Below are 57671 nucleotides of genomic sequence, written 5' to 3' on the forward strand. Positions count from 1 at the left end.
TCCCGTCGGTTCCGCCATTTTTTTTCTGAGTTATTCACTAGTGAATAATTTGAGAAATATCTAATAATAAATATAATTATTAGAATGGCATATTGTATTTTTTCGCGGACGTGGCTCAGCGGTAGAGCATCGCCTTGCCAAGGCGAGGGTCGCGGGTTCGATTCCCGTCGTCCGCTCCAATATGCGCCCTTAGCTCAGCTGGATAGAGCGTTTGACTACGAATCAAAAGGTCAGGAGTTCGAATCTCTTAGGGCGCGCCATTTTTATTTTGAAAGACCACATATTTGCCGGTGTGGCGGAATTGGCAGACGCGCGCGACTCAAAATCGTGAGGGAAACCGTGGGGGTTCGAGTCCCTTCACCGGCATATCATCGGGATGTAGCTCAGCTTGGTAGAGCACCTGGTTTGGGACCAGGGGGTCGCATGTTCAAATCGTGTCATCCCGATATGCAAAAGCATCACTCTTTATAGAGTGGTGCTTTTTTATTTTATTAGCAAGTTTTTTAGTTATCGTCTGTTAGAATTTATTCCTTTTGATATAATAAAAAAAGATACATATGTTCGCCTATTTGGCTTATCATATAGTATGATAAACGGAAGAGATCTACTTAACAATAATGAATGATTCCTGTAGAGACACTAGAATAAACAAATAATAAGCTACACAGATAACAAGGGCAGATTATAGATGTGCAGAATGAAGGAGAGATAGGTTTGCGTATATTGGGGATTGATCCGGGGATTGCAATTGTTGGTTTTGGATTTATTGATAAGAACGGAAGCAAGCTGACACCTGTTCAGTATGGATGTATTCAGACAGAGGCGCACACGCCGGAAGAAGAGCGTCTGATGCATGTATATGAGGGGATGGTACAGTTAATCGATAAGTACAAACCCGACGCCGTTGCTTTTGAAAAATTGTTTTTTAGTCGCAATGTGACTACAGCCATGTCGGTCAGTCAGGCGCGTGGCGTATCGATTCTGGCAGCTGCACAGCGTGGACTGCCTATAGGGGAATATACACCAATGCAGGTTAAGCAGGCGATTGTAGGCTATGGTAAAGCAGAAAAACGGCAGGTTCAGGAGATGGTACGCATGTTTTTGAATCTGCAAAAAGTTCCAAAGCCGGATGATGTAGCTGATGCTCTGGCGGTTGCTGTTTGTCATGCCCACTCCTATGTATTAAATTCTAAACTAAATGAGGTACTTAAAAAATGATTGATTATTTACGCGGGCCTCTGGTCCACTTGGAGAATGAATATATTGTAATGGATGTTAATGGGATCGGATATCGGGTATTTTGTCCGAATCCTTTTGCTTGGGCGAAGCATACAGGTGAGATTACGGTATACACCCATCATCATGTTCGTGAAGATGCGATACAGCTATTTGGATTTCCTAGTCGTGATGAACAGAAGTTGTTTCGTAAATTGATCGAAGTATCCGGTATCGGACCAAGAGTCGCGTTAGGAATATTAAGTGGTGGTAGTCCGGAAGGCGTAATCACAGCCATTTACCAGGAGAATATTACTTTCCTGACCAAGCTGCCGGGGATTGGAAAGAAAACGGCTCAACGCATGATTCTGGATCTCAAGGATAAGTTGGATGGGATCGGAGATGCGCTTATCGCTACGGGTTTGTTTGCACAGACAGAAGCACCACTGGGGGCGCCAGGAGATGTATGGCCGGAAGTGCGGGAAGGTCTCAAAGCGCTAGGTTACACAGAGTCAGAACTGGATCGTATGTGGCAAACGCTCAAACATGAAGTCTTCCCGGAAGATACAGCCGATTCTGTTATGAAGCGGGCTCTGAAAATGCTGTATACTGGATCATAAGATAGGCCAGAACCAGCAGCGTATAGCCGGAACTGGTGAACCGAATTAATTTGTGTAATATAGATTCAAATACGATTCTTGGATAGACTGTATTTGATACAGGATACAGGATACAGGATACAGGATACAGGATACAGGATACAGGATACAGGATACAGGATACAGGATACAGGATACAGGATACAGGATACAGGATACAGGATACAGGATACAGGATACAGGATACAGGATACAGGATACAGGATACAGGATACAGGATACAGGATACAGGATACAGGATACAGGATACAGGATACAGGATACAGGATACAGGATACAGGATACAGGATACAGGATACAGGATACAGGATACAGGATACAGGATACAGGATACAGGATACAGGATACAGGATACAGGATACAGGATACAGGATACAGGATACAGGATACAGGATACAGGATACAGGATACAGGATACAGGATACAGGATATCAATGTTATTCGTATACTTATACTGATTGAGTATAAAAATGTAAACAGGGCACCAGATATCGGGGCCTTGTGCGAATATGAATTGCAACGAGAGGGGAGCGATAAAGATGACGGATGACCGCATCATATCGGCTAACTTGATGATGGAAGACCAAGCGGTGGAACTCAGTCTGCGTCCCCGCTATCTGGCGGAATACATTGGTCAAAGCCGGGTAAAGGAAAACTTGAAAATCTATATTGAAGCGGCCAAGATGCGTGGTGAGGCACTGGATCATGTACTGCTTTATGGTCCACCAGGACTTGGTAAAACAACACTTGCTAATATTATTGCCAATGAGCTAGGAGTGAATCTTCGTACCACTTCAGGACCGGCAATCGAGCGTCCCGGTGATCTGGCAGCACTGCTGACTAATTTGCAGGATGGAGACGTTCTGTTTATTGATGAGATTCACCGATTGAATCGCTCTGTAGAAGAGGTATTGTATCCTGCAATGGAGGATTCGGCGCTGGATATTATGATCGGTAAAGGACCAAGTGCACGATCGGTACGTTTGGATCTGCCTCCATTTACACTCATTGGAGCGACAACAAGAGCGGGTTTACTGTCAGCTCCGCTGCGTGATCGGTTTGGTGTTGTCAGTCGACTGGAGTTCTATACCGTAGATGAATTAACATTTATCGTCAGTCGTGGTGCAGATATTCTGGGAATTGAGATTCTGGGAGATGCTGCCGAGGAGATTGCACTGCGTGGAAGAGGGACTCCACGTATTGCAAATCGTCTGCTCAAACGGGTAAGAGATTATGCACAGGTACGTGGTGATGGTATTATTACACCGGAGATTGCCGAAGAGTCGCTGAATATGCTGCAGGTTGATCCATGCGGACTGGATCAGATTGATCATAAAATGTTGGAAGCAATGATTCACAGTTTCCGCGGAGGTCCGGTAGGTCTGGACACCATCGCAGCTACGATTGGCGAAGAAGGACAAACGATCGAGGATGTATACGAGCCTTATCTGCTGCAACTGGGGTTCTTGCAGCGTACACCACGTGGACGTGTAGTTACGCCAAAAGCCTACAGTCATCTGGGAATTCCCATGCCGGAAGACTTGAAGGGTAAATAAGTACAAGTCATGTTATAATAGAGGCTCTGATATGTAGATAGAACCTCTTGATAGCGCCAAGCCTGTTATTTATAGAGTGTATCTTCTATAAATAGCAGGCTTTTTATTGTATTGATCTTATAGGAATACAGTCAATAAGGATACGTTGAATAGGCATGCATTCGAAATAATAGTAGATCAAAAGCTCAAAAGATGGATAGATTGAAAAGGCTGAATTATTAAAATAGTTATATCTAAAGAGTAGTATATTTTAAAACTGGGTCTCCAAGAAACGAAGCTGCACTCCAAAAAAGGTTAGCTATAGTTAGCTTTAGGTACTGAACTATTATTTATATTGTAAATGGTCAGCCTTTTGTAATCTGTTGCCATTGATCTGTCTGATGATGGAAGAAGTATATGCTGCTTGATCGGGAATGATTATTTTAGTGAAAAGTGAAAGGAAGGTAGCAATGATGAAATTTGCAATGCTGCGAGAACAGGATCGGGAGAAAGCTGCTGGAGATAATTTTAACCACGATAACTGGCAGGAAAATACAGTTGTCAGGGCAGCAAACCATCATACTATAGGGTCTGATCATGGTTCCAGCCTGCAAAGGATACAACTAAAATCATCCATTATCATAGAACATGGAACATATAAACAAACAGGAAATGAACAAACTAACCGCACAATAACATGTATGGAACCGGAAAATAAAAAATATCGAACTTCTCTTATTGAGCTTCGCAAGCTGGTCGTACGTACTGCAGGCACATTGGCACTGGCAGCAGTACTCATGGCAGGATATGCAATGCCTTCTTATGCAGCAGGGCCTTCGGATGAAGAGATTCGGGTCGGAATATTTTTTAATGGAGGTAGTACGTATACTTCTATCGTACCTGTAGTAAATGTAAAGTCGGCCAGTGATCTGGAACTGGGTGAAATGAGCGGACGGACATTCGATTCCTGGCTGTCAATTGGTAAGCAGGCCAGCTTTGGGATTGATGGATACCGGGTTAAAGTATTGGAAACCGCAGACTTTGCTACAGCCGCGGCAGGGATCAAGCTGCTGCAACCAACCAGTGATAAGCCGATTGTACTCACTTCCTCCAAAAATGGAAGTACGATCTATCAATTATATACCGGCATGTATGCTACCGAAGCGAATGCTACAACAGCAGCTTCCCGTGTGAGCTCTACCGTACGTTCCCTATTAAGTGGTCAGACGCCATCCGTCAAAGGAAGTATGCACTTATCTGCAGGTAGCTATACGAGTGAATCTCAAGCTCAATCTGCGTTAATGGATGCACAGAATGCCGGTCTGGATGCATTTATGGCTTTGACTCACAGCGGTGGGCAATTGACCTATAATGTATGGGTAGGTGAGGAGGCTAACAGTGCCGGTCTCGCTGCTGTAAAAGCAGCTGCTGCGGCAGCACTGCCTGAGGTGACGCTGACAACAGTAAGCAGTACGGAGTCTGCGCTTATCATTCGCCAAAATGCAACATCAAGTATTACCAGTCCTGCTCCAATCGATCATTATATCGTGAGTGGCAGCAAAGCTGTTATGCGTCTCAAAGGAAGCGATGCCGGAACCCAGGTAACTGAACGTTCTGCTCGCTCCTATCGTGGAGACTTTGAGATTAGCAATTATAACGGTCAGTTAGCCTGGATCAACGTACTGCCGATGGAAGACTATCTCTATTCTGTAGTAGGTGGAGAAGTGTCTGCTTCATGGCCTGCCGAAGCACTCAAGGCGCAAGCTGTAGCGGCACGCAGCTATGCCAGATCCCAGGAAGGCACATCCCGTTTCAAAATAGCGGATGTAGTCGATGGGACACTCAGTCAAGCCTATAATGGAGTGAGTGCGGAAGACAAGCGAATCATCAAAGCAGTAGATGATACGGCCGGTGAAGTGGTCATGAAAAACAATAAGGTTCTGGAGACGATTTTCTCTGCCAATGCCGGTGGAGTCAGTGCGGACAATTCAGAAGTATGGAAAGGTAGCGGAGACGCCTATGTAAGTGTCGTCTCGGATGGAGATGCCGCTGCCCAGGCCAATCTAAAAAAATGGTATCATGTCCTGCTGGATAATGGCGAGTCAGGCTATATCCGTGAAGATAATGCCAAGCTCGCAGGCAAGCAAACGGAAGCGGGACTCGATTATATGACCGTGACTACCAAAAATACCAATGTACGTGAGCTTCCTGTCGTACAAAACAGTGTCAAAGCAGTTGCTCAGCTGAATCCGGGCAATCAGGCGGTTGTACTGGAGATTGTTCCAGAGTCGAATAGCTATGAATGGATTCGCGGCCCCTATACATCTTCACAGCTGTTATCTGCTCTGAAAGGCAAAACTACATCCAGCTTGCCGTCGACGATCACTTCGATTCAGGTAACCGAGCGTGGACCATCCGGACGTGTGACCGAGATCAAGGTAAATGGCAGCATAGTGAATGTTAAATATCCCGATATGTTCCGTTCGGCGCTCAACGGGCTGCCAAGTACGCTGTTTGATGTGGTGCAGACCGAGAAGTACACTATAATCGGCGCAGGGAGCAGTCAGGATGAACTGCCGGCAGCAGGAGTAGTGATTCTGGGAGCTTCCGGGCAAGGAAAAGGTACTTCCTCTACCGTTATTATGAACGGAGAAGGCAATGCCCGTGTTACAGAGCCAGGTGGATTCCTGTTTACCGGCCGAGGCAATGGTCATGGACTTGGCATGTCCCAGTGGGGAGCCAAAGGTATGGCCGATAAAGGTTCCACTTACAAAGAAATTTTACAGCATTACTTTAAAGGTGCAGTAATTACGAAAGGATAAATGAAGATGAAAGTAGATATGTACGATTTTAACCTGCCGGAGCATTTGATCGCGCAGGTACCGCTCAAAGAACGTACAGCGTCCCGTCTGTTGACGCTGAACAAAACAACTGGTGATGTGCAGCATGAGCATTTTGCAGATATTATTAATTATTTCCATGAAGGCGATACCCTGATTCTGAACGATACACGTGTTATTCCTGCACGTCTGTTCGGAACGAAAAAGGATACAGGAGCCAAAGCAGAGATTCTGCTGCTGACTCAGTTGGAAGGGGATCGCTGGGAAGCGCTTGTGAAACCGGGCAAAAAGATTAAAACCGGCGCAGTTATTCATTTCAGTGACGAACTGGAAGCGGTAATTGAAGAAGAAGGCGATATGGGGATGCGTGTACTTTCTTTCAAGTATGAAGGGATTTTTCAGGAAATTCTGGATCGTCTGGGTGAAATGCCGCTGCCTCCTTATATTAAGGAGACGCTGGATGATCGTGAACGTTATCAAACGGTCTATGCCAAAAATGAAGGCTCGGCGGCTGCTCCTACAGCCGGTCTACATTTCACTACAGAACTGCTGGACCAGATTCGTGCCAAAGGTGTACAAATCGGATTTGTCACACTGCATGTTGGTCTGGGAACCTTCCGGCCGATGAGCGCAGAGACGATCGAAGAGCATGTCATGCATGAAGAATATTATTCATTACCTGCGGAGACAGCGACGCTGCTGAATGAAACCAAAGCACGCGGTGGCCGGGTAATCGCGGTAGGTACCACTTCCGCACGCACCCTGGAAACAGTGGCTCGTGATTTCCAGGATCGTCCGCTGGAAGCAGCAAGTGGTTGGACACAGATCTTTATTTACCCGGGACATACCTTTGGTCTGGTCAATGCCATGATCACCAATTTCCATCTGCCCAAGTCCACGTTGGTCATGCTGGTCAGTGCGCTGGCCGGACGCGAGCATATTATGGCAGCGTATCAGGAAGCGATTGAGCGTGAATACCGGTTCTTCAGTTTTGGCGATGCGATGTTTATTTATTAAATCGATAAACAAACATCTGTAAATAATAAATATATCAGTACGAACATATATTGTGCTTCATGGGGTTGCTCCGTTATAATTAAATGTCGGTTGATTGCAGGACCGGTTCTGCCGGTCCTTTCTGTTTTGCCTATTAAATGACCAGAAGGATGAGAATAAATACTATGTCTGGACCTATAACGTACGAACACATCAAAACTTGTAAACAGTCAGGAGCCCGGCTTGGACGGGTTCACACTCCACACGGTATTATCGAGACACCGGCTTTTATGCCTGTCGGCACCCTGGCAACTGTCAAAACGATGAGTCCCGAAGAACTCAAGGAAATGGATGCCCATATTATTCTGAGCAATACGTATCATCTGTTCCTGCGTCCCGGTCATGATCTGATCAAGGAAGCTGGCGGACTGCACAAATTCATGAACTGGGATCGCCCGATTCTGACAGACAGCGGCGGTTTTCAGGTATTCAGTCTTAGTGAAATGCGCAAGATTACCGAAGAAGGCGTACATTTCCGTTCCCATTTGAATGGAGACAAGCTGTTCCTGTCACCGGAAATAGCCATGGAGATCCAGAATGCGCTCGGTTCCGATATTATGATGGCATTTGATGAATGTCCACCCTATCCGGCAGAGTATGATTATGTCAAAAAATCGCTGGAACGTACGACCCGCTGGGCAGAACGTTGCCTGAACAGCCATGCACGTCCACAGGATCAGGGATTGTTCGCTATCGTACAAGGTGGTATGCATGAAGACCTGCGCCGCCAGAGTGCGCTTGATTTGACTTCGATGGATTTCCCGGGGTATGCTATTGGTGGACTGAGTGTAGGAGAGCCCAAGCATTTGATGTATGAAGCTCTGGAATATACTATGCCATTTTTGCCAAGTAACAAGCCTCGTTATCTGATGGGTGTCGGTTCTCCCGATGCACTGCTCGAGGGTTCGATTCGTGGTGTGGATATGTTTGACTGTGTACTTCCTACACGTATTGCGCGTAATGGTACGACAATGACCAGTGAAGGCCGTGTTGTTGTACGTAATGCCAAGTATGCCAGAGACTTTGGACCGCTTGATCCCAATTGCGACTGCTATACCTGCCGCAATTATTCCCGTGCGTATCTGCGCCATCTGATCAAAGCGGATGAGACTTTTGGTCTGCGTCTGACTACGTATCACAATCTGCATTTCCTGCTTAACCTGATGAAAAATGTACGTCAGGCGATCATGGATGACCGTCTGCTTGATTTCCGTGATGAGTTCTTCGATCAATATGGACTGCATGATAATGATAAAGGCTTCTAAGCCGAATACTGTATCATAAAGAACATTGAATGATGTACCGGATCATTGCTGTATATTTTGCCGAACAACAGCTGGAAACACTTCGGGTACCGGAACTCCGGTCCCCGGTTTATATTAAAAAGGGGGCAATACCATGTTTAATTTAGCAGCAGCCGCTGGTGGCGGTACTGGAATTTTGGGGGCTATCATTCCATTTGTATTGATGTTTGTTGTATTCTATTTCCTGCTGATTCGTCCTCAGCAAAAGAAACAAAAACAGCGCAACATGATGCTGAATACACTCGGAAAAGGCGATAAAGTCGTAACAATCGGTGGTCTGCATGGAACGATTACGGAGATCACAGATGATATTGTGGTACTGCGTGTAAACGATGTCACCAAATTGACATTTGACCGTTCGGCGATCAGCCACTCGACTGCCAAGGATACTGCTCCGGTTGCCAAAGTCTAAGCGAATCTCGGCAAAACGGAATCATTCATAAATTGTTACCAAAGCGGACCTGCCTGCAGGTCTGCTTTTTTGTTATTAACTGCTAATTTGGGCTTTGCTATCCTGAAGGAATTTCATTATGATAGGGAATTGAGCCGGGGTATGATAGGAAACTGATGAACAAACCGGATAATGTGATAGGAGAAAGGATGTGTACCTTGCAAGTATCGGAGATGATGACATGGCAGCCGACAGCAGCTATCGTTATTTTTCTAGTTATATACGCCATATGGATAACAGATCAGCTGAATCGGGCGATGATCGCTGTTATTGGAGCAGTATTGTTTTTGCTGCTGGGTCTTGTACATTGGCAAAATGCCTATACGACGCATATCAATTGGGACACTCTGCTGCTCTGGATGAGCATGCTGGTGATTGCAGGCGTTATGAGCCGTAGTGGACTGGTTCATTATGCCGTCATCCGGAGTCTGGGATGGACACGCAGCAATCCGCTGCTTCTTTTCGTTATTCTAATGATATGGACAGCTCTTGGAGCTGCACTGCTGGATCATGTAACGATCATTATTTTGATGGTACCTGTTATATTTACCGTAACAAATCTGCTGAAAATGAAACCTGCTCCTTTTCTGATTGCAGCGATCATTACCAGTAATATTGGAGGAACAGCTACATTGATCGGCAATCCGGCCAATATGTGGATCGGTACTGCCAATCCACAGCTGACTTTTGTATCTTTCGTTACAATGCTGGGACCATTGATGCTCATTCTGCTGGCAGTGAATCTGCTGCTGATTGCTCTATTGTATTGGCAAAGCTTCCGCACTGCCTCACATACGGCGAGAACACTAAATCTGGAGCAGGAAGTAACAAGCTCTATCGAGAACAGAAAACTTGCTTTTGTAGTACTAATGGTCTTTGTATTGGTGATAGCAGGACTTGTTATCGGATCCTGGCTGGATCTTCGTTTATCTATCGTGGCAGCAGCCGGAGCGCTGATTATGCTGGTTGCTGCGATAGCAACAGGAGCGAAGCCCCTATCTATATTGCGTCATCTGGAATGGGACACCCTGTTATTTTTTGCAGGCTTATTTATCCTGGCAGGAGGATTGGTGGAGACCGGCTGGATTCAGACGGGAGCTCGTTATCTGATTGAACTGACAAATGGCGATATGTCATGGGTTGCTCTGATTCTGCTCTGGACAACCGGTTTGTTATCTTCAGTAATGGATTATATGCCATGGGTTGCAGTCATGATTCCGCTTGTTCAGGACACAGCCGTGCAAATGGGAGCTTCCACACCTGCTGTTATTAATCCGTTATGGTGGGCGTTGTCTATTGGTGCAGGTATTGGGGGAAGTGGAACACTGCTGGGTTCTGCAGCTGGACTGATTGCAGCTTCCATGGCTGACCGCCGCCAGCAACGTCTTGGTTATCTGGAATTCCTGAGAGTAGGTCTGCCGCTGACACTTATTTCGCTACTGATTGCATCATGGTATGTATATACCGTTGTATTGTAACCAGAAATTTCTCCATTATTATGCGCATTACACTAGGCGGCTGGCAGGAATTAGGGTACAGTTGAAGAATGTGTAACCTGTATAGATTATGAGGCAGCAATAATGATCATTTAATACAATGTAGTCATAAGCAACAGGAAGGTAGCTGGTGGACATGGACGAATTAAGCAATGCGGAATTGACAGAACTGATTGACTCGCTATGCCAGAGCAAAATCGAAGAGTTTGCGATGCTTGGATATGAGCAGCTGACTTCGGAAGAATTATGGGACTGCCTGAATAACAAGTATGAAAAGCAGGGTATGCCCCGGCTGTACGAGCTGGTCAACGATATTTTATCAATGAAACCCAATCAGTTGATGCATTATCTGACGATGTCTTCCTATAAGAAAATGGAAAGCGCGGATATGCAGGAACGGATACCTCCATTGCACGGATAATCTTGTTGACAGAAATATGGTATTGCACAGATCGTCTGCCAGATGGTAAGGTGTGTTCGCAGGTAAATTTAATTTTCTCATTGGACCAAGAATGAGCTGGGCCGGTGTCTGACAGGCATCAGCCTGTTTGTTTTGCTGACCATTGGTAAATTGACTGTCATTTGCCGCATCGCTATAATAGGAATATTGAGAATGAAAGGGGAACCACATACGGGATGAACAGAATCATCAGCTTCATAGTCGTCATACTTGTCGTAGCCGGTATTATCGGTACAACGACCCCGCTATTTAAAGATGTCCGTCTGGGACTCGATCTTAAAGGCGGTTTTGAAATCTTGTATCAGGCTACGCCAACCACGCAGGGGGAAGCAGTTACCAGAGAATCTCTGACGCAGACTGCAAGAAGTTTGGAACAGCGTGCCAATGCCCTTGGTACAAGTGAGCCGGAAATTACAACAGAGGGTACAGATCGTATTCGTCTGAGAATTGCCGGTGTTACGGATGAAGCAACTGTCCGCAAGACCATGAAAGAACCGGCTGAACTTACGTTCCGCAGTATGGATGGATGTTCCACGGATGCTTCCAAGCAATCAGGAAGCGCGTCTTCCGAGAAGCAGGACATTAACAAGTCCAAAGTTGCAGAAACAAAGAGCAGTACCGATAGCAAATCTTCGGATAGCAATCCAGTGTCTGCACAGACCGAAGGATTGCCGCAGGGAGTGACCGTAACTCCTGACACAGGAGCCGGCGCTACAGCTACAGAAAATACTTATGCCAATGAAGATCCGGCAAAACTTTATTGTAAAATCGAATTGACTGGTGATGACTTCAAAGAAAACGGTGCATCCGTAGTGTATAACTCACTGCAGCAGCCAGAGATCACGATCGAAGTCAAAGATGCCAAAAAATTCGGAGAGATTACCAAACGTCTGATCAATCAGCCGCTCGGAATCTTCCTGAATGGTCAACTGCTGTCGGCACCAACTGTACGAGCTGAACTGACAGATGGCAAAGCCAGCATTTCTGGCAGCTACACCGTTCAAGAAGCACAGCAGCTCAAAGACCAGATCAACCTGGGCGCACTGCCGCTGAAATTGACCGAAATCTATTCACAGAGTGTAGGAGCATCTTTGGGACAACAGTCTCTGAACGAAACCCTGAAAGCTGGTATCGTAGCTTCTATTATCATTCTGATCTTTATGATTCTGGTATATCGTATTCCGGGTCTGATTGCCGGATTCAGTATTATCACCTATGTATGGCTCACGGTTATGATCTTTGTTGCAGGTGATTTCACATTGACATTGCCGGGTATCGCAGCCTTTATCCTGGGTGTGGGTATGGCAGTCGATTCCAATATCATCACCTATGAGCGTATCAAGGATGAGATTCGCAACGGTAAGAGTATCCCGTCTGCGTTCAAAGCAGGAAGCAGAAGTTCATTCGGTACGATCATGGATGCCCAGTTAACTACCATTATTGCAGCTGCTGTAATGTTTGCTCTGGGTACAGGTGCTGTAAGAGGCTTTGCATTGGTATTGATTTTCAATATTCTTGTAAGTATCGTTACCAACGTGTTCTTCTCCCGCTTTTTACTGTCCCTGCTCGTCAAAGGGAAACTGGTTAACAAACCGGAGTATTTCGGCGTAAAGGAGAGTGAACGCGATGCGCTTTAAGTGGAATTATGACTTTGTCAAACTGAGTAAGTATTTTTATACATTCTCCATTATTTTGACAATTGCCGGTATTATCTCGTTGGCAGTTGCCGGATTGAATTATGGCGTTGATTTCCGTTCGGGTTCCAATGTCGATGTGACGCTGACCAAGACGTTAACAGAAGAACAGGTACAACCTGTAGTAGACAGCCTCAATATAGGAAAGGATCCAAGTATCAATATCGGTGGAGACGGACGGATGTCTATCCGTTTTGAAACAGTACTGACTGATACACAGGAAAATCAGCTCAAACAGGCATTCAACAAGCAATTGGACAGCGGAGCTTCCTTTGAAGTTAATACCGTCGATCCAACGATTGCCAAAGAGCTTGAGCGTAATGCTCTCTGGGCCGTATTGCTTGCCAGCCTTGGAATTATCATCTATGTAACAATCCGTTTCGAATGGCGTTTTGCGGTAGCTTCTGTAGTAGCGCTGCTGCATGATGCATTCCTGGTCATCTCGGTCTTCTCGATTTTTCGTCTGGAAGTGGATCTGACCTTTATCACTGCTGTACTGACGATCATCGGTTACTCCCTGAACGATACGATTGTTATCTTTGACCGTATCCGTGAGAATCTGCGTTTTGCCAAACAGAAAAAACGCGGAGATGTTGCCGATATCGTAAACAAGAGTATTTCTCAAACCATGACACGCTCCCTGAATACGGTACTGACTGTATTCATCGCTTGTCTGCTGTTGTTCATTTTGGGTAGTGAGTCCATTCGTATGTTCTCGCTGGCTATGATGATCGGTCTTGCTTTCGGAGCTTACTCTTCGATCTTTATCGCAAGTCCACTGTGGTTGGTACTCAAAAACAGACAGAAACCAAAAGCGAAAGCACCGTCGAAGACGACGGCCTAACATCGCAAGCTAACCTGCCTGAAGCCGCGTCCTGGTCCTCATACCGACGCGGCTTCATCTTGTCTTAGGAGGAAGTATGGTGAGAAATAACGATATCCGTCAGCAGGGAAAAGTATTCTGGACATCCATACTGGCTGGATTAATACTGGCTATAGTCAAAGCAGTCACCGCTTATGCGGCCAGCAACAAGGCATTGATGGGAGATGCTCTCTATACAGCTTCCAGTGCAGTCAGCAGTCTGGCAGAGCGCCTGTCCAAAAGGCATCAGGGTAGACAAAGTCGCCGGACAGGGGAAGATCATGCAGCCTCCAAAGAACGATATAACAAGACAGCGGCTCCATTTACGAATCTGCTGTTGACGGTCTTGCTGCTGCTTGGTGGCCTGGAGATTGCCATATCTGCGGTGCGTGATCTGATGTCAGAGCAGACTCCTGATCCCAAGCCCTATGCGATTGTAGTTGTTTTTCTGGCGATGGCAGTCAATGAAGCATTATTCCGCTATCGTTATCGTTATGCGAAAAAGCAAGGAAACACGAGGGCGGCCGAAGAAGTGGATATGCATCGTTATTCACTGTATTCCTCAATCCTCGTATTGGCCGGCATGCTCGGTACGATTGCGGCGCTGGAACTGCAGATGGATAACCTGTATTATATAGAGCCGGTCTCTGCTATTTTGGTCGCAGTAATTCTATGGCGTCAGGGCTATCGGATGGCCAGTCAGACTGTCTATGGTACGCTGGTTCAGGAACTGGAGCGTGAAGATGCCGCTGACTTTATGGATACTGTGCAGCGTGTACAGGGTGTCATTACGATTGAAGATCTGAAAGCCCAGGAATACAGAGATGGTCTAAGGATTCATCTAAAAATAGGAGTTAATCCCCAGATTAGCGTACAGGCTGCAGCAGAAATTGCAGACTATGCCAAAAATCTGCTGCTTACTCGATTTGCTCATGTAAGCAGTGTAGAAGTACAGGTTCTGCCGTATACGGGAGGCTATCCGTACAAGTCCAATTACGAGTGGACACAAAGCCGGGAAAAGTCCGGCGACGGCATGATTCATTAAGGAGGCACATCATGATTCATTCACAATATCACTGGAATGTACATTATCCCGATCCGGCTGCAGCCCAGATGCTCAGTGCCAAACTGGGGATCTCCGGGCTAACGGCTTCGCTGCTGGCAGGCAGAGGATATACAAGAGAAATGGAAGCAGCCGAATTCCTGTCGGGCAGCCGCAGTACATCTCATGATCCTTATCTGCTGGCCGGCATGAAGGAAGCGGTCGAACGTATACGCCAGGCTTTGTCGGCAGGCGAGAAAATATGGATCTATGGCGATTACGATGCTGACGGTGTATCCAGTACATCACTGATGATTCAGCTGATGCGCTATCTGAATGCCGATTATGACATTTATATTCCCCATCGTTCCAAAGAAGGCTATGGTCTGCATAATCATGCGATCGATCAGGCACATGCGCAGGGAGTCACGCTGATCGTTACAGTCGATACCGGTATCAGTGCAGTATCCCAGATTGCTCATGCAGCAGCACTTGGAATTGATGTGGTCGTAACAGATCACCATGAGCCACCGGCAGAGCTGCCTGAAGCCTGTGCACTGGTGAATCCCAAGCTGGCCTACTGCCCTTATCCTTTTAAGGGACTGGCGGGTGTAGGTGTAGCCTACAAGCTGGCACAGGCACTATTGGGTGAAGATCGGGTACCCGAAGAATGGCTGGAGATCGTATCGATTGGTACGGTAGCCGATCTGATGCCGCTGGAAGACGAGAACCGTATGATGGTACGTACAGGTGTAGAGCGGATGAAGCATAGTGCTTTTGCTGGTGTGCGTGCGCTGATCAATATTGCAGCAATTGATCCGGCACAGATGTCGGCTACCCATATTGCTTTTGCCATGGCACCACGGATCAATGCCAGTGGACGCATGGAGCATGCAAAGCGTGCGGTAGAGCTGCTCACGACGACTGACCAGGCGGAAGCGGACCAGATTTCCTTTGAACTGGATCAGCTGAACAAGGAACGACAGGATCTGGTAAACCGGATGGTGCAGGAAGCTATCGCTATGCTGGAAGCCGAGAAAGCGATGAACAATGGCAGCGTTCCACATGTAATTGTCGTAGCTGGTGAAGGCTGGAATCCTGGTGTGGTCGGTATAGTGGCATCCAAACTGCTGGATCGCTATTACCGGCCGACTATCGTACTGGGTATCGATCCACAGACAGGTATGAGCAAAGGTTCTGCACGCTCTATCCCCGGCTATGATATTTATAAAGCGCTGCTGGATTGTGAGGATGTGATGGATCATTTCGGCGGTCATCCATCGGCAGCAGGTATGAGTCTGCACCGCGATCAGCTGGATGAATTCCGTCGTCGGCTCAATGAACGGGCAGCAGGTATGTTGACCGAAGAAGATCTGGTTCCCCAGACAGCAGCAGATCATGAATGTACGCTGGATCAACTGACCCTGTCTGCGATTGAAGAGTTAGACCAGCTTGCTCCTTTTGGTATGTCCAATCCACTGCCACGCATTGTACTGCGCGGTGTAACGGTAACCCAGGCCAAAGCTATCGGCAAAACGCTGGATCATCTGCGGCTGGTGGTAGAGCAGGATGGAACCATGATGGAAGGTATAGCTTTCGGCAAAGGTGAACTGGCCGAGCTGCTGTCGGAAGGTGACCGGATTGATATACTGGCCGAGACCAGTATCAACGAATGGCGCGGTAATCGCAAACCACAGCTGATGGTACAGGATCTGGCTGTACCCGGGCTTCAGGTCTGGGATCGGCGCAGCTCCGGTCAATGGGAGCAGCATTTGAAGACGATTCGGCAGAAATGGTCCCGTTATATGGGGGTAGAAGGTGGCCAATTGGGAGTATTGTGCAGCGAAAATCGGGTGGAAACTTTAAAAACCCAATTGTCGGATGTATCCCTTTGGGGTTATGATAGAAAAGTTGATATCGCAGCTTGCAATCATGTCTCCACACAGTATGGGGCAGAAGCTATACGCACATTATGTCTGTTATCATTACCGGCGCATATCGAGCAGCTGGATACTATTTTCGAACGATTCACTTCTCTTGAAAATATCGTCCTGCTCCATGATCGGCCGCAGCAGCAGGAACGTCTGCAGATACCCGACCGGGATCGTTTTAAACTGATATACGGGTGGCTTGTCAAATCCAGCGAGACGATCGCGGAGGAAGCGAAGCTGATTCCCTATCTGAGTCAAAAAACCTCCAGCTCGGTGAGAATGGTACAGATGATGCTGGAAGTGTTCGAGGAACTGGAGTTTATTATCCGTCAGAATGGACAGGTAATGCTGAATAATGCTCCGGTAAAACGTCCGCTCGACAGCTCGCAGCTGTACCGGGAACTTGGCGAACTGGCTGAAATGGAATATATGTTATGTGAAAGTGATCTGCCGCAATTAACTTCATGGATGATTTCCCGCATGCAAGGCGCATCATAACCGATCTATTTTTAGGAGGAGATTTTTTTGGATTTTAAAGAGCATATTCGTGTGATTCCGGATTTTCCGCAGGAAGGAATCAGTTTTAAAGATATTACAACCCTGCTGCAAAATGGTGAAGCTTACAAAGCTTCCATCGAAGAACTGAAAAAGCTGGTAAAAGAGCTAAAAATCGATGTGATCGCCGGACCGGAAGCACGTGGTTTCGTAGTTGGCGCACCACTCGCTTATGCGCTGGGTGTAGGCTTTATTCCGATTCGTAAAACAGGCAAACTGCCGTACAAAACGATCCAGGCAGAATATGCACTGGAATATGGTAAAGATGTACTGGCTATGCACGTAGACGCGATCCAGGAAGGTCAAAACGTACTGATCGCTGATGATCTGCTGGCAACAGGCGGCACAATCGCAACTTGTGTAGACCTGATCCGTCAAGTAGGCGGTAATGTAGTAGGCGCTGCATTTATGATCGAACTGCAAGATCTGAACGGCCGTGAAAAACTGCCGGATGTGGAAGTATTCACACTGACACAATATCCTTTCTGATTCTGTTAACGGATCTGAACGGGTAAAATGAATACAAAGAGCATGAGGAGCAGAACTCCTTGTGCTCTTTTTTTATTTCTCCTATGTGTCTTGAAGAATAGAATAAGATCATTTTTGCAGATATAACCTGATACCTATCGAATAAGAATATATAAACAAGACCCGTTCGTATTTAATAACAGTTATTGAAGATGAATATACGCACATTTAGCATAAATAAAGGCTGTAAAATGAATATTTCGGTAAAATATTCATTTTAGGATTTCGCGGTAATCATCAATTTATAAGTTATCAATACAGGTTAATATTTTGGAAAAACGTCTTTTTTGGCGTTTTTTGAACGAAAAAGGCGAAAAATAGCCTTTTTTTTGAAACCATTCTGCTGGTACCCCGTATAGTGTAGAGAGGCATGCTGTGAGTGTAGCATTATGCATACACTGTATATGGCAATGTTAACTTATACAAAAAGGAGGGGGAAGTATGGCTATTATTCGTGAGACGGACTTGCCCGGTATTGGAAGGAAATTTATGGTGGAGACCGATGATCGCGAGAAAGTAGCGATTGTGGTCCATGAAGATGGCAAACGCGAGGTGTACCACAGTTCACCGGCAGCTCCGGATGACCACGAGCTTGTGATGACGCTGAATGATCGCGAAGCTCGTCAGGTTGCAAGTATTATCGGCGGTATGAGTTACCAGCCTACTGCGCTGGAGCAGGTAGAGTTCTCTATTTCCAAGCTGAGTATTGAGTGGTACAAGCTGCGTAAAGGGATGGACTGTATTGGTAAAAGTATCGGTGAGCTCGCGATTCGTGAGAATACGGGAACCGTTATTATTGCCAGTCTGGAATCGGCACAGCAAAAAATCAGTCCAGGGCCGGAATATGTACTGCAGGATGGATATACGCTGGTCATTGCCGGAGAACGCAACGATATTCAATCACTGAAACTGCTGCTTGAGAGAGGGGGCGGTTGAGTATGGATTATATTGTATTTGAGATTGGAATCGCTGTACTGCTGGTTGCTCTGGCAGGACTACTTGCTTCCAAGCTGCGTTTCTCGGTCGTGCCATTCTACATTCTTGCAGGTATGGCGGTCGGTCCGCATGCTCCTGTATTTGGAATCGTGGACTTCCGGTTTATCCAGAGTGCGGAACTGATTGAATTTATGGGCAAAATAGGTGTCATTTTCCTGCTGTTCTATCTGGGACTCGAATTCTCGGTAGGCCGGCTGATCAAGGCAGGACGCTCGATCGCTCTGGGGGGGACCATATATATTGGTATTAACTTCACCCTGGGACTGCTGTATGGATGGGCGACCGGATTTGAGCTCAAGGAGATTCTGGTTATTGCCGGTATTACGACGATCTCCTCCAGTGCAATTGTTGCCAAAGTGCTGGTCGATCTAAAACGTACAGCCAACCCCGAGACCGAAATGATTCTCGGCATCATCATGTTCGAAGACGTATTCCTCGCCGTCTATCTGTCTGTACTATCCGGACTGCTGCTCAGCGGAGCAACTTCAATTGGCGGGATCCTGATATCGGCGGGTATTGCACTCGGTTATATGCTGCTAATCCTTATTGTTGGCCGCAAGGCAGTACCGCTGTTGAATCGTTTGCTTAATATTCCGTCTAATGAAATATTCATGTGTGTAATCTTCGCTGCGTTGTTCCTGATCGCCGGTTTCTCCGAAACGATCCATGTGGCCGAAGCAATTGGCGCACTGTTGGTCGGACTGGTGCTGGCAGAGACGTCTCACATGCACCGGATCGAGAAAATCATTTTACCATTCCGTGATTTCTTCGGTGCCTTGTTCTTCTTTAGCTTTGGATTGACGATTGATCCATTGTCACTGGGAGGCAACGCAGTATGGCTGGCAATTGGAGCCGTAATTCTGACCATGATCGGTAACTATACTGCGGGCATGATGGCAGGCAAAACGGCCAATCTCTCTCCTCAGGCTTCAGCCAATGTAGGATTGACCATTATGTCACGCGGAGAATTCTCTATTATTGTTGCCAATCTGGGTGCAGCAGGTGCACTATCTGCTATATTGCAGCCATTTGCCGCGATTTATGTATTGATATTGGCTATTCTCGGTCCGCTACTGACCAAAGAATCCAAATGGATTTACAAAGGAATCGCCAAAGTATTCCGGCTAAACAAATAATATTCCCATGATCAAAAACAGAAGCAAATTATTTTCCTATAATGCGTAAGCCGAATAATCATTTTATCGATTCGGCACAGAAGATTCTGAGACGATCGTATTATAAGAAAATCACTTGCTCGGGATGGTTCGGTGAACCCAAATATCCCAGGGGGAAATAAAAATGGATATTATCCAGAATGGATCATTTCTGCATAGAATGGATAACTAAAACAACCCAAAAAAGGTGCCAGCGGATTCTGCCGTAGGGCACCTTTTTTGAATTCGAACTAAATTAGGCATATACATTATCTCTGTATAGGAATGACGGCAATTCCGGAATGTACGGAAAGTATGACTCGCAATAACAACGTCAACCTATCCATCTATCGGATACCAACCTGTAATGGATCAACTGTATAACCTGTACCTAATCCACCATATCCATGATCTTTCTAATCAATCCGGGATCTTGGCAGGTGGAGCTTCGTCATTCTTGTCGTTGGACAATCCGGTTACCTGCAAAATACGGAAGAACAGACTGAGCAGAATGCCTACGATAGTCGCCAGTGCCATTCCTTTGAGTTGTACAGAACCCAAGGTGATTGTAGCGCCGCTCAGACCGGTAATCAGCACCACAGTCGTCAGCAGCATATTTTGTGCTTTGGAGTAATCGACCTTTTGTTCCACCAGAATGCGCAGACCCGAAGCAGCGATAACGCCGAACAGTAGCAGCGAGACACCACCCATGACCGGAGCCGGAATCGCCGCGACCGTGCCGGTAAAAGTACCGGAAAAGGACAGCAGGATCGCAATAACCGCAGCGCCGCCAATGACATAAACGGAGTAGACACGAGTCAACGCCATTACGCCGATATTCTCGCCGTAGGTTGTATTCGGCGTAGAGCCGACGAACCCGGACAGGATGGTCGAGATTCCATTTCCCATCAAAGAACGATGAAGACCAGGGTCCTTGGATAGATTCTTGCCGACGATATTGCCGGTTACGAGCAGATGCCCGATATGCTCGACGATAACGACCAGAGCTACCGGTATAATCGTCAGAATCACCGACCAATTAAATGAAGGAGTGACCACATGTGGTACCTGCAGCAGGCTGGCTGTACGGATCGCTGTTGTATCGATCAGTCCAAGCGGGAAAGAAAGTGCATAGCCGACTACAATACCGATCAGAATATGTATGATTTTGGGGAATCCGCGAAAGGTAACTGCACCGATCAGCGTTACTCCCAGCGTAATCAGGGAGAGCGTAATGACTTTCATATTCGGCACCCATGTAGCAGCATCTACACCTGCAGGGGCGATAAATCCAGCCATTTGTGCAGCAACCGGAATCAGCTCCAGACCGATCAATGCGACGATCGCGCCCATCGCTGCCGGTGGAAACACGATATCAATCCAGCGTGTCCCGGCAAATTTGACGATCAGGGCGACGAGGATAAAAATAATCCCTGTTACGATAAAGGCACCCAATGCCAGCGAATAGCCCTGATCATTATAACCGTGCTGCGTCAGCACGAGTGATACCGGTGCAATAAACGCAAAGCTGGAACCCAGATAGGCAGGGATTTTCCCTCGGCAGATCCAGATATACAGCAGTGTCCCGATCCCGTTCATCAACAGAATCATTCCCGGATCGACCTTGAACAGATTCGGTACGAGTACGGTACTTCCGAACATGGCAAAAAGATGCTGCAAGCTTAACAGCAACCCTGGCCCAAGTGGCAATTTCTGATTAACCTGAATTTCACGCTGCAATGTATCCACTCCTTCGTTTCTATACTTTCGATTCTCTTCCTTGCATCCTTAATAGCTTAATGAGTTTGCATGGTTTTTTCAATAACGATTTTCAAAAGGGGGCTAATTCTTTATGAACCCTTCATTTAATACGGTTGACGCGGCTATGCGCAAGAGGCATAATTATAGGAAACCCCTTTTAGGGACCTGTTGCCGCAGTGAGCATGAACAGGTTCCATTTTGAATTTGTATGCGACTGAAGTCTGCAAGTTGACTACAGGGATACACGAAAATCACTGCTCCAGCGTACGAAAATGCTCAAAGAAATGTTTTATACGGGTAGAGATCGATTTGTTCTACCATTTATCTTATAGATACAGACCACTTTCATTACATTTAAGGGAAGTACTGCTTAAATGTTATTCATGAATAGAAAGGATACGACAACGATTCCATGGGCATAGAGCGATTACTTGAAAAGGCGTCCGCCTACATTAAAGAGAAGGATCTTGAGCGTATCAAAGAAGCCTATGAGTTTGCTGATCAGGCTCATCATGGACAGGTGCGCAAATCAGGAGAACCTTATATTTTGCATCCATTGGCAGTTGCAGATATCGTCGTTGGCATGGAGATGGATACCATCTCGATTATCGCCGCGCTTCTGCATGATGTTGTTGAAGATACAACCGTATCCCTGGAGGAAATCCGCAGCCGCTTTGGCGACAACTGTGCGATGCTCGTCGATGGTCTGACCAAGCTGGAGCGGATCAAATTCCGTTCCAAGGAAGAACAGCAGAACGAGAATTATCGTAAAATGTTTATCGCAATGGCACAGGATATTCGTGTCATTGTAATCAAGCTGGCTGACCGTCTGCATAATATGCGTACGCTCAAGTACCAGTCCGAAGAAAGCCAGCGGCGTATTGCCTATGAGACACTGGAGATTTTCTGTCCGGTTGCTCATCGTCTCGGTATTTCCGCGATCAAATGGGAAATGGAAGATATCGCACTGCGTTATCTGAATCCGCAGCAGTATTATCGTATTGCCAATCTGATGCACAAAAAGCGTGCAGAGCGTGAGCAGTATATCGATAATGTTATTGATCGTATTCGCGAGAAGCTCAAAGAAATGGGTATCGATGCGGATCTGTCCGGACGCCCGAAGCATATCTACAGCGTTTATCAGAAAATGACGACCAAAAACAAGCAGTTTAACGAAATCTATGATCTGCTGGCCATTCGGATTATCGTAGATAATATCAAGGATTGTTATGCGACGCTCGGTATTATTCATACGCTATGGAAGCCGATGCCAGGCCGGTTCAAAGATTATATCGCAATGCCCAAAACGAATATGTACCAGTCCCTGCATACGACAGTTGTAGGTCCTACAGGGGAGCCAACCGAGGTACAGATTCGTACATGGGATATGCATCGTACCGCAGAATTCGGTATTGCAGCTCACTGGGCTTACAAAGAAGGCTCCACAGGCGGCAATATCGAGAACAAGGTTCCTTTTTTCAAAGAGATTCTGGAGCTTCAGCATGAAGCACAGGATGCTTCGGAGTTTGTTGAATCCCTGAAAATGGACTTTTTCTCCGATCTGGTCTTTGTATTTACACCCAAAGGCGAGGTTATTGAGCTGCCAAATGGCTCGGTACCGCTGGACTTTGCCTATCGTATTCATACCGAAGTCGGTAACCGGACGATTGGAGCCAAGGTGAACGGTCGGATCGTACCGCTGGATCACCGTCTCAAAACCGGCGACATTATCGAAATTCTGACATCCAAGCATTCCTATGGACCAAGCCAGGACTGGCTCAAAATTGCCCAGTCTTCCCATGCGCGCAGCAAAATCAAGCAGTGGTTCAAAAAGGAAAAACGCGAGGAAAATGTACAGAAGGGCCGCGATGCACTCGAACGCGAGATGAAGCGTCTCAACCTGGAAGCTTCGGTATGGCTGACCGACGACAAACTGTCCGAAGTCGGCAAAAAATTCGCTTTCCATGATATCGAGGATATGCTGTCTGCTATTGGATTTGGCGGAATTACCGCTGCCCAGATCTGTACGCGTCTTACGGAAAAGATGCGCAGAGAGCAGGAAGAAGCCAGCATTATCGAGCTGACTTCCCAGGTCAAGGAAGTGAAAAGTGCGCCGGAACAACAGAAGCGCAGTCGTCCAACCCACGGTGTCAGCATCAAGGGTGTAGACAATCTGCTCGTTCGCTTTGCACGATGCTGTAACCCGGTACCAGGCGATGATATTGTCGGCTATGTAACACGAGGACGTGGTGTCTCTATTCACCGGAGTGACTGTACCAATGTGCCGGATGTGAGTGACAACAGCGAAGCAGCACGGATTATTGAAGTGGAATGGGAATCAGCGGTGGAAGCCAACTATAATGTGGATATCGAGATTACCGGCCATGATCGCCGTGGTCTGCTGAATGAAGTATTGCAGACGGTTGCAGAGAGCAAGACCAATATCTCGGCAGTGTCCGGCCGCTCCGACAAAAATAAAATGGCCATGATCCATATGACTATTATGATCCGTAATACCGATCATCTGCAGTCGGTTGTGGACAAAATCAAGCGTGTGCAGGATGTATATACCGTGCACCGTATTATGCAATAAGTATACTTTTTACAAAAAATGGTTTGATCAGAGGAGCCAATCCCGGCAGTATGGCGGTGATTGGTTTCTTTGCTACATAGCAATCAATACAGAAAAGGAGACATTCAATATGAGAGTGGTAATCCAGCGCTGCAAGCAGGCATCGGTAACAGTAAACGAAGAGATCGTAGGTCAGATCGGCAAAGGGTTGATGGTGCTGGTTGGCGTAACGCACGGAGATACCGTAGAAGATGCACGCTATCTGGCAGGAAAAGTAGCCGGAATACGTATTTTTGAAGATGAGCAGGGTAAAATGAATCTGGGATTGTCCGATATCGGTGGACAGGTGCTGTCGGTATCACAGTTTACCCTGTACGGTGATTGCCGCAAAGGCAAACGTCCGAGCTTTATCGAAGCGGCTCGCCCGGAGCAGGCAATTCCGGTATATGAAGCATTCAACCAGGCGCTGGCAGAACAAGGACTGGTCGTGGAAAAAGGCATATTTGGCGCAGATATGGACGTATCGCTGACCAACTGGGGACCGGTAACATTGATTATCGATAGTCCTGTACGCAATAAGGAAGAATAAAAGTAAAATGTGAATCTCTCTTCAGTAGTAATAGGCATACCTGAAAAGTAATAGGTACACCTGAAAAAAGACATCAAAAAAGGTCTCTCTGAATGTTTTGTGTTCAGCGGGACCTTTTTTGTATGGATTGCTCCATATAAGTAGAGTGTTTTTTGATCAAATATCTCATTCCTTTTACAATTATGCGCGTGTTGTTGTGTTGTCTGTTCTTGTATTTCTAGAAGTCGATAGAAATTTAAGACAATATAGAGCACACAGACCTACGATAATGTACACGATACGGGATAACATGGAATCTTGTCCAAAAATGGAAGCCACGAGGTCGAATTGGAAAAGACCGACCAGCAACCAGTTAATACCGCCTACGATCAGCAGAATCAAAGCAACCATATCCAGAGTTTTCATTTAGAATTCACCTCCTGTTATGTTAAATGTTAGCAGTTATTGACAATGTTAATATACCCCATTGCAAGGCTCCGAATCATTTCTGTATAACTGTTTAGATCAACCTCCGAATCGGGTAATAACAGAGCGACCACCTCTATCAAGTACGAAAATAGAGGAACTGAAAAATAATACGCATAAGCCTTGAAAGGAGAACTATCCCATGAGCAAAATCGCCTTTTTATTAGCAAATGAATTCGAAGACTCCGAAATGCAGGTGCCTTATGATGAATTGAAAAAAGCAGGCCATGAAGCCGATATTATCGGTCTTGAAAAAGGCCAAAAGGTAACCGGCAAAAATGGTAAAGCCGAATATACAATTGAAAAAGCAATTACTGAAGTAAGTGCATCCGATTATGATGCTCTTGTCATTCCGGGGGGTTCTTCACCGGAAGCACTGCGTCTGGATCCGAATGTACTGAACTTTGTAACTGAAATTAATAACGCCAAGAAAACAATCGGCGCGATCTGTCACGGTCCGCAAATTCTGGCAAGTGCCAATCTGCTGGAAGGCCGTACGATTACTTCCTATCCACCGCTCAAAGTGGATATGATTAACGCCGGAGCCACTTTCAAAGATGGCGAAGCGATTGTTGATGGCAACTTCATTACATCGCGTACACCGGACGATGAGCCCGCATTTGTACGTGAACTGTTGAAAGTACTGTAATTGTCACTATAACGAAGCAATCATCCAAGCTGTAATGATACGATCCGCATTTTGTAAGCCTATCAAATAAAATACTGGGCAGAATACACATTCTGCGTACAGTAAGGAGGCCATTATTATGACCAAACATATTCAGGCTTATTTCCGTACCGAAGATCAGGCAGAAAGTGCCAGAACGTCTATTCAGACCTTTGATGTCAAAAGTCTGGAAGTCGGCCGTCTGGACAAGCAAATCAATCAGGGCAGCCGTGTGATGGTGCCGCTGTTGCCATTGAATGCAGGCGCAGGTGGAGTGACCGGTAATTCCGCAGGAGTATCCGGTGGTGCTGGTCCAGGTACAATTATCCCGCCAACTGCCATTATCGATAATGACGGCAAACGTAACGAAGTTACAGACGATGATAGTGCTGCACGCCATGATAATGATGATACCGATGCATGGAGCGCCATTAACGCGACAGACAAGGATTATGATGATCTGAAATATGTATTGTCTGCTACGGTCATGGAATCGGATGTAGAGAATGTAGTGCAAAAGCTGCGTACCAATAATGCCTTTGTCGAGATTCTTGAATAGTTGAAAAGACACTCAAATAAAGTGTGAATGGTAATAATCGTAGCGAGAACCAAATGGGGGCTGGGTAGTGAGATTGCAGAGATAACAGTCTGCATACACCATTTTTACAAAGGTTTTACCTATTGTAATAGAACTGTAATATAGGAAACATCTTTTCTTAACAATCAGCTTCTATAATGAACCTATGACCCCCTTTTAACATACTATGTTGGCCTGCAGCCCGTTGCTGCAGGTTTTTTTCTGTCCAGCGATCCTTTTACTTATACGAAAGGTATTGACTTTAGCACAGCGGTTCATTAAAATCGTTAAATATAACATCGTGCTGACTTTGTGATTGATGAAGCAGATGACGGTGATTGTGTAATTGAATGAATGATTCATGGACGGGAAAAGTATCATCGGTACTGTACAGTTCCTTTACCGGAAAAGAGAGGCATTCCCTTGGGCTGCAAGGAATCCCTGGACAACGATGTGAAAAGACCTCCCCGAGAACATGATGTGAAAGATGGAAAAGCATATCCTGCCTGCAGCAGATTCTGCTCATGGTACCGAGAAATTCCGTAATCCGGGAGAAACTCGATCTGCTTTTGGAATCCAAGTAACCTCATGCGTAGTCAGCGGGCGTTAACCGCTTAATGAAGCGAATGTATACCGGTAAAATGGCTTAAAGTACCGGACTGTCGCTGTATTTGCTGCCTGATTCCATGGAGTTATGCGCATACAGCAGAGTTAGAGACAGCAGCATTCGAAATGTGGGTGGCACCACGGGTGAATGGTATATCCAGTCCCTCGTCCCTGTTTGTTTACGAACAGTGACGTGGGGCTTTTTTGTGCTTTTTTATAAAGTCAGTATCCGCAGTCACTGGATGAGTTGAATGAAGGAGGAAATAGAATGGCATTTCAAAAACCGACAGGCACACAGGACTTCTTGCCAGGCAAGGTAGAGAAGTGGCAGTATGTCGAAGAGAAAGCAAGAGATTTGTGCAGAAGATTCAATTATCGTGAGATTCGCACACCATTATTCGAACAAACCGAGCTGTTCCAGCGCGGTGTGGGCGAGACAACGGATGTCGTGCAAAAGGAAATGTACACTTTTGAAGATAAAGGCGGCCGCAGCATGACGCTTCGTCCGGAAGGTACAGCTGGAGTCGTACGTGCCTATGCCGAGAATAAATTGTATGGCGAGCCTGATGTAACCAAGCTGTATTATATGGGACCCATGTTCCGTTATGAGCGTCCGCAGGCTGGTCGTTATCGCCAGTTCCATCAATTCGGTGTCGAAGCCTTCGGTTCGGTTGATCCGGCGATTGATGTAGAGGTTATCGCACTCGGTCTGCAATTTTTCAAAGAGCTGGGTCTGCAGGGTGTGTCGGTCGAGATTAACTCGGTCGGTACTTTGGAGACACGCGCAGCCTACAACGAAGCACTGCTTGGCTTCCTGCGTCCGATGAAGGATACACTGTGCAGAGATTGTCAGCAGCGGATGGAACGTAATCCGATGCGTGTGCTCGACTGCAAAGTCGATCAGGACAAATTTGTCGGTGCACCGTCTATTCTCGATAGTCTGGATGAAGAAAGCACAGCTTATTTCCAGCGTGTACAGGATTACCTGACAGCGATGGATGTGGAATTTACAGTAAATGAGCGTCTGGTACGCGGTCTGGATTATTACACGCATACGGCGTTTGAATACAAAGCACAGGGAATTGGCGCCATTGATACAATCGGTGGCGGTGGACGTTATAACAAGCTGGTATCCGAAGTGGGCGGACCGGAACAACCGGGAATCGGCTTTGGGATCGGTCTGGAACGTCTTCAGCTGATTCTGGAAAGTCAGGGAGTCGAAGTACCAGCGATCAAGCGTCTGGATATCTATCTGGTCGCTCTGGGTGAGGCAGCCGAACAGGAGACCGTACGTCAGCTGTTCAAGCTGCGTACACTGGGCTTCTCGGCGGAACGTGATTATCTCGGCCGCAAGATGAAGGCACAGATGAAATCGGCAGACCGCTTCCAGGCCCGCTATACAGCGATCCTCGGTGAAGACGAATTGTCCAGAGGCGAGATCGCGCTGAAAGCAATGGATACCGGAGAGCAGCAGAATGTGAAGCTGGACGAACTGGCAGATCACCTGAAATAAAAGAAGCACAAAATAGGCTATCACGATAGCGGGGCATATGCTCTGCTATCGTGAGAGTATCCATACTTATTATGTACAATCAAAGGAGACGATAACATGCTAAGGACTCATAAATGCGGTCAACTGACAGCAGCGAACATTGGCGAGACAGTAACACTGAACGGATGGGTACAGACCCGCCGTGATCTGGGGGGCGTACTGTTTATTGATCTGCGTGACCGCAGCGGACTGGTACAGATCGTATTTAACCCGGCTTACTCCGGTGAAGCCCTGCAAATCGCTGATCGTGTACGCAGCGAGTATGTACTGGCTGTCAAAGGTGAAGTCGTACGCCGCGAAGAAGAAACAATCAACGCCAATCTGCCAACTGGCGATATCGAAGTACGCATTACCGAAATCGAAGTGATGAACGCAGCGAAGACACCTCCATTCTTTATTGAAGATGGCGTGGAAGTCGACGAATCCCTGCGTCTGAAATATCGTTATCTGGATCTGCGTCGTCCGGAAATGCAAAAAACACTGATGCTGCGCTCCAAAGCGACCAAGATTTTCCGCGACTTCCTGGACGAGAATGGCTTTATCGATGTAGAGACACCGATTTTGACCAAGAGTACGCCGGAAGGTGCCCGTGACTATCTGGTACCAAGCCGTGTGCATGAAGGTGAATTCTACGCACTGCCGCAATCTCCGCAGATCTACAAGCAGCTGCTGATGGTGAGTGGACTGGAGCGTTACTACCAGATCGCCCGTTGTTTCCGTGATGAAGATCTTCGTTCCGACCGTCAGCCGGAGTTTACTCAGGTCGATATCGAGACTGCCTTTATGTCTCGTGACGAGCTGCTGGGCATGATGGAGCAGCTGATGGTTAAGCTGTTCAAAGAAACGATCAACGTAGATATTCCTGTACCATTCCAGCGTATTACCCATGCGGAAGCGATGGACAAATACGGTTCGGACAAACCGGATCTGCGTTTTGGCCTGGAACTGGTAAATGTGAGCCATATCGTGGCAAGCAGCGGTGCCAAAGTATTCGCATCCGTCATCGAAAAAGGCGGCGAAGTCAAAGTACTGAACGCCAAAGGCTGCGGTACATGGACACGTAAAGAGATCGACAGCCTGGAGCCTTATGCGAAGCGCTACGGCGCCAAAGGTCTGGCATGGATTCAGATCAAAGAAGGCGAATTCAAAGGCCCTATCGTGAAATTCCTGAGCGAAGGCGAAATTCAGCAAATCCGCGAAGCCACCAATGCAGAAGAAGGCGATCTGCTGCTGTTCTCCGCTGATACCAAACAGGTTGTTGCTGATGTACTCGGCGCAATGCGTGTGAAAATCGGCCGTGATCTGGGTCTGATCGATGATAATGTATACAAATTTGCATGGGTCGTAGACTTCCCGCTGTTCGGTTACGACGAAGACGCCAAACGTTATGTAGCTGAACACCATCCGTTCACTCGTCCTTACGAGGAAGATCTGGAACTGTTCAACACCGATCCGGGTAAAATCCGTGCACAGGCATACGATATCGTGCTGAACGGCTACGAAGTGGGCGGCGGTTCCCAGCGTATCTACAAGCGCGAACTGCAGGAGAAAATGTTCGAAATGCTTGGATTCACACCGGAACTGGCACGCGAACAGTTTGGTTATCTGATGGATGCATTCGAATACGGTACACCTCCACACGGCGGTATCGCATTCGGTCTGGATCGTCTGATCATGCTGCTGGCAGGACGCACCAACCTGCGTGAGACAATCGCATTCCCGAAAACAGCCAGCGCAACCGATCTGCTGATGAACGCTCCGGCACCGGTAGATGGAGCACAGCTGGATCAGCTGCATATCCGTCTGGCACCGCCAAAGCCAGTGGTAGATAAAAACTGAGGCGGGTAAATACCCTTTAAGCACGACCACCAGAATGATCTTCTGCTGCAAAGGTGTGATGCACCATTTGCAGCAGTTGTTTTGTGTAGAGCGTTGAAGACCATACAGCAAGCAACAGTATGGAAAGTGAAAGGAGAGAATCCTAATGTTGAACCAATTCTCACGTACCGAACTGGCTTTTGGACCGGAAGGTATCGAAGTGATGAAAAACAGTACAGTCGCTGTACTCGGTATTGGCGGTGTGGGTTCGATTGCTGTAGAAGCACTGGCGCGTACCGGTGTCGGCAAAATTATCCTGATCGATAAAGATGTGGTCGATATTACCAATATCAATCGCCAGATCCATGCCCTGACTACTACCGTGGGACAGAAAAAGGCAGACCTGATGGTCGATCGGGTCAAGCTGATCAATCCGGAATGTGAAGCGATCGCACTGAATATGTTTTACACCGAAGAAACGTACGAAGAGCTGTTCAAATATGATCTGGATTATGTAGTAGATGCTTCGGATACGATTATCTACAAAGTGCATCTGATCAAGGAATGTCTGCGCCGTAATATTCCGATCATCTCCAGCATGGGTGCAGCCAACAAAGTCGATCCGACATTGTTCCAGGTTGCCGATATTTCCAAAACGCATATGGACCCGATTGCCCGCGTAGTGCGTACCAAGCTGCGCAAAGATGGTATTCGCAAAGGTGTCAAAGTAGTCTTCTCTACCGAGCAGCCCAAAAAGCCGCGCCAGGATGTCACCGAGAAGATCGTTCCCGAGAATGCACCGGAAATCCGTAAAGCGCAGCAGCCACCAGCAAGTAATGCTTTTGTACCACCGGTAGCCGGACTGATTATGGTTAGCGTAGTTGTCAAAGAAATGCTCGCCAAACACGGAATCGAAATTTAGTTTTCTGGTAGTGAATCTGTTCGCTGCCCCAGGTTATCAGAGTGTGCCTGTCCATTCGCGGAGGGCACGCTTTTTTTAACTTGGAAATGAATTGTATAAAGAGAGGGAGTTATATCATGCGTGAAAAGTTACAGCGGATGCTGGGCTTTATGCCAGCCCGTGATGTGCTGCGCAAAGAAATACTGGCCGGTGTCGTCGCTTACTTTGCCGTCGTCTATATTGTACTGGTCAATGCCACGATTCTGTCCGATGCAGGCATTCCGCTTAAGGCAGGAATGGCAGCGACGCTGTTGATTTCGATTATCAGCTGTTTGGTAATCGCTTTCCTCGGTAAATCGCCGATCATTGTTGTACCGGGTATGGGGGTTAATGCTTTTTTCACCTATACGCTGGTACGATCGATGGGACTGAGCTGGCAGGAAGCACTGATGGTAGTTACCGTATCGGGACTGTTATTTGCAATCGTAGCTTTTACATCGCTGCACCGGCTGATCAGTCAGGCGATTCCGGCTATGCTGCAGCTGGGGATTACAGTGGGTATCGGATTGTTCCTGACCTTTGTCGGTCTGCAAAAAAGCGGGATTGTTATCGCGCATCAGACTACATTTGTCACCATCGGTCATTTTAATGATCCGAAAGTAATTGTATCCTGTGTGACGCTGCTGGTGGCTGTAGTGCTCGTTATTCGGAACGTTCCCGGCGGACTGCTGATCAGTATTCTGTTCGGGACGATTATGGCGCATCTGCTCGGCGTGGGCAGTGCTGCGAATATCGGGGAAGGCAGTGTAATCTCGGCATATACGCCTTTGTTCGGTGCTTTTACGCTGGAAGGAATGCTGCGTCTGCCGTTCTGGATCGCTGTGTTCCTGCTGCTGCTGATTCTGGTATTTGAAAATATTGGCCTGATCGGTGCGCAGACCGATATGGCCCAACGTCCAGAGACATTTAAAGGCAGTCTGCGGGCATTGTCGATCTCCAATATTCTGGCCGGTCTAATTGGCTCCAGTCCGACAGTAGCCGCCGCAGAATCTACAGCAGGCATCGCAGCAGGCGGACGGACAGGAATTACGCCGCTGATCACTGCCGTATTGTTCGGTGCGACTTTCTTCTTTATTCCGTGGCTTGGTTATATTCCGGACAGTGCGCTGGCACCGGTGCTAATCGTCATTGGAGCGATGATGACGCAAGCGATCCAGGAGATCAAGTTCAGCAATTTTGCCGATTCGTTCCCGGCCTTTCTAATCATCGTCATGATTCCGTTTACGTATAGTATTGTGGATGGCATGGCATTTGGCTTTATTGCTTATCCGGTCGTGAAGCTGGCGCAGGGCAAAGGCAGGGAAGTACCGAAAATTCTGTACGGCATTGCTATTCTGTTCCTGGCAAACTTTGTGGTTAATGCGCTGCTCTAGGCATACATCTGGATGATAGAGAAGCAGGATGTACACAGGATTAATGAATTAGCCTGTATTTTTGCTGGTATTTACCAGATGGCTGTGATATATTGAAATTCCTTTGTTCATGGTAAAAACTATAAACAGAAGCGCTAACATACAAGAGTACATCAGGCAGAACCCGGCCGTATCGGCTGCAGGGAATGACTGGTGTGCTCTTTGCTTGTTATTGCCGGACAAAGAGACCAAAGCATTTCTTAGGAGGTAACTGAAATTGGAAAAGGATTTTCAAAGTGCCTATCAAGAAGAGAAGGACAAACTGCAGCACACATTGGATGAGGTCGATGCGCAGCTGAACAGGCTGCAGCAGATTCCTGTCTACACCGGGCATGACTTTACCGAACAGGTACTGGAGGCCGGCCGTGAGCAGCAGCGTCAGACTCTGGCAAAAAGCGCACGTGAACCTTATTTTGGACGGCTTGATTTTGCGGAAAATGGCAGCGGGGCAAGACAGCCGCTGTATATCGGCAAAGTAGGTGTCGGCAAATCGGAGATTGATGATCAGCCGCTGGTGGTAGACTGGCGTGCACCGGTTGCCAGCCTGTTTTATTCCTTTACTGGCGGGGAAGAGATGGCAGAGTACGAATCACCGGAAGGCCTGATCGAAGGTCTGGTGTATCTGAAACGCAATATTGTGATCCGTCAGCGCCTGCTGGAACGACTGGCAGACACTTATGACCGAGAGAGCACCGAGCCGGTCGTCACGGATGAATTTCTCGTCTACCGGCTTGGAGAGAATAAAGATAACAAACTGCGGGATATCGTCTCTACGATTCAGGCCGAGCAGGATCGGATTATCCGGGCAGTGAAGAATACCGCACTGGTTATTCAGGGCGTTGCCGGTAGCGGCAAAACGACAGTTGCGCTGCACCGGCTGGCATTCCTGCTGTACCAGTATCAGGAGCAGGTATCCGCCGAGAAAATGATTATTTTTGCACCGAATAATATGTTCTTGGACTATATCTCGGAAGTGTTGCCGGAGCTGGGCGTAGGCGATATCCAGCAGAGCACGTTTGCTGATTGGGCGCAGAGCATTCTGGAAAGTGATATCCGGCTCGTACCGACTTCGGAGACGTATGCATACTGGTTCGAATCGCCGGACCGTCCGGCAGTCAGCGAAGAGACGCCATCGCGGTTCAAGGGTTCGATTGCCTTTATGAAGCTGGTTCGGGAGTTCGTGGAGCGGCTAGAAAAGACAGCTGTACCGGATATGGATTTTAGTCCATGGGATGACGCCGTACTGAGCCGGGACGAGATTATGGACTGGTTCAGCAATGAATACCGTCATTATCCGCTCGCCAAGCGTAAAGAACGGGTGATTGCCCGTATTCATCGCTGGGTAGAAATGAGACTCAAAAAAGCGCCATCTGAAGCAATCCGCAAAGAGCGCAAAAAAAAAGCATCACAACGAGAGAAATCCTACAGTAATAAATGGCCCAAATACGAACCGCTGGCACTGTACAAGCAGCTGTTCAAAACCGGCAAAATTACGGGCGATGCCGAGAGTCTGGCTGCTGTCTGGGAGCAGATTCCGTCAGCTATTCTCAAAAGCGTCTCCGCTGAACTCAAAAAAGACCGGATTACCGATGATGATCTGCCGGCACTGGTCTATATTCACACCCTGCTGAACGAGATGGACGGCAGTCGCCGATTTGACCATGTGGTTATTGATGAAGCGCAAGATTTCTCGCCGTTTCATGTGGCTCTGCTGGATTTGTACGTACGCGGCAGTTCCTTTACCATTCTGGGCGATCTGTCACAGGGGATTCATGCGTACCGTGGTGTGCATGCCTGGGAAGAAATGAACAGTCTGTTCCCGGAAGAAAATACCGATTATTTCCCTTTGACCCGAAGCTACCGGTCAACAATGGAGATTATCGAATTTGCCAATATCATTCTGGAACGCGGCGTACGCAATGGGATTACGGCTGTGCCCGTCTTCCGGAGCGGTGACCCTGTACGGATGCTGCCTTGTCCACCGGATAATCGTCCGGCAGTGGTTGCCGACTACTGGCAGCAGCTTCAGGCCAAGGATTACAGGACAACCGCCATTCTGACTCGTACCCTGCATGAAGCACGCGAGCTGCACGAACAGCTCACTGCAGCCGGTCTGGATATTCAATTCATCGATGGCGGCAAAGCGACCTATCAGGGCGGACACTCGATCCTGCCAGTCTATCTGTCCAAAGGACTGGAATTCGATGCAGTTATCGTTACCGATGTGGATACAGATCATTACCGCAATGATTCCTGGGATGCCAAGCTGCTCTATGTCGGATGCACCCGTGCACTGCACGAACTATGGCTGCTGCATGGCGAAGAGATGCCGGAATACGTTACTTCTGGAGCCGACCAAGCAGCAGAGTAATATGTACTAAGATTCCTGCATTGATATTGATCAGCAAAGAGGTTCCAGTTCCTACTGGAGCCTCTTCTTTTTCATTTATACACTTCAGTGGTAAAATATATAGGTTGGAGGCTAGTTCGTATAGCCAAGAGAAGAACGCGAGTCAGGTCAAATGTACATTGAAAATATTGATTTTAACAATGATTTTGAAGTTGATTTTACAAGTGATTTCCCTTCCCCAAAAGTATATCCCAGCATATAGCGAAGGGAAGAGAATTCCATCCAAGATCGACTTTTAAGAATGGAGATCGATCTCTGCAATTGGTTGTTCAGGATCTCCATTCTTAACCGAAGGTCGTGATGGAATCTCTGGCCGGAGCGATTGACGTATATACCACACTAACCAAAGACAGGATGTGATCCTTATGGATTTGTTCTCCTTTAACGAGAATAGTAATACCGGGTCGGACGGAATGGGCGTGCTCGCAGATCGGGTACGTCCACAGTCGCTGGATGAATATATCGGCCAGGAAGATATTGTGGGACCGGGTAAGCTGCTGCGTCGTGCGATCGAAGCGGATCAGGTCACTTCCATTATCCTGTACGGGCCACCGGGATGCGGCAAGACCACACTTGCTCATATCATATCCAAACATACCAAGGGCGAATTCGTCCGTCTTAATGCGGTCGATGCCACCGTCAAGGAAGTGCGTGAAGTGATTGAGCGTGCCCAGACGAACAAGTCGCTGTATGGCACCAAAACGATCCTGTTTCTGGATGAAGTACACCGGTTTAACAGCTCCCGTCAGGATGCTCTGCTGCCGGCTGTAGAGAAAGGTACGATTATCTTTATCGGAGCGACGACCGAGAATCCTTTTCATTATGTAAATGGAGCCTTAATGAGCCGTTCGACACTGTTCCAGCTGCATCCTCTCACCAAAGAGCATTCCCTGATCGCTATGCGCCGCGCACTGGATGATACGGAGAAAGGTCTGGGCTTTATGAAGCTGCAGGTGGATGAGGCAGCCTTGGATCATATTGCTTCGATGGCGAATGGCGATATCCGCCGTGCGCTGAATGCTCTGGAACTGGCAGCACTCACTACACCACCGGAAGCAGACGGCACGATTCATCTGACGCTGGAAGTAGCAGAGGAGTCGATCCGCCGACCGACCGTACGGGCAGATGAATCGACCCAGTATGATGTATTATCCGCTTTTCACAAAAGTATTCGTGGATCCAGTGATGCGGCGCTGTTCTGGTTCCTGTATGCGGTGGAAAAATTGGGCATGGACCCGATGACCTTTATCCGTCGCCTGATTGCCGCCAGCAGCGAAGATATTGGTCTTGCCAATCCACAGGCGATGGTACAGGCACTGGGTGCACTGGATGCTTACCGGACCAATGGCTGGCCGGAAGCCAAGCTTAATATTGCGCAGGCTATTCTGTTTGCGGTCGAGAGTCCCAAGTCCAATGCTGTCTATACAGCGATCTCCCGCGCGATGTCTACCATGGATGAGATCAAGTCTGCCGAGGTACCGCTGCATCTGCGCGATACCCATTACAAAGGCTCTGCCCAGCTCGGTCATGAAGGATATAAATATCCGCATAATTTCCCGAATCATTATGTAGAGCAGGAATACCTGCCCAAAAATCTGGCCCGGCGTGTATTCTACCAAGCGACCGATCAGGGCAATGAATCCAAAATCCGGCTTAATCAGGAACGACGCAGAGGAAATAACTAAGCACTTCTGGAGAGGCATTTACACGGATACCGGAATAGGCTATATTGTAAATAATTGAATCGGCGATGGAGTTCGCCGTTAACCGCTGGAATCCTAACCAGCTGATGACTCCTACCTGTTTAGCCAACGTATGATACGGCTCTGTTCAGGTAGGAGTCATTTTTTGTGGAAAGGGAGAATGAATGATGCTGTATGTACTTGTAGCTTTATTTGGCATGCTGGGTGCAGTATGCCGCTATCTGATCAGTGTGTTGATCCCGAATCATGGCTTCCCGCTAGCAACGCTACTGATTAATCTGGTAGGCTGTTTCCTGCTCGCTGTAATTATGAAATATCTGGCCCGGCTGCCAAAGTTCTCACCCATGCTTATTACAGCCATGGGGACCGGGTTTGTCGGTTCATTCACGACGTTCTCTACATTCAGTGTAGAGAGTATTCAGATGATCGAGAAGCAGTGGTATGGGTTCGCTGCGCTGTATATTGTGATCAGTCTGATTGGTGGTCTGCTGGCTTCTCGGCTTGGCTTTTACCTGAGTGATCGCTGGATGGCCCGGAAGGAGGCACCACATGTTCATTAATATTCTGCTGGTTGCTGCGGGCGCTGTATTTGGCGTATTGTCCCGTCTGTTATTATCGAACTGGATCAAACGGAAGTGGCCGATGGACTTCCCCCTGGCGACTTTTCTGATTAACAGCTCGGGTTCCTTGCTGTTGGGATTGCTGGTAGGATCGGGAGCGGACAATCATATTCAGCTACTGATCGGTACCGGATTCATGGGCAGTTATACGACCTTTTCCACTTTCAAATTGGAAAATATTGAACTGCATCTCAAACAGAAACATACGACCCTGTTTAGCTATCTGGGACTATCTTACATATGCGGCATTTTGCTGGCAGGTCTGGGCATCCTGCTTGGTCATCTTTATTTTTAAGATAGGACTTGCCAAACTACATACCAAAAGCTTCCTTGTCCATATATGGAGAGGAAGCTTTTTTATAATGATCAGAATTTTGAAAAGGACTACTGCTTATTGTCCCGGATAGACAAAGGAAGCTAAACGTGCATATTTGCTCAGCTCTTCCTCGATCCGCAGGAACTGATTGTACTTGGCTACGCCTTCGGTACGGGCGACAGCTCCGGTCTTGATCTGGCCTGCACTCATGCCAGTAGCAAAGTCGGCGATAAATGTATCTTCCGTATCCCCCGAGCGATGAGAGATCATCGTCGTATATCCAGCCTGACGCGCCAGCTTGATCGCTTCCATAGACTGCGATACAGTCCCAATCTGATTCGGCTTGATCAGAATCGAATTACCGATCCGCTTACGAATGCCTTCACGGAAAATCGCCGGATTGGTAACAAAGATATCATCGCCCACCAGCTGTACACGATGTCCGAGCCGCTGAGTCATCGCCTGCCAGCCGGTTTCATCCTTTTCCGACATGCCGTCTTCAATAGAGATTACCGGATATTTGTTAATCAATTGCTCATAATAATCACTCATCTGGCTGCCGGTCCACTGATTTCCTTCAAAATGATACAGCCCATCCCGGTAAAATTCGCTCGCCGCAGGATCGAGTGCAATCGCAATATCTTTGCCCGGTTCATAACCAGCCTGCTGAATCGCTTCGATCATCAATTGAACCGCTTCTTCGCTGGAATCCAGCTGGGGAGCGAATCCTCCTTCGTCGCCTACGGAAGTGGCAAGTCCCCGATCCGCCAGCAGTGAACCAAGCATATGATAGGTCTCGACGACCCGTTCCATCGCTTCTCGAAAATGCACTGCTCCTACCGGTGTAATCATAAATTCCTGAATCGCAATGCCGGTCTTGGCATGCTTGCCACCATTAATAATATTGAAAAAAGGAAGCGGCAATTCACTATCTACGCCGCCCAGATATCGGTAGAGTGGCATACGCTGGGATTGCGCAGCAGCGCGGCATACCGCCATCGATACTCCGAGAATTGTATTGGCACCAAGCCTTGATTTATTTGACGTTCCGTCCAGATCGATCATAACCTGATCCACAGCGGCCTGATCAAAAGGCGAGTGGCCTTTGAGCGCTTCGGCAATCGTCTCATTGACATGATGTACTGCCTGCAGCACGCCTTTGCCACCAAGCCGCTTGCCTCCGTCCCGCAGTTCTACCGCTTCATGTTCACCTGTGGATACACCGGAAGGAACCGCTGCTCGTCCCCAGGTACCGTCACCGAGCAGTACATCCACTTCCAGAGTAGGGTTACCGCGAGAATCAAATATTTCCCTTCCTTGCATCGCGCAGATTGTCGCATTGGGCATAATGGGAAACCTCCTGTAGATAGGATGCTGGTGCCGGAACAACGAATGATAAACGAATGTTTAACGAAAGGAGAGAGTAGAAGAAAAGTAATCCGATCCATATACATAATAATTATCTCGAAAAGGTTTATGCCTATCACGGCAAAAACGTAACAGTAAATTTAGAAGTAACTACGTCAATAAATAAAAAACGTTCCCTGAGCTGTACACCAATCTCCAAAATCAGAGCGTGGTATCAGCAGGGAGCGCTGTTTTCAATACAAAGTATATCCTAGAAATACATCCTGTCCAACCAACAATTAACGTTACTCTCCCTGTATTTGTTTTACACGATCTATCTCCATGCCAAACGATAAAACAGGAAAAAATTGGATTTGATTATACAAGCGCCTCATAAGATACTTTTTCCACAACATCAATGGTACCGCCACCCAGACACAGATCGCCATCATAAAAGACAACAGCCTGTCCCGGTGTAATTGCTTTTTGCTGTACATCGAATTGTACATGCACCGTTCCGTCTTCCTGCCAGGTCAGGGTTACACCCTGATCCGGTTGGCGATAGCGGAATTTGGCAGCACATGTAACCGTAGTACCGGCTGCCGGAGTAGAGCCGTCGATCCAGTTCACGCCGGAAGCGATCAGACCGGTAGAGTAGAGACTTGGATGAGCGTCACCTTGTACGACGTACAGGATGTTTTTTTCCAGATCCTTGTCGGCTACGAACCATGGATTACCATTGCCGGAACCACCGATTCCCAGCCCCTGGCGCTGTCCGAGTGTGTAGTACATCAGACCGTCATGTCTGCCTTTGACTTCACCGGTCGCAATATCGACCATTTCGCCGGATTTGGCAGGCAGATAGTTGCTCAGGAATTCACGGAAATTGCGTTCTCCGATAAAGCAGACACCGGTGCTGTCTTTTTTCTTGGCAGTGTACAGATTGGCTTCGGCAGCAATGCGGCGCACTTCCGGCTTCGGCAGATGGCCGATTGGGAACATTGCTTTGGAGAGCTGCTGCTGGCTGAGCGCATTGAGGAAATAGGTTTGGTCTTTGTTGTTATCTACGCCGCGCAGCAGTTTGTATTGTCCGTCTTCTTCGATGACACGAGCATAGTGGCCTGTGGCTACATAATCGGCGCCCAGATCAAGCGCCTTGTTCAGGAATTCCCCGAACTTGATTTCACGGTTGCACATAACGTCCGGATTCGGTGTACGTCCACGCTTGTACTCATCCAGGAAATACGAGAATACTTTATCAAAGTATTCCTTTTCAAAGTTGACGGTGTAATAAGGAATGCCAATCTGCTCGCAGACGCGGCGTACATCTTCCGCATCATCCTCAGCGGTACAATTCCCGAATTCGTCGGTATCATCCCAGTTTTTCATGAAAATACCGATTACGTCATAGCCCTGCTCCTTGAGCAGCAGCGCAGTGACGGAAGAGTCGACGCCGCCGGACATACCGACGACGACACGTGTATCTGATATTGCTTTGGTCATGGCTGTTCACTTCCCTGATAAAAGAATTTGGCTGTCTATAAGACAGCTCTATATGTCGTTAAAACTCGAATAATGAATAATTTCCCATACCCCGCACATCTATGTTACGATAGGTAAGAATAAAGATCGGAATACACTGAATTATTGAAAGTGCGTAACGGATATGCAACTGCTAATTATAATTCCTCTTACTAAATAAAGCAATAATCTTTCGTGATTTTGGTCAAATCAAAGATGAGGTGTTCTTATGAAAATTTCAACCAAAGGACGTTATGGTCTGACAATTATGATGGAGCTGGCCGGCCGTTTTGGCGAAGGTCCAACTTCCCTCAAAAGTATCGCTGAGAAAAACCAGCTGTCCGAACATTATCTGGAGCAATTGATTGCACCACTGCGTAATGCCGGCCTGGTCAAAAGTATCCGCGGTGCCTACGGCGGATATATTCTATCCCGTGAACCGGAGCAGATTACAGCCGGTGAAGTTATCCGCGTACTGGAGGGTCCTGTTTCTGTCGTTGACTTTACCGATGAGGATGTAGCGGCCAAGCGTCACCTATGGATGCAGATTCGCGATGCCATTGCAGGCGTTATCGATTCCACAACCCTGCAGGATCTGATCAGCTACCGTGAACAGGGACAAGAAGACAATTATATGTTCTACATCTAAAGCCAGTCATATCCTGACCGGTAACGATATACCCTGCCGGATGCACCGGAGCGCTGATCGAGAAGCTGCTTCGGACATTCGACAGCTGTAGCATAACCGATAACGGAAGGGTAAATTGGCTATTGAAGCCAGCCCTTCCGTTTTTGTCGTTCTGCCGCAGACTCCCCACTATTGGTTATATGAATATCGATTGAAATATCTATGCCTATCTACCATTTCCTATGAAAGTTCAGGTGACTATATAATGAAATCCATTTACCTTGATCATGCAGCTTCAACTCCGGTTCATCCAGAGGTCGCACAGACCATGGTGGAAGTAATGACCGGTACGCATGGAAATGCATCCAGTGTGCACTCTTTTGGCCGTGCTGCCAAGCGGATTGTCAGCAATGCGCGTGACAGTATTGCAGCTCGTCTGGGCTGTCATCCCAATGAACTTGTATTTACCGCTGGAGGAACAGAGAGCGACAATATGGCGCTGTTCGGAACTGCCGAAGCACTTCAGGAGCAGGGACGTCATATTATTACTTCACAGATTGAGCATCATGCCGTACTGCATGCTTGCAAAGCACTGGAGAGTCGGGGTTATGAAGTGACTTATCTACCGGTAGATTCCACTGGTCGTGTGAATCCAGATGATGTGCAGGCAGCGATTCGTCCGGATACGATTCTGATCAGTATTATGTTCGGCAATAATGAAGTCGGCACGCTGCAGCCAATTACCGAAATCGGGATAATTGCACGGGATCACGGAATCGTATTTCATACCGATGCGGTGCAGGCACTTGGTGCTGTACCTATCCACTGCAGCGAACTGCCGGTTGATCTGATCAGCTTTTCTTCCCACAAAATCAATGGCCCACAGGGAATTGGTGCACTCTATGTACGTCAGGGAACCAAGCTGGAGCCACTGCTGCATGGCGGATTACAGGAGCGCAAACGTCGTGCCGGTACCGAAAACCTCGCGGGGATTGCCGGATTTGGCAAAGCGGTCGAACTGGCAACCGACCAGCTGGAAGCTCGTCAGGCGCAGCTGGATGGACTACGCAGACTCATGATTGAGACGCTGGAGCAGGAAGCCGGTGCAGATGCTTTTGTGATCAATACACCACTGTCTCATTCTCTGTCGCATATTCTGAATATGAGCTTTCCGGGCGTGACCAGCGAGACGATGCTGATGAATCTGGATATGGAATCGATCGCAGCGGCGAGCGGGTCAGCCTGCACTTCCGGTTCCCTGGAGATTTCCCATGTGCTGGAGGCAATGAAGCTTCCTGAAAATGTACTGCATTCGGCGATTCGCTTCAGCTTTGGAATGGGTAATACTAGGGAAGAAATAGAACGCACCGCTCAGAAAATTGCAACCATCTTAAAACGCGTACGTAAATAATGATCAGGGCTCCCCTGTGTGGTGACTAAGGGAGGGAAGAGGTCAGACGACGCCAACAGCCGGGCAGGAAGGAATGCATATTCCCCACCTGCGCAATTTGTGCGATAAGGAGGTCCTGCCAGTGTTGAAGATGCAAGGAATGATCGGGCTTGCCGTATTTGATATTGAGGATGGCAAACAGCTTGGGAAGATTCATGATTTCATCTTAGGGGAAGACTGGTCTGTCCAGGGCTTTGAGCTGGAAGGCAAAGGGTTGTTTTCTTTACAGGTTCGGACCGTTCTCTGGGAGGATATTGTATCCCATGGAGAGGACGCTATTATGATTCGTAATCAACAGTCGGTGCGCCAGGTGGCGGCTGACGATATCAAGCATACATTTCTTCTTGGAGACAACAAGATCAAGGACATGCCCGTTCTGACCAACGAAGGAGCCAGACTGGGCTATGTCTCGGATGTTTACTTTAATCCGGAACTGGGTAAAAGCATTACCGGGATTGAAATTAGTGACGGTTTTATCTCGGATTTAATTGGCGGCAGAAAATGGCTCCCTGTCAGCAGCCAGATTGCTTTTGGTGAAAGCGCCATATTGGCGCCGGAGGCCAGCAATGAACGCCTGGAGGAGTGCCTTTGATTTGCAGTTGATGCTGTATGGACGGTGAATTCTGATTGAAGCAGACACAGGATACCTGGTATTTTGCGGTGTGGGAGAATCAGGACAGGCGCCAGAAGGATGGGTCAACTGCCCAAACTTTTAGACGGATAGGGTGAGCGCGGAGTGAAATGTCCAAACTGTAGTTCCAAAGATATCGGCAAGATCGGTTCCCACCAGTTCTATTGCTGGGGCTGCTTTATTGAGCTGACGGTGAACGGCGGCAAAATGTCAGTGTATCAGGTGGAAGAGGATGGCACGCTCAGTTCGCTGGACGATCTGTTCATTGAGAAGCCGGTAGCTGCATCTGCTCACGCGCAGATGTCCTCGTGAACATTTACACATGATGACAGATAGTGGTCATGGCCGCAGCTATGCAATCTTAACAGGATACATACCCTTTATATAGCAGCAGGCTAATGACACAGGCCCCGGCAGATCGTGTACCTCGATAGTGATGTACAGTAGATCGGCCGGAGGCCTTTTTGCACCAGAGCTTTACGAATAACAGGGATAGCAGATCGATCGAGGATGGTGTGCGCTGTACGATTGACAGACTTTCGCACGCTGGATATACTGATATAGGTTGTTGAAAAGCCGTGAAATCCCGGATCATGCCAATAAATTTGTGTAATTTGGATATACAGTGGGTTAATGCCTGTTGTTCACCAGCCTTTGCATAATAAAAAAGGGTTGCAGGGATACACCGCTGTACGGAATACAAGAATACCGTCCCTGATCTTTGACAGGGGCGTTTTTTAGATTTTAAGGCTGTTACATAGCATTTTGCGAAATGCTGTCCATACCCCCAAGGAGGCTCATACTTATGAAAGCAAGTGAAATTCGTTCCAAATGGCTCGCTTTTTTTGAAAGCAAAGGACATAACGTCGAGCCGAGTGCACCACTCGTCCCAAATAATGATCCATCCCTGCTGTGGATCAATGCCGGTATGGCTCCACTGAAAGCGTATTTTGACGGTCGCGTTAAACCGGAAAATCCGCGTATTACGAACTCGCAAAAATGTATTCGTACCAATGATATTGAAAACGTGGGTAAAACCCGTCGTCACCATACGTTCTTCGAGATGCTGGGTAACTTCTCCATCGGCGATTATTTTAAAGAGGAAGCGATTACCTGGGCATGGGAATTCTTGACCGGCAAAGAGTGGATCGGCTTCGATCCGGAGCGTCTGTCGGTTACGGTGTACCCGGAAGACGAAGAAGCATTCAAACTGTGGAACGAGAAAATCGGTCTGCCTGCAGAGCGCATCATCAAGCTGGAAGACAACTTCTGGGATATTGGCGAAGGCCCTTGCGGTCCTTGTACCGAGATTTTCTATGATCGCGGCGACGCCTACGGCAAGCTGGACCCAAGTGATCCGGAAATGTATCCGGGTGGCGAGAATGAGCGTTTCCTGGAAGTATGGAACCTCGTATTCTCCCAGTTTAACCATAATAAAGACGGCAGCTACACACCGCTGCCTAACAAAAATATTGATACAGGTGCAGGTCTGGAACGATTCGCTTCCATTATTCAGGATGTAGATTCCAACTTCGACACGGATCTGTTCCAACCGATGATTCAGGAAACCGCTCAAATCGCTGGCGTAACTTACAAGCAAAATGAAGAGACCGATGTAGCACTCAAAGTTATTGCTGACCATGTGCGTACGGTAACTTTTGCTGTCGGTGATGGCGTACTGCCTTCCAATGAAGGACGCGGTTATGTAATCCGTCGTCTGCTGCGTCGTGCGGTTCGTTACGGTAAAGTAATCGGTCTGGACAAGCCATTCCTGTTCAGTCTCGTCAAAACCGTCGGCGATGTGATGGGTGTATACTATCCGACTGTTGTCGAGCAGCGTGAATATATCGAGAAAATTATTCGTACCGAGGAAGAACGTTTCCACGAAACACTGTCCGATGGTCTGAACATTCTGGCTGAACTGGCAGAGCAGGCCAAACAGCAGGGACAAAATGTAATTAGCGGTGCAGAAGCATTCAAACTGTACGATACCTACGGCTTCCCGTTCGATCTGACAGAAGACTATGCACTGGAAAATGGTCTGACCGTCGATCGCGAAGGATTCGATGCATCCATGGAGGAGCAACGTAAACGTGGACGCGAAACTCGTCAGAGTAGCGGCGGCATGATGGTACAGGGCGGCGTATTGTCCGACTTTGAAGGCAAGAGCGAGTTTATCGGCTATGAGCAGCTGACCGTACAATCTACAGTAGCAGCTATTATTAAAGATGATGCTTTTGTAGAAAAGGCAGGCGCAGGTGAATCGGTCCAGGTTATTCTCGATGTGACTCCTTTCTATGCAGAGAGCGGCGGTCAGGTTAGTGACCTTGGTCTGCTGAGCAGTGACAAGGTAGAAGCTTCGGTAGAAACCCTGTTCAAGGCACCACGTGGACAATCGGTTCATATCGTAACGGTAAGCTCCGGCGAACTGGCAGTTGGTGACGTGGTTACCGCTCAAGTCGATGCACCAAATCGCAATGACATTATCAAAAACCATACAGCGACTCACCTGATGCACAAAGCGCTCAAAGAAGTACTGGGCAACCATGCCAACCAGGCAGGTTCCCTGGTAGAAGCCGAGCGTCTGCGCTTTGACTTCTCCCACTTCAGCAGCATCACACCGGAAGAACTGGCTGATGTAGAGCGTCGTGTCAACCAGGAAATCTGGAAAGCTCTGGACGTAGAAATTAACTATATGGGTATCGATGAAGCCAAGGAACTGGGCGCTATGGCCTTGTTCGGCGAGAAATATGGCGATATCGTTCGTGTCGTGAAAATCGGCGATTACAGCATTGAGTTATGCGGAGGTTGTCATGTACTGAATACCTCCCAGATCGGTCTGTTCAAAATCGTATCCGAGAGCGGTATCGGTTCTGGTGTACGCCGGATCGAAGCGGTAACCGGACGTCTGGCGTATATGTTCCTGGACAGCCAGCTGGATCTGCTCAAGCAGGCTGCTGTACAGCTGAAATCCAATGTGCATGATGTACCAAAACGTGTAGAAGCACTGAACCAGCAGCTGCGCGAGCTGGGCCGTGAGAACGAATCCCTGCAAAGCAAGCTGAGCCTGATCGAAGCCGGACAGCTGACCGACAAAGTCGAAATGATCGGCGAGACACAATTGCTGGCAACAGCAGTCAGCGTATCCAGCATGGATGCACTGCGTGGTCTGGCAGACGAGCTTAAAGGCAAATTGCCGGAAGCTGTACTTGTACTGGGCGCAGCGATCGATGATAAAGTAAACTTTGTCGTTGTTGTACCAAAATCCGGTATCGAGCGCGGACTGCATGCCGGCAAACTGGTAAAAGAAGTCGCAGCTATCTGCGGCGGTGGCGGTGGCGGCCGTCCGGATATGGCTCAAGCCGGTGGTAAAGATGCATCCAAGCTGAACGAAGCTATCGAAGCAGCCAAGAAACACGTTGCATCGATCTAATTTATAAGTTCTGTAATCTGCCATATAATCATCCCAAAGTACAGATATCCAATCTGTCACCAGTGATTATGGGAACAGGTGTACAAATGATCTTGTAAATGTCTAAAACATTTAAATACCTGAACGACCTATCATGTTGTATGCTTTACCCACAATTAAATGTAAAATCTGCTGTAGCACCGGCTGATGCAATAAGCGCAGAGCGGAGGCAAAGGAATAGGGCAAAGGACGACACTGGAGCACAGGAATCTTCATTTCCACCTGCTTCAAAGATTCCTGTGCTCCACCGGAGGACGTGCCCTATCCCTTTCCGCAGCGCTTGCTGCACCTAGCCGCATTTCTCTACACAGACTTTCCAAAAAAATGTAACTTTTTGATTTGTTTTAGCGTAAATATTTCTTGTATATCCCTTGATGTGTTATGATGAGGAAGAATCAACATGATCATCAGGGGATTCCATTTTGAGGAAGCGTGTGAGCAAACACTTTTTCCGAAAAGCGAGGTGTCAGCGAGTGGACTCCATGGACAAAACAGTCAAGTTTAGCGTGAAGGGCGATGAGCACGAGAGCTCCTCACAGGAAATCCTACTCACCGTGTACGATGCACTGGTTGAGAAAGAGTACAATCCGATTAATCAGATTGTCGGCTATCTTATTTCGGGGGACCCCGCTTATATTCCCCGTCATAATAATGCACGCAGCCTGATCGGCAAAAAAGAGCGGGATGAATTAATAGAAGAACTGGTCCGTTCCTACCTGGCCAGTCATCGGTAGAGACGGAGCGTACGCAATGAAAATATTAGGACTGGATTATGGAGACCGCCGGATCGGTGTCGCTGTCAGCGACGCATTCGGTTGGACCGCTCAGGGAGTCGAAGTCATCGATCGTCAGCGCAATCCCCAGGTTGACGAGCGGATCGCTGAACTCATACAGGAATATGAGATCAGTGAGATTGTGGTTGGACTGCCCAAGAATATGAACGGTTCTGTCGGTCCCCGTGGTCAAATATGTATCGATTTTGCAGAACATCTTCGGGAATCTGTGCAGCTGCCTGTTCACCTATGGGATGAGAGGCTTACAACGATGTCAGCCGAGCGCACATTGATTGAGGCTGATGTAAGTCGCAAGAAGCGCAAGCAGGTCGTTGATAAAATGGCCGCAAGCTTGATACTACAAAATTACTTGGATTCTAAAAGTAAAAGGTGAGGGTGGTTAATATGGCGAAGGATCAAAATTTGCTTGAGGACGAACCAGAAATTATTTACATTCCTGATGATGAGGGTAATGAAGAGGAATTTGAAGTCATCATGAAATTCGAAGTCGACGGTTCGGACGCCAAATATATGATGGTCGTGCCTATGGAAGCCACAGAGGACGATACCGATGAAGTATATGCGTTCCGATATGAAGAGGAAGAAGACGATCTGAAGCTCTACATCATTGAAGATGAAGCGGAATGGCAGATTGTTGAAGAAACTTTCAATACATTAGTTGCTGAATTGGATGGTGAATAAACCGATGAGTGATCTTTCTGCGAGTAGCGTCAAGTTAACAACAAGACTGCTGGAAGCCTATGGTGTGCTGATCGAATTGACAGATGAGCAGGACCAGACAACAGTTTATCGTCTGATCAGTGAGTTTGAGACGGAGACCGGTGCTTATGCTGTACTGCAAAAAGACACAGGTCTGCCGGAGGATGAAGTAGAGATTCTCAAAATTATCGACTCCACCGAAGGTCGTCCGGAGCTGGTAACAATCGATGATGACGATGAATGGGAAGATGTAGCCGAGCTGTATGACGAACTGACATTACCGTTTGAAGATTAATCACGGCTGGTTACAGCACGCAGTCCTATCAAGTGCTCAACTCATGTACTTACCTGAAAAGAGCGGAATCTTTCCGCTCTTTTTGGCTGTCAAAGGAGATGTTATATCTATTGCGTAGGCGAGCTGGAAAATTGGGTTGTCTATTTTTGATCATTATCGTTATTATTGTGGGAATCGTAGTATACGGCTGGAGGGCGATGCAGCCAACTGCCGCATCGGAACAACCGGTCGCTTATACACTGGAACAGGGAACCTCCAGTGCAACACTGGCCAACCAGCTGGAAGAGAAAGGCCTGATCCGGAATGCAACAGCATTCCGGCTGTATCTGAAGATGAACAGTCAAGGCAGTCAGTTCAAGGCAGGCGATTATGAATTCACACCAGGAATGACATACGAACAGATTATTACCAAGCTGAACAATGCAGAGGTCATCGTGCCCAAAACGATGAAATTTACGATTCCGGAAGGATATACGGTCACGCAGATTGCCGACAAGCTGAGCGGCGAAGGATTTGTGGATCGTGCCAAATTCATGGCACTGGTCGATGACCCTTCCCAGTTCAAGCAGGCACGTGAATGGAATGTACCAACCGGCAAAGGAATTCTTCATCCGCTGGAAGGCTATCTATTCCCTGCCACTTATAATCTTCCGATTGAAAGCACCGAAGAAGATGTTATTGCCAATATGCTGGCAGGTACACGTACCAATCTGAACAGCATAAAGGAACTGGATGCCAAGTTCAAAGTGCGCAAAATGACCCTTCATGAATTGCTGACCGAAGCATCTCTGGTCGAACGTGAAGTAGTTGTACCGGAAGAGCGCGCTGAAGTCGCAGGGGTTATCGATAACCGTCTCAAAAAGAATATGAGATTGCAGATTGATGCGACTGTCCAGTATGCACTGGGCAAGCAAAAAGCGCGTCTGTTATACTCGGATCTTGAAATCGACAGTCCGTACAACACGTACCGGAATGAAGGGCTTCCGCCGGGGCCGATTGCCAATCCGGGGATTGAAGCGATCCGGGCAGCTTTGGAGCCGAAGACTTCCGAATACCTGTACTATGTTACCAAAAAAGATGGTACAGGCAGTCATCTGTTTGCGAAGACCTACCAGGAGCATCTGAAAAATATCGAGACCAGCAAAGCAACCAGCTCGACTAACGGTGGATAGACAGTAGATCCAGAGAATACACATACACAGGGATATAGTCCGGCAGGTCCGGGATATATCCCTGTCTGTCCGTCCTTTACTAAAAATTAGACAATATATATTCACTACCCTGCAGTCAGAACCGTAGAATTACTGGTACAATGAACAATATAGCTAGACAGGGAAACGCAGATAGGATTAATATACAGCCGCACAGGCTGGGAGGTGGGCTTTACATGAGTAACAAACCTGAACTGTTGGTGACAGTCTCCTCGATGGAGGAATTGCGCCGTCTGGCAGAAGCAGGAGCCGACGCATTTCTGGTCGGTGAGGAGCGTTATGGCATGCGTATGCCGGGGGAATTTACACGAGAAGATGTTGCCGAAGCAGCAGCTTATGTGCATGCACAGGGCAAGCGCATCTATGCAGCTGTCAATAATTTGATGACGAATGATGTACTGGATGAACTGCCGGCTTATATTGCCGCACTGCGCGATGCAGGAGTCGATGGTGTCGAGTTTGGTGATCCATCGGTGCTGGCAGTAGTACGTGAAGTTGCACCGGAGATGGCGCTTCACTGGAATGCAGAGATGACGTCGACCAACTCATCCACAGCCAATTACTGGGGCCGCAAAGGGGCAACCCGAGCCGTACTGGCACGTGAGCTGAATATGGATGAAATCACAGGCATGATGGATAAAATGCAGGTAGAAGCCCAGGTACAGGTGCACGGAATGACTAATATTTATCATTCCAAACGTCAGTTGGTACAGAGCTATATGGAGCATCAGGGTAGACCGGTCAGCGGCGATCTGGGATTGCAACGAGGATTATTCCTGATCGAGGCAGAGCGCCGGGACGAGAAATTCCCGATCTATGAAGACAGCAATGGAACCCATATTATGAGTTCTGAAGATATCTGTATTCTGGAAGATCTGCATCTGCTCATGGAAGCAGGCGTACAGAGCTTCAAGATTGAGGGGATACTAAAATCGACAGCATATAACGAAGCTGTGGTTTGTGCCTATCGTCAGGCGATTGATGCTTACGCAGCCGATCCGGATCGTTACGAGTTTGACGAAGAATGGCTGGATGAAGTACGTCGTCTGCAGGATCCCGAGCGGGAGTTGGGATTCGGCTTCTTTTATAAGGAACAGGTGTATTGATAAGCAACAAGATCAAGGGGGAGATCTCCATGAATACCATGGATAAACCAAAATATTTCGGAAAACGTCATCGTCTTGCCAAGCCGGAGTTACTTGCACCTGCAGGTAACCTGGAAAAACTCAAGTTTGCGATCCACTATGGTGCAGACGCTGTATATATTGGCGGACAAAAATACGGCCTTCGGTCCAACGCGGATAACTTCAGCTTTGAAGAGATGCGGGAAGGCGTTGAATTTGCCAATAAATATGGAGCCAAAGTATTCGTCGCTACGAATATCTATGCCCATGATGAAGATATTGATGGTATCGAAGAATACCTGCGCAATCTGGAGAATGCCGGAATCTCGGCGATCATCGTAGCTGATCCAACCATTATCGAGATCGCTCTGCGCTGTGCGCCGAAGCTGGAAGTGCATCTGAGCACCCAGCAGTCGACGATCAACTGGCAGGCCGTGAAATTCTGGAAAGAAGAAGGATTGCCGCGTGTTGTACTGGGACGCGAGACCAGTCTGGAAGAGATTGCCGAGATCAAAAAGCATGTGGATGTAGAGATCGAAGCATTTATTCACGGCGCAATGTGTTCTTCTTTCTCGGGACGCTGCGTATTGTCCAACCACTTTACCGACCGTGATTCCAACCGTGGTGGCTGCTGTCAGTCCTGCCGCTGGAAATATGATCTGTTCGAAGATGCCCGGCCACAGACCGAATGGGTATCCGAAGAAGAAGCAGCAGACAATCGTGTACTGGAGCAGTTCCGTCTGGGTGTCAATCAGAAGCCGCTGTATGAAGAGAATGATAATCCATTCTCTATGGGCTCTAAGGATCTCTGCATGCTGGAAGCGATCCCCGATCTGATCGAAGTCGGCATCGACAGCTTCAAAATCGAAGGCCGTATGAAATCGATCCACTATGTGGCAACCGTGGTGAATGCGTATCGTCAGGCAATCGATTCCTACATGGCTGATCCGGAGAACTATGTACTGAAACCCGAGTGGCTGGAGGATATCAACAAAGCTGCTAACCGTCCACTGAATACTGGATTCTTTTATGATACGCCGGATAACGAAGATCATATCTATGAGCCGGAAGACAAAGCTGTACCGTATGACTTTGCCGGATTGGTACTGGATTATGATGAAGCTACAGGCATCGCTACGATTCAGCAGCGTAATAATTTCAAGCCGGGTCAAGAAATTGAATTTTTCGGTCCAGGCAATACATTCTTCAAGCAGACTGTAGGCCAGATCTGGGATGAAGAAGGCAATGAACTGGATGCTGCCCGTCATCCACTGCAAAAGATCAAAATGAAAGTGGATCAGCCGGTTCGCTACTTTGATATGATGCGCAAAAAGAATGTCAAAAAAGTCAAAATGTCAGCAGCGGTATAATATCGTTAAAAGGTATCATGATTTTTTAAACATTAGATATAGCTAAATAAATAAGGTCTTTTATACTTTATAGTATAAAAGACCTTATTTTTGTGCGAAAAAGGTTAATTTATCCTGATGCTGTACCGATAATGAAAGCATACGTATATCCATCGTACCTGTTTGGCAGTTTATGATAGTACATTTTAACTGTATAACTAACTTAGAATAACATCTTAATTAAAATGAATTCTAATGTGGTAGGTGAAGGGTCATGGGATTGGGACGCAAACGGAGCAAGTCGGGTCAGCAGCCAGCCAGACTGGATAAAAAATTATTGAAAAAAAGCAGGAAACAAAAGGAATCGCTGCAGCAAACAAACATAACCGATTCATCAACTTCAAAAGCGGATCCAAAAGCAATACATAAATGGGCTAAAGCAGCCTCCGGAATAGTGAATTCCACCTCCGGACGCAATAAATCAAGGAGAACGAGCGGCACAGAACAGCTGGACATACTACAAACTGCTCAGCAAGAAGCAGTCGTGCAGCAGGAAGATAAGGTTTCCTTTGCCGATTCAGAGAACCAGTCCGGTAGGAAGCCAGTACACCGGAAAAGAAGCAAAGAATCGAAAAGTCGCTTACGTGCTGGTGCTGGAAGATTCATTCCTGATTGGCGAGCACTGCATCCAGCCAAATCGGTAGGGATGAAGCTGTTTTTGATTTTCTTTGTAGCGATTATGCTGTTTGTGATTTCACTGGGCAGTTTCTCGTATTTTCAAGCTAAAAGTGTAATTAAAGAGAACGCTGCAATCAGCAATGAACAGACCATTATCCAGACCGGAGAAAAGCTGGACGTAATGCTGAATCAGCTTGTTAATTCTTCGATTCAGGTATTTTTTGATCCGACTATGCAAAAGGATCTGGCTACTCTGGGAAGAAAAGATCTTAATGATTATGACAAATACCAGACAATCAATTCGATAAGCGATAATCTGCAGAATCAGATGAATTCCATGGATTCGATCGAATCTATCTACATGGTACCTCTTGATGAAACGATGAATATTATTGGTGCAGGCGTAGGTATACCACAAGGCAGTGAAGTTCGCAGTACAGAATGGTACAAGTCTCTGGCCAAGGGCGATAGCGTCATGACCTGGATACCAACTGTACAAATGGATGGAGCCAACAAAAACTTTACGTATGCACGGGCGATGCGTATATCCAGCAGTGCCAGTTCCTTTGTCTTCGTGATGAGTATTAACAGCAAATGGATCAATGACCAGATCAGCAGTCTCAAGTTGGGAGACGGCAGCCATGTGGATCTGATTGGTGGACCGGATCATACCGTAATCGCTTCCACAGAGCCGGACACTGTTGCTAAGCCTTCTGTATATGGATTCCTGAATGAGATCCAAAATGGCAGTGGACGCTTTCAGAATGATGAAGGTGCAGCGCCGATACTGGTAGCCTACAGTGTACTCGACACCGTGGATTGGAAGTTGATAGGAACCGTGCCTGTTCAGTCACTGGTTGCCAGTGCCGACCGGATTCTGACGATGACCTGGATTATGGCCATCATTGACGGGCTGGTCGCGATAGTAATCGGCATATTGATTATTCGCATGATTGGCAGACCGCTGCGCAAGCTGCAGCAGTTGATGAATCAAGGGGCACAGGGAATGCTTCATGTGCGTACCGATCATCGTTCTTCGGATGAGATTGGTCAGCTCTCGCTGGCTTTTAATGAGATGATGAGCAATATTACTGCATTGGTACAGCAGACTAATCACTCTGCCCAGCAGGTGCTGGATACTGCGACTTCTCTTAGTCAGGCTTCCAGACAGACAGCCACTTCGGCGAGTGAGATTGCTACAGCTACCGAAGAAATCGCAAATGGAGCCAGTAGCCTGGCACGTGAAGCGGAGCGGGGCACGGAACTGGCAGATACGATGAATCAGCAGATGGGCAAAGTGGTAGCTGCTAATGAACAGATGGGTGCTTCTGCCCAGCAGGTAGAGAAAGTCAGTGAGACCGGTGTACAACATATGGAGCAGCTGCTTCAAAAAACTACAGTGACCCAGGATATGATTCGTTCTCTGGGAGCACGCATAGATTCACTCAAAGAAAGTACGTCTTCTGTACAGCAGGTACTGGACGCGATGCAGAATATTACCAAGCAGACGAACATCCTGTCCCTGAATGCGACGATTGAAGCCGCCAGGGCTGGAGCAGCAGGCAAAGGATTCATGGTCGTAGCCGGCGAGGTTCGGAATCTGGCGGAGCAGTCCCGTCAGTCGATTCTGATGGTCGGCGAGATTACTGCCAATATCCAGAATGAAATGGAAGAAACGGTGAAGGTGCTCAATCAGGCCTATCCTCTTTTCCGGGAACAGACCGAATCGGTCAAAGATACCACATCGATCTTCGAGACCGTACAGAGTCAGATGGTGGAGTTTGTAGAGAAGCTGAATTCGGCGACCACCTCGATCAGTGAGCTGAATCAGGTACAGCAGGTGATCAATGAAGCGATGAGCAATGTGAGTGCAGTGGCAGAACAGTCTTCGGCTACCTCCGAAGAAGTCGCTTCGCTCAGTAATGAACAGCAGAATGTCAGTGGTCAACTGGTCACGCTGTCTGGTCAGCTGGAAAATGTATCGGTAGAGTTGAAAGAAACAATCTCCCGATTTACCATTGAGCAAGAGCAAGAGCAAGAGCAAGAGCAAGAGCAAGAGCAAGAGCAAGAGCAAGAGCAAGAGCAAGCACTGGTACAGGCGCCGTATCAGGTAGATGTAGACACAGATGATGGTAAAGGAAATAAAAAGCAGGCGGATACCGCAGTGGATAATATAGACCAGTCCACTCGCGTAAGAGATTCTGTAGACCAAGAGAACAAGGAAACTGGGTTACCCATATTGGAAAAAGAAGCTTAACGTATTTCCAGAAAGTATCCATTCACTTCATTGGCAAGTCGCTGTAAATATTATTCGATCATCCATCTTTTCTGAATATTAGAACTATCCTACTAACAACATATTTCCAACAAATCTACTCAACAACAAAACCCATCGATATTCCGACTTGTATCATCTGTCAGGATATCGATGGGTTTGTTATTGTACAGGTATGTCCGAATAATGTCTGTATCTACAATCAATCAGGATCGGGGAAGATCCTCACGAATCGGTTCGAACTCTTCTTTGGGCAGACGAATCCAGCGCTTCAGATAACCCTGTTGGAACAGTTCCTTGAGCAGGATGATCAGCACAGGCGATAATACCAGACCGGCCACTCCAAAAATAGATAGTGAAATGATCATGGCAGACAGCATCAGATAGGCAGAAGAGATACCGATTGAATTGCCGGTAATCTTGGGCTCCAGCAGCTGGCGAGTCAGCATGACCACGATCAATACGACAGTCAATCCGATCGCAAGACCTGTCTGGCCTACGATAAACAGGTAAATAATCCATGGAATAAAGACGACGGGAATCCCAAGCAGCGGCAAAATATCAAAAGCAGCACTAAGCAGCGCCAGCGCAAAGGAATGATCCACACGCAAAATCAGCAATCCTATGTATACAAGTACAAATGTAATGATGACCATGATGAGCTGGGCTTTGATATATCCGCCAATCGCGCGGAATACATATTGCTTCAGAAAATAATAGGCTTTTTTGATCGTATTGGGCGTTTTCTCCCCGGCGACTCTTCGCCACAGATTAATCTCTGCACTCAGGAAAAAGGCCAGAATAATACCGACAACAAAGTTCCCGATAAAAGAGGAGAACGTACCGAGCCAGCCAATCGCATAATTAAAGGTTGCTTTGACCCAGATAGCCAGTCCGGCAGTAAAGGTAGCAAAATACTCGTTGATCCGTTCGGTAAGATCGGCAGGTAGTGCATTCATTTCCCGCTGCAGTATCGTGGTAAAACTGGCGAAATGCTGCTGTACAATAACGGCATAACGTGGCAGTTCATCCGCGACCTGACTGATCTGCGATACAAAGATCAAGCCGGCGCCAAACAGAGCACCCAGAATAATGAGTACAAAGGCAAGAACGGCTATCGCGGAGCAGACCATTTTGGGCAATCCTCTGCGATTCAGGAACATGGCAAACGGCTCGATAATTGCAAAGATCAATACCGACAGGAATACCGGGGCAGCAATTCGGTAGAGCTGACTGGAAATCAGCATCACCAGATAGACCGTTAGAATAACAATGCCGATATCAAACGCGGTTCGCCAGTACTTTTTGTAAAGGGGTAACATAAGATAGATAATCTCCTTTTCTCTATAAAATAAATCAGCATGGGTCAAGGTTCGCAGCATAATACTGCGATGAAGCAGAATATCGGACTGTACTTATACGATGTAAAGGCTACATTTGTTACAAAAAGAATGATATATCCCAATTACAGACAAAAGGCTTTCCCGCCTGATTTTCATCAGGGAGAAAGCCTGGGATGATCCGGCAAGAGACAGAAGATATTTTTGCCGGAAAATAAGGTTGGATCAGATTTTCATGATACCGCCCATGCTTGCATTGGTCACAAGCTTGGAGTAACGTGCCAGATAACCGGTTTTGACTTTTGGCTCGAATTCTTTCCATTCGGTACGACGGCGTTCAGCCATTTCTTCTTCGCTGATATGAAGTTCGATTTTGCGTTCGTTCAGATCCAGCTCGATGATATCTCCATCGTGTACGAAAGCGATTGGACCACCTTCGGCTGCTTCCGGCGAGATGTGACCGATACTGATACCGCGGGAAGCGCCGGAGAAGCGTCCGTCAGTGATCAAGCCGACTTTGGCACCGAGACCCATACCGACGATCTGGGAAGTAGGAGCGAGCATCTCAGGCATACCAGGTCCGCCTTTTGGACCTTCGTAACGGATAACGACAACATGGCCTTCTTTGACATGACCATTGGCGATACCGTACAGTGCATCATCCTGGGAATCAAAGCAGATCGCAGGACCTTTGTGATAGCCGCCTACAGAAGCATCTACTGCACCGACTTTGATAATAGCACCTTCTGGAGCGAGGTTGCCGAACAGTACAGCCAGACCGCCACGTTCCGAATGCGGGTTGTCGATCGCATGGATAACTTCATGATTCTGGATCTCCTGGCCTTCGACATTCTCGCGAAGTGTCTTGCCGGTAACCGTGATACAGTTCTCATGCAGTGCACCCGGTTTTTTGAGCAGTTCGTTCAGAACGGCGCTCACGCCACCTGCCAGATGGACATCTTCAATATGCCAGTCGGATGCCGGAGCGAGTTTTGCCAGATGCGGTACACGGTTGGCTACTTCGTTGATGCGTTCGATCGGATAGTCGAT

General features: G+C 47.5%; 49 protein-coding genes, 4 tRNA genes and 1 riboswitch (1 of these 54 running past the window's edge). Of the genes, 47 read left to right on the forward strand and 6 right to left on the reverse strand.

What is annotated here, in order from left to right; translation table 11 throughout:
- The first annotated feature begins 104 nt into the window (after positions 1-104).
- The 21 genes from H065_RS0112595 (at position 105) to H065_RS25905 (ending at position 19760) form a co-directional block, all read left to right on the forward strand.
- A tRNA-Gly gene (locus H065_RS0112595) sits at positions 105-179 on the forward strand.
- 4 nt (positions 180-183) lie between these two features.
- Positions 184-260, forward strand: a tRNA-Arg gene (locus tag H065_RS0112600).
- 26 nt (positions 261-286) lie between these two features.
- Positions 287-366: transfer RNA gene (locus tag H065_RS0112605), tRNA-Leu, on the forward strand.
- Between the two features lie 6 nt (positions 367-372).
- Positions 373-446, forward strand: a tRNA-Pro gene (locus H065_RS0112610).
- A 268-nt stretch (positions 447-714) separates the two neighbouring features.
- A complete protein-coding gene (ruvC, locus tag H065_RS0112615; protein ID WP_017813427.1) occupies positions 715-1218 on the forward strand; it encodes a crossover junction endodeoxyribonuclease RuvC in 504 nt (167 codons plus the stop codon).
- Complete coding sequence (ruvA, locus tag H065_RS0112620) at positions 1215-1835, forward strand: Holliday junction branch migration protein RuvA (RefSeq protein ID WP_017813428.1); 621 nt, start codon at positions 1215-1217, stop codon at positions 1833-1835. Before ruvC ends, ruvA begins: the two co-directional genes overlap by 4 nt.
- A 93-nt stretch (positions 1836-1928) precedes the next feature.
- Positions 1929-2336 carry a hypothetical protein gene (locus tag H065_RS28070; RefSeq protein WP_202951377.1) on the forward strand — a complete coding sequence of 136 codons (408 nt, stop codon included), beginning with the start codon at positions 1929-1931 and terminating at the stop codon, positions 2334-2336.
- Between the two features lie 77 nt (positions 2337-2413).
- Positions 2414-3430, forward strand: coding sequence for a Holliday junction branch migration DNA helicase RuvB (gene ruvB, locus H065_RS0112630; RefSeq protein ID WP_017813430.1), 1017 nt, complete (start codon positions 2414-2416; stop codon positions 3428-3430).
- 680 nt (positions 3431-4110) lie between these two features.
- A complete protein-coding gene (locus tag H065_RS0112635) occupies positions 4111-6231 on the forward strand; it encodes a SpoIID/LytB domain-containing protein (protein ID WP_152425895.1) in 2121 nt (706 codons plus the stop codon).
- 6 nt (positions 6232-6237) lie between these two features.
- The gene (gene queA / locus H065_RS0112640) at positions 6238-7266 is read left to right on the forward strand and encodes a tRNA preQ1(34) S-adenosylmethionine ribosyltransferase-isomerase QueA (RefSeq protein WP_017813432.1); all 1029 of its coding nucleotides are present in this window, start codon (positions 6238-6240) and stop codon (positions 7264-7266) included.
- 164 nt (positions 7267-7430) lie between these two features.
- Positions 7431-8570, forward strand: a complete 1140-nt coding sequence (tgt, locus tag H065_RS0112645; RefSeq protein ID WP_017813433.1) for a tRNA guanosine(34) transglycosylase Tgt — start codon at positions 7431-7433, stop codon at positions 8568-8570.
- 133 nt (positions 8571-8703) lie between these two features.
- Entirely contained in the window at positions 8704-9021 is a 318-nt protein-coding gene (gene yajC / locus H065_RS0112650) for a preprotein translocase subunit YajC (protein WP_017813434.1), read from the forward strand.
- Positions 9022-9233: 212 nt separating this feature from the next.
- A complete protein-coding gene (locus H065_RS0112655; RefSeq protein ID WP_036629947.1) occupies positions 9234-10538 on the forward strand; it encodes an ArsB/NhaD family transporter in 1305 nt (434 codons plus the stop codon).
- Between the two features lie 154 nt (positions 10539-10692).
- On the forward strand, positions 10693-10977 hold the full coding sequence (locus H065_RS25890) for a post-transcriptional regulator (RefSeq protein ID WP_051058724.1): 285 nt from the start codon (positions 10693-10695) through the stop codon (positions 10975-10977).
- Positions 10978-11192: 215 nt separating this feature from the next.
- Complete coding sequence (secD, locus tag H065_RS27010; RefSeq protein WP_017813437.1) at positions 11193-12653, forward strand: protein translocase subunit SecD; 1461 nt, start codon at positions 11193-11195, stop codon at positions 12651-12653.
- Positions 12643-13554 (forward strand): protein translocase subunit SecF, encoded by a 912-nt coding sequence (gene secF / locus H065_RS27015; RefSeq protein WP_017813438.1) that lies wholly within the window; start codon positions 12643-12645, stop codon positions 13552-13554. The genes secD and secF overlap by 11 nt, the downstream gene beginning before the upstream one ends.
- Before the next feature lie 76 nt (positions 13555-13630).
- Complete coding sequence (locus H065_RS25900; RefSeq protein ID WP_017813439.1) at positions 13631-14617, forward strand: cation diffusion facilitator family transporter; 987 nt, start codon at positions 13631-13633, stop codon at positions 14615-14617.
- Positions 14618-14628: 11 nt separating this feature from the next.
- Positions 14629-17043 (forward strand): single-stranded-DNA-specific exonuclease RecJ, encoded by a 2415-nt coding sequence (gene recJ, locus H065_RS0112675; protein ID WP_017813440.1) that lies wholly within the window; start codon positions 14629-14631, stop codon positions 17041-17043.
- Between the two features lie 27 nt (positions 17044-17070).
- Positions 17071-17589, forward strand: coding sequence for an adenine phosphoribosyltransferase (locus tag H065_RS0112680; protein ID WP_017813441.1), 519 nt, complete (start codon positions 17071-17073; stop codon positions 17587-17589).
- A gap of 480 nt (positions 17590-18069) precedes the next feature.
- Positions 18070-18564: a cation:proton antiporter regulatory subunit gene (locus H065_RS0112685; protein WP_017813442.1), complete on the forward strand. Its 495-nt coding sequence runs from the start codon at positions 18070-18072 to the stop codon at positions 18562-18564.
- 2 nt (positions 18565-18566) lie between these two features.
- Positions 18567-19760, forward strand: coding sequence for a cation:proton antiporter (locus H065_RS25905; RefSeq protein ID WP_017813443.1), 1194 nt, complete (start codon positions 18567-18569; stop codon positions 19758-19760).
- A 438-nt stretch (positions 19761-20198) separates the two neighbouring features.
- On the opposite strand, the gene uraA is transcribed toward H065_RS25905, so the two are convergent.
- Positions 20199-21518, reverse strand: a complete 1320-nt coding sequence (gene uraA, locus H065_RS0112695) for a uracil permease (RefSeq protein WP_017813444.1) — start codon at positions 21516-21518, stop codon at positions 20199-20201.
- A gap of 433 nt (positions 21519-21951) precedes the next feature.
- Between uraA and H065_RS0112700 the strand changes: the two genes are divergently transcribed.
- Both H065_RS0112700 and dtd read left to right on the forward strand, forming a co-directional pair.
- On the forward strand, positions 21952-24132 hold the full coding sequence (locus H065_RS0112700; protein ID WP_017813445.1) for a RelA/SpoT family protein: 2181 nt from the start codon (positions 21952-21954) through the stop codon (positions 24130-24132).
- A 109-nt stretch (positions 24133-24241) separates the two neighbouring features.
- Entirely contained in the window at positions 24242-24700 is a 459-nt protein-coding gene (gene dtd / locus H065_RS0112705; RefSeq protein ID WP_017813446.1) for a D-aminoacyl-tRNA deacylase, read from the forward strand.
- Positions 24701-24880: 180 nt separating this feature from the next.
- Here dtd and H065_RS0112710 read toward each other — a convergent pair whose 3' ends face one another.
- Complete coding sequence (locus H065_RS0112710) at positions 24881-25105, reverse strand: DUF378 domain-containing protein (RefSeq protein WP_017813447.1); 225 nt, start codon at positions 25103-25105, stop codon at positions 24881-24883.
- A 202-nt stretch (positions 25106-25307) separates the two neighbouring features.
- Here H065_RS0112710 and H065_RS0112715 point away from each other — a divergent pair, with 202 nt between their 5' ends.
- The 11 genes from H065_RS0112715 (at position 25308) to crcB (H065_RS0112760) (ending at position 37786) form a co-directional block, all read left to right on the forward strand.
- Positions 25308-25814, forward strand: a complete 507-nt coding sequence (locus H065_RS0112715; RefSeq protein ID WP_017813448.1) for a type 1 glutamine amidotransferase domain-containing protein — start codon at positions 25308-25310, stop codon at positions 25812-25814.
- 118 nt (positions 25815-25932) lie between these two features.
- Positions 25933-26391: a hypothetical protein gene (locus tag H065_RS0112720; RefSeq protein WP_017813449.1), complete on the forward strand. Its 459-nt coding sequence runs from the start codon at positions 25933-25935 to the stop codon at positions 26389-26391.
- Positions 26392-26896: 505 nt separating this feature from the next.
- Entirely contained in the window at positions 26897-27019 is a 123-nt protein-coding gene (locus tag H065_RS28460) for a hypothetical protein (RefSeq protein ID WP_274517939.1), read from the forward strand.
- A gap of 264 nt (positions 27020-27283) precedes the next feature.
- A complete protein-coding gene (hisS, locus tag H065_RS0112725) occupies positions 27284-28528 on the forward strand; it encodes a histidine--tRNA ligase (protein ID WP_017813450.1) in 1245 nt (414 codons plus the stop codon).
- Between the two features lie 96 nt (positions 28529-28624).
- On the forward strand, positions 28625-30406 hold the full coding sequence (aspS, locus tag H065_RS0112730; protein WP_017813451.1) for an aspartate--tRNA ligase: 1782 nt from the start codon (positions 28625-28627) through the stop codon (positions 30404-30406).
- Between the two features lie 145 nt (positions 30407-30551).
- Positions 30552-31307, forward strand: a complete 756-nt coding sequence (locus tag H065_RS0112735; RefSeq protein ID WP_017813452.1) for a tRNA threonylcarbamoyladenosine dehydratase — start codon at positions 30552-30554, stop codon at positions 31305-31307.
- A gap of 116 nt (positions 31308-31423) precedes the next feature.
- Positions 31424-32719, forward strand: a complete 1296-nt coding sequence (locus tag H065_RS0112740; protein WP_017813453.1) for an NCS2 family permease — start codon at positions 31424-31426, stop codon at positions 32717-32719.
- Positions 32720-32975: 256 nt separating this feature from the next.
- Positions 32976-35129, forward strand: a complete 2154-nt coding sequence (locus H065_RS0112745) for a HelD family protein (protein WP_017813454.1) — start codon at positions 32976-32978, stop codon at positions 35127-35129.
- A 404-nt stretch (positions 35130-35533) separates the two neighbouring features.
- On the forward strand, positions 35534-36853 hold the full coding sequence (locus tag H065_RS0112750; RefSeq protein ID WP_017813455.1) for a replication-associated recombination protein A: 1320 nt from the start codon (positions 35534-35536) through the stop codon (positions 36851-36853).
- Between the two features lie 52 nt (positions 36854-36905).
- Positions 36906-36974, forward strand: a riboswitch (Fluoride riboswitch).
- Positions 36975-37038: 64 nt separating this feature from the next.
- Complete coding sequence (gene crcB / locus H065_RS0112755; RefSeq protein WP_017813456.1) at positions 37039-37431, forward strand: fluoride efflux transporter CrcB; 393 nt, start codon at positions 37039-37041, stop codon at positions 37429-37431.
- On the forward strand, positions 37421-37786 hold the full coding sequence (crcB, locus tag H065_RS0112760; protein WP_017813457.1) for a fluoride efflux transporter CrcB: 366 nt from the start codon (positions 37421-37423) through the stop codon (positions 37784-37786). The genes crcB (H065_RS0112755) and crcB (H065_RS0112760) overlap by 11 nt, the downstream gene beginning before the upstream one ends.
- A 96-nt stretch (positions 37787-37882) precedes the next feature.
- Here the strand turns inward: crcB (H065_RS0112760) and eno are convergent, their stop codons facing one another.
- Positions 37883-39154 carry a phosphopyruvate hydratase gene (gene eno / locus H065_RS0112765; protein ID WP_017813458.1) on the reverse strand — a complete coding sequence of 424 codons (1272 nt, stop codon included), beginning with the start codon at positions 39152-39154 and terminating at the stop codon, positions 37883-37885.
- Between the two features lie 378 nt (positions 39155-39532).
- Entirely contained in the window at positions 39533-40657 is a 1125-nt protein-coding gene (gene mnmA, locus H065_RS0112770) for a tRNA 2-thiouridine(34) synthase MnmA (protein ID WP_017813459.1), read from the reverse strand.
- A gap of 247 nt (positions 40658-40904) precedes the next feature.
- Here mnmA and cymR point away from each other — a divergent pair, with 247 nt between their 5' ends.
- The 13 genes from cymR to H065_RS25910 all read left to right on the forward strand — a co-directional run bounded on the left by cymR (position 40905) and on the right by H065_RS25910 (position 55263).
- On the forward strand, positions 40905-41324 hold the full coding sequence (gene cymR, locus H065_RS0112775) for a cysteine metabolism transcriptional regulator CymR (RefSeq protein WP_017813460.1): 420 nt from the start codon (positions 40905-40907) through the stop codon (positions 41322-41324).
- Positions 41325-41568: 244 nt separating this feature from the next.
- Entirely contained in the window at positions 41569-42714 is a 1146-nt protein-coding gene (locus H065_RS0112780) for a cysteine desulfurase family protein (protein ID WP_017813461.1), read from the forward strand.
- Positions 42715-42838: 124 nt separating this feature from the next.
- The gene (locus H065_RS0112785; protein ID WP_026136202.1) at positions 42839-43345 is read left to right on the forward strand and encodes a PRC-barrel domain-containing protein; all 507 of its coding nucleotides are present in this window, start codon (positions 42839-42841) and stop codon (positions 43343-43345) included.
- Positions 43346-43489: 144 nt separating this feature from the next.
- Positions 43490-43696 carry a YrzR-like zinc ribbon domain gene (locus tag H065_RS0112790; RefSeq protein ID WP_017813463.1) on the forward strand — a complete coding sequence of 69 codons (207 nt, stop codon included), beginning with the start codon at positions 43490-43492 and terminating at the stop codon, positions 43694-43696.
- 493 nt (positions 43697-44189) lie between these two features.
- On the forward strand, positions 44190-46817 hold the full coding sequence (alaS, locus tag H065_RS0112795) for an alanine--tRNA ligase (protein WP_017813464.1): 2628 nt from the start codon (positions 44190-44192) through the stop codon (positions 46815-46817).
- Positions 46818-47329: 512 nt separating this feature from the next.
- A complete protein-coding gene (locus H065_RS0112800; protein ID WP_017813465.1) occupies positions 47330-47590 on the forward strand; it encodes an IreB family regulatory phosphoprotein in 261 nt (86 codons plus the stop codon).
- A 16-nt stretch (positions 47591-47606) separates the two neighbouring features.
- Positions 47607-48023, forward strand: a complete 417-nt coding sequence (gene ruvX / locus H065_RS0112805; protein WP_017813466.1) for a Holliday junction resolvase RuvX — start codon at positions 47607-47609, stop codon at positions 48021-48023.
- 11 nt (positions 48024-48034) lie between these two features.
- The gene (locus tag H065_RS0112810; protein WP_017813467.1) at positions 48035-48331 is read left to right on the forward strand and encodes a DUF1292 domain-containing protein; all 297 of its coding nucleotides are present in this window, start codon (positions 48035-48037) and stop codon (positions 48329-48331) included.
- Positions 48332-48335: 4 nt separating this feature from the next.
- Complete coding sequence (locus H065_RS0112815; protein WP_017813468.1) at positions 48336-48644, forward strand: DUF1292 domain-containing protein; 309 nt, start codon at positions 48336-48338, stop codon at positions 48642-48644.
- A 98-nt stretch (positions 48645-48742) separates the two neighbouring features.
- A complete protein-coding gene (mltG, locus tag H065_RS0112820; RefSeq protein ID WP_051058722.1) occupies positions 48743-49816 on the forward strand; it encodes an endolytic transglycosylase MltG in 1074 nt (357 codons plus the stop codon).
- 215 nt (positions 49817-50031) lie between these two features.
- The gene (locus H065_RS0112825) at positions 50032-50961 is read left to right on the forward strand and encodes a peptidase U32 family protein (RefSeq protein WP_017813470.1); all 930 of its coding nucleotides are present in this window, start codon (positions 50032-50034) and stop codon (positions 50959-50961) included.
- A gap of 29 nt (positions 50962-50990) precedes the next feature.
- The gene (locus H065_RS0112830) at positions 50991-52349 is read left to right on the forward strand and encodes a peptidase U32 family protein (RefSeq protein WP_017813471.1); all 1359 of its coding nucleotides are present in this window, start codon (positions 50991-50993) and stop codon (positions 52347-52349) included.
- A gap of 433 nt (positions 52350-52782) precedes the next feature.
- Positions 52783-55263, forward strand: a complete 2481-nt coding sequence (locus H065_RS25910) for a methyl-accepting chemotaxis protein (RefSeq protein WP_238557954.1) — start codon at positions 52783-52785, stop codon at positions 55261-55263.
- 224 nt (positions 55264-55487) lie between these two features.
- On the opposite strand, the gene H065_RS0112840 is transcribed toward H065_RS25910, so the two are convergent.
- Together H065_RS0112840 and ilvD are read right to left on the reverse strand one after the other, a co-directional pair.
- Positions 55488-56603 (reverse strand): AI-2E family transporter, encoded by a 1116-nt coding sequence (locus tag H065_RS0112840; protein WP_017813473.1) that lies wholly within the window; start codon positions 56601-56603, stop codon positions 55488-55490.
- 243 nt (positions 56604-56846) lie between these two features.
- Positions 56847-57671, reverse strand: partial view of a dihydroxy-acid dehydratase gene (gene ilvD / locus H065_RS0112845; RefSeq protein ID WP_026136204.1) — the 3' portion only. 849 nt of this gene lie beyond the right edge of the window; the window shows 825 of its 1674 coding nt (coding positions 850-1674); its start codon lies beyond the right edge, outside the window; its stop codon occupies positions 56847-56849.

It is taken from the genome of Paenibacillus shenyangensis (assembly GCF_000346635.1).
GTDB lineage: Bacteria > Bacillota > Bacilli > Paenibacillales > Paenibacillaceae > Saccharibacillus > Saccharibacillus dauci.

Coding starts and splice junctions, on each gene's coding strand:
- ruvA (WP_017813428.1), top strand. CDS start 1,215: ATGATTGATTATTTACGCGGGCCTCTGGTCCACTTGGAGAATGAATAT.
- ruvB (WP_017813430.1), top strand. CDS start 2,414: ATGACGGATGACCGCATCATATCGGCTAACTTGATGATGGAAGACCAA.
- H065_RS0112635 (WP_152425895.1), top strand. CDS start 4,111: ATGGAACCGGAAAATAAAAAATATCGAACTTCTCTTATTGAGCTTCGC.
- queA (WP_017813432.1), top strand. CDS start 6,238: ATGAAAGTAGATATGTACGATTTTAACCTGCCGGAGCATTTGATCGCG.
- tgt (WP_017813433.1), top strand. CDS start 7,431: ATGTCTGGACCTATAACGTACGAACACATCAAAACTTGTAAACAGTCA.
- yajC (WP_017813434.1), top strand. CDS start 8,704: ATGTTTAATTTAGCAGCAGCCGCTGGTGGCGGTACTGGAATTTTGGGG.
- H065_RS0112655 (WP_036629947.1), top strand. CDS start 9,234: ATGATGACATGGCAGCCGACAGCAGCTATCGTTATTTTTCTAGTTATA.
- H065_RS25890 (WP_051058724.1), top strand. CDS start 10,693: ATGGACGAATTAAGCAATGCGGAATTGACAGAACTGATTGACTCGCTA.
- secD (WP_017813437.1), top strand. CDS start 11,193: ATGAACAGAATCATCAGCTTCATAGTCGTCATACTTGTCGTAGCCGGT.
- secF (WP_017813438.1), top strand. CDS start 12,643: ATGCGCTTTAAGTGGAATTATGACTTTGTCAAACTGAGTAAGTATTTT.
- H065_RS25900 (WP_017813439.1), top strand. CDS start 13,631: ATGGTGAGAAATAACGATATCCGTCAGCAGGGAAAAGTATTCTGGACA.
- recJ (WP_017813440.1), top strand. CDS start 14,629: ATGATTCATTCACAATATCACTGGAATGTACATTATCCCGATCCGGCT.
- H065_RS0112685 (WP_017813442.1), top strand. CDS start 18,070: ATGGCTATTATTCGTGAGACGGACTTGCCCGGTATTGGAAGGAAATTT.
- H065_RS25905 (WP_017813443.1), top strand. CDS start 18,567: ATGGATTATATTGTATTTGAGATTGGAATCGCTGTACTGCTGGTTGCT.
- H065_RS0112700 (WP_017813445.1), top strand. CDS start 21,952: ATGGGCATAGAGCGATTACTTGAAAAGGCGTCCGCCTACATTAAAGAG.
- dtd (WP_017813446.1), top strand. CDS start 24,242: ATGAGAGTGGTAATCCAGCGCTGCAAGCAGGCATCGGTAACAGTAAAC.
- H065_RS0112710 (WP_017813447.1), bottom strand. CDS start 25,105: ATGAAAACTCTGGATATGGTTGCTTTGATTCTGCTGATCGTAGGCGGT.
- H065_RS0112715 (WP_017813448.1), top strand. CDS start 25,308: ATGAGCAAAATCGCCTTTTTATTAGCAAATGAATTCGAAGACTCCGAA.
- H065_RS0112720 (WP_017813449.1), top strand. CDS start 25,933: ATGACCAAACATATTCAGGCTTATTTCCGTACCGAAGATCAGGCAGAA.
- H065_RS28460 (WP_274517939.1), top strand. CDS start 26,897: ATGGAAAAGCATATCCTGCCTGCAGCAGATTCTGCTCATGGTACCGAG.
- hisS (WP_017813450.1), top strand. CDS start 27,284: ATGGCATTTCAAAAACCGACAGGCACACAGGACTTCTTGCCAGGCAAG.
- aspS (WP_017813451.1), top strand. CDS start 28,625: ATGCTAAGGACTCATAAATGCGGTCAACTGACAGCAGCGAACATTGGC.
- H065_RS0112735 (WP_017813452.1), top strand. CDS start 30,552: ATGTTGAACCAATTCTCACGTACCGAACTGGCTTTTGGACCGGAAGGT.
- H065_RS0112740 (WP_017813453.1), top strand. CDS start 31,424: ATGCGTGAAAAGTTACAGCGGATGCTGGGCTTTATGCCAGCCCGTGAT.
- H065_RS0112750 (WP_017813455.1), top strand. CDS start 35,534: ATGGATTTGTTCTCCTTTAACGAGAATAGTAATACCGGGTCGGACGGA.
- crcB (WP_017813456.1), top strand. CDS start 37,039: ATGCTGTATGTACTTGTAGCTTTATTTGGCATGCTGGGTGCAGTATGC.
- crcB (WP_017813457.1), top strand. CDS start 37,421: ATGTTCATTAATATTCTGCTGGTTGCTGCGGGCGCTGTATTTGGCGTA.
- eno (WP_017813458.1), bottom strand. CDS start 39,154: ATGCCCAATGCGACAATCTGCGCGATGCAAGGAAGGGAAATATTTGAT.
- mnmA (WP_017813459.1), bottom strand. CDS start 40,657: ATGACCAAAGCAATATCAGATACACGTGTCGTCGTCGGTATGTCCGGC.
- cymR (WP_017813460.1), top strand. CDS start 40,905: ATGAAAATTTCAACCAAAGGACGTTATGGTCTGACAATTATGATGGAG.
- H065_RS0112780 (WP_017813461.1), top strand. CDS start 41,569: ATGAAATCCATTTACCTTGATCATGCAGCTTCAACTCCGGTTCATCCA.
- alaS (WP_017813464.1), top strand. CDS start 44,190: ATGAAAGCAAGTGAAATTCGTTCCAAATGGCTCGCTTTTTTTGAAAGC.
- ruvX (WP_017813466.1), top strand. CDS start 47,607: ATGAAAATATTAGGACTGGATTATGGAGACCGCCGGATCGGTGTCGCT.
- H065_RS0112810 (WP_017813467.1), top strand. CDS start 48,035: ATGGCGAAGGATCAAAATTTGCTTGAGGACGAACCAGAAATTATTTAC.
- H065_RS0112815 (WP_017813468.1), top strand. CDS start 48,336: ATGAGTGATCTTTCTGCGAGTAGCGTCAAGTTAACAACAAGACTGCTG.
- mltG (WP_051058722.1), top strand. CDS start 48,743: ATGTTATATCTATTGCGTAGGCGAGCTGGAAAATTGGGTTGTCTATTT.
- H065_RS0112825 (WP_017813470.1), top strand. CDS start 50,032: ATGAGTAACAAACCTGAACTGTTGGTGACAGTCTCCTCGATGGAGGAA.
- H065_RS0112830 (WP_017813471.1), top strand. CDS start 50,991: ATGAATACCATGGATAAACCAAAATATTTCGGAAAACGTCATCGTCTT.
- H065_RS0112840 (WP_017813473.1), bottom strand. CDS start 56,603: ATGTTACCCCTTTACAAAAAGTACTGGCGAACCGCGTTTGATATCGGC.